Annotated in this window: 31 protein-coding genes, 2 tRNA genes and 2 rRNA genes (2 of these 35 only partly in view); 28 read left to right on the forward strand and 7 right to left on the reverse strand. The window is 69.9% G+C overall.

Annotation, left to right across the window (positions count from 1 at the left end):
- From AC3AOF_RS00770 to addB, 5 genes are all read left to right on the forward strand, one after another.
- A protein-coding gene (locus tag AC3AOF_RS00770) for a sensor histidine kinase (RefSeq protein WP_488347427.1) crosses the window boundary here: on the forward strand, window positions 1-852 show its 3' portion. Its footprint begins 1,620 nt before the window's first position; the window shows 852 of its 2,472 coding nt (coding positions 1,621-2,472); its start codon lies off the left edge, out of view; it ends in the stop codon at window positions 850-852.
- Between the two features lie 220 nt (window positions 853-1,072).
- The gene (tsaE, locus tag AC3AOF_RS00775) at window positions 1,073-2,602 is read left to right on the forward strand and encodes a tRNA (adenosine(37)-N6)-threonylcarbamoyltransferase complex ATPase subunit type 1 TsaE (RefSeq protein ID WP_488348943.1); all 1,530 of its coding nucleotides are present in this window, start codon (window positions 1,073-1,075) and stop codon (window positions 2,600-2,602) included.
- A gap of 16 nt (window positions 2,603-2,618) precedes the next feature.
- Window positions 2,619-3,362 carry a nucleotidyltransferase family protein gene (locus AC3AOF_RS00780; protein ID WP_236992456.1) on the forward strand — a complete coding sequence of 248 codons (744 nt, stop codon included), beginning with the start codon at window positions 2,619-2,621 and terminating at the stop codon, window positions 3,360-3,362.
- Between the two features lie 337 nt (window positions 3,363-3,699).
- On the forward strand, window positions 3,700-4,197 hold the full coding sequence (locus tag AC3AOF_RS00785) for a GNAT family N-acetyltransferase (RefSeq protein WP_236992455.1): 498 nt from the start codon (window positions 3,700-3,702) through the stop codon (window positions 4,195-4,197).
- A complete protein-coding gene (gene addB, locus AC3AOF_RS00790; protein WP_236992454.1) occupies window positions 4,194-7,325 on the forward strand; it encodes a double-strand break repair protein AddB in 3,132 nt (1,043 codons plus the stop codon). Before AC3AOF_RS00785 ends, addB begins: the two co-directional genes overlap by 4 nt.
- A 430-nt stretch (window positions 7,326-7,755) precedes the next feature.
- On the opposite strand, the gene AC3AOF_RS00795 is transcribed toward addB, so the two are convergent.
- Together AC3AOF_RS00795 and AC3AOF_RS00800 are read right to left on the reverse strand one after the other, a co-directional pair.
- Window positions 7,756-8,478 carry a sigma-70 family RNA polymerase sigma factor gene (locus AC3AOF_RS00795; protein WP_236992453.1) on the reverse strand — a complete coding sequence of 241 codons (723 nt, stop codon included), beginning with the start codon at window positions 8,476-8,478 and terminating at the stop codon, window positions 7,756-7,758.
- Between the two features lie 353 nt (window positions 8,479-8,831).
- Window positions 8,832-9,029 carry a hypothetical protein gene (locus AC3AOF_RS00800; protein ID WP_236992452.1) on the reverse strand — a complete coding sequence of 66 codons (198 nt, stop codon included), beginning with the start codon at window positions 9,027-9,029 and terminating at the stop codon, window positions 8,832-8,834.
- Between the two features lie 416 nt (window positions 9,030-9,445).
- Here AC3AOF_RS00800 and pstS point away from each other — a divergent pair, with 416 nt between their 5' ends.
- The 6 genes from pstS (at window position 9,446) to phoB (ending at window position 14,991) form a co-directional block, all read left to right on the forward strand.
- Window positions 9,446-10,483 (forward strand): phosphate ABC transporter substrate-binding protein PstS, encoded by a 1,038-nt coding sequence (gene pstS, locus AC3AOF_RS00805; RefSeq protein ID WP_488347428.1) that lies wholly within the window; start codon window positions 9,446-9,448, stop codon window positions 10,481-10,483.
- 169 nt (window positions 10,484-10,652) lie between these two features.
- Window positions 10,653-11,627, forward strand: a complete 975-nt coding sequence (gene pstC, locus AC3AOF_RS00810) for a phosphate ABC transporter permease subunit PstC (RefSeq protein WP_236992450.1) — start codon at window positions 10,653-10,655, stop codon at window positions 11,625-11,627.
- A 26-nt stretch (window positions 11,628-11,653) separates the two neighbouring features.
- Window positions 11,654-12,580, forward strand: coding sequence for a phosphate ABC transporter permease PstA (gene pstA / locus AC3AOF_RS00815; RefSeq protein WP_488347429.1), 927 nt, complete (start codon window positions 11,654-11,656; stop codon window positions 12,578-12,580).
- A gap of 27 nt (window positions 12,581-12,607) precedes the next feature.
- Window positions 12,608-13,420 (forward strand): phosphate ABC transporter ATP-binding protein PstB, encoded by an 813-nt coding sequence (gene pstB / locus AC3AOF_RS00820; protein WP_236992448.1) that lies wholly within the window; start codon window positions 12,608-12,610, stop codon window positions 13,418-13,420.
- Between the two features lie 82 nt (window positions 13,421-13,502).
- Entirely contained in the window at window positions 13,503-14,222 is a 720-nt protein-coding gene (gene phoU / locus AC3AOF_RS00825) for a phosphate signaling complex protein PhoU (protein ID WP_236992447.1), read from the forward strand.
- 67 nt (window positions 14,223-14,289) lie between these two features.
- Window positions 14,290-14,991 (forward strand): phosphate regulon transcriptional regulator PhoB, encoded by a 702-nt coding sequence (phoB, locus tag AC3AOF_RS00830; RefSeq protein WP_236992446.1) that lies wholly within the window; start codon window positions 14,290-14,292, stop codon window positions 14,989-14,991.
- 579 nt (window positions 14,992-15,570) lie between these two features.
- On the opposite strand, the gene AC3AOF_RS00835 is transcribed toward phoB, so the two are convergent.
- Entirely contained in the window at window positions 15,571-17,202 is a 1,632-nt protein-coding gene (locus tag AC3AOF_RS00835; protein ID WP_488347430.1) for an acyl-CoA synthetase, read from the reverse strand.
- 157 nt (window positions 17,203-17,359) lie between these two features.
- Here AC3AOF_RS00835 and AC3AOF_RS00840 point away from each other — a divergent pair, with 157 nt between their 5' ends.
- A complete protein-coding gene (locus AC3AOF_RS00840; protein WP_488347431.1) occupies window positions 17,360-19,270 on the forward strand; it encodes a propionyl-CoA synthetase in 1,911 nt (636 codons plus the stop codon).
- 7 nt (window positions 19,271-19,277) lie between these two features.
- Here AC3AOF_RS00840 and AC3AOF_RS00845 read toward each other — a convergent pair whose 3' ends face one another.
- Window positions 19,278-20,531 carry a sensor domain-containing phosphodiesterase gene (locus AC3AOF_RS00845; protein ID WP_488347432.1) on the reverse strand — a complete coding sequence of 418 codons (1,254 nt, stop codon included), beginning with the start codon at window positions 20,529-20,531 and terminating at the stop codon, window positions 19,278-19,280.
- 412 nt (window positions 20,532-20,943) lie between these two features.
- On the opposite strand from AC3AOF_RS00845, the gene AC3AOF_RS00850 reads away from it, so the two are divergent.
- Together AC3AOF_RS00850 and AC3AOF_RS00855 are read left to right on the forward strand one after the other, a co-directional pair.
- A complete protein-coding gene (locus tag AC3AOF_RS00850; protein ID WP_488347433.1) occupies window positions 20,944-21,360 on the forward strand; it encodes a hypothetical protein in 417 nt (138 codons plus the stop codon).
- Window positions 21,361-21,519: 159 nt separating this feature from the next.
- Complete coding sequence (locus tag AC3AOF_RS00855) at window positions 21,520-22,641, forward strand: NADH:flavin oxidoreductase/NADH oxidase (protein WP_488347434.1); 1,122 nt, start codon at window positions 21,520-21,522, stop codon at window positions 22,639-22,641.
- 226 nt (window positions 22,642-22,867) lie between these two features.
- On the opposite strand, the gene AC3AOF_RS00860 is transcribed toward AC3AOF_RS00855, so the two are convergent.
- The 3 genes from AC3AOF_RS00860 to rpoZ form a co-directional block, all read right to left on the reverse strand.
- The gene (locus AC3AOF_RS00860) at window positions 22,868-25,498 is read right to left on the reverse strand and encodes a DNA translocase FtsK (RefSeq protein ID WP_236992440.1); all 2,631 of its coding nucleotides are present in this window, start codon (window positions 25,496-25,498) and stop codon (window positions 22,868-22,870) included.
- A gap of 462 nt (window positions 25,499-25,960) precedes the next feature.
- Entirely contained in the window at window positions 25,961-28,192 is a 2,232-nt protein-coding gene (locus AC3AOF_RS00865) for a RelA/SpoT family protein (RefSeq protein ID WP_236992439.1), read from the reverse strand.
- A 250-nt stretch (window positions 28,193-28,442) separates the two neighbouring features.
- A complete protein-coding gene (gene rpoZ / locus AC3AOF_RS00870) occupies window positions 28,443-28,853 on the reverse strand; it encodes a DNA-directed RNA polymerase subunit omega (protein ID WP_060848248.1) in 411 nt (136 codons plus the stop codon).
- 540 nt (window positions 28,854-29,393) lie between these two features.
- Here rpoZ and fabD point away from each other — a divergent pair.
- The 14 genes from fabD to AC3AOF_RS00940 form a co-directional block, all read left to right on the forward strand.
- Complete coding sequence (gene fabD / locus AC3AOF_RS00875; protein WP_488347435.1) at window positions 29,394-30,329, forward strand: ACP S-malonyltransferase; 936 nt, start codon at window positions 29,394-29,396, stop codon at window positions 30,327-30,329.
- Window positions 30,330-30,342: 13 nt separating this feature from the next.
- Entirely contained in the window at window positions 30,343-31,080 is a 738-nt protein-coding gene (fabG, locus tag AC3AOF_RS00880) for a 3-oxoacyl-[acyl-carrier-protein] reductase (RefSeq protein ID WP_236992437.1), read from the forward strand.
- A 249-nt stretch (window positions 31,081-31,329) separates the two neighbouring features.
- Window positions 31,330-31,566, forward strand: a complete 237-nt coding sequence (locus AC3AOF_RS00885; protein ID WP_236992436.1) for an acyl carrier protein — start codon at window positions 31,330-31,332, stop codon at window positions 31,564-31,566.
- Between the two features lie 164 nt (window positions 31,567-31,730).
- A complete protein-coding gene (gene fabF, locus AC3AOF_RS00890) occupies window positions 31,731-32,987 on the forward strand; it encodes a beta-ketoacyl-ACP synthase II (RefSeq protein WP_488347436.1) in 1,257 nt (418 codons plus the stop codon).
- Between the two features lie 419 nt (window positions 32,988-33,406).
- On the forward strand, window positions 33,407-34,816 hold the full coding sequence (gene mltG / locus AC3AOF_RS00895; RefSeq protein ID WP_488347437.1) for an endolytic transglycosylase MltG: 1,410 nt from the start codon (window positions 33,407-33,409) through the stop codon (window positions 34,814-34,816).
- 115 nt (window positions 34,817-34,931) lie between these two features.
- The gene (locus AC3AOF_RS00900) at window positions 34,932-35,807 is read left to right on the forward strand and encodes a YicC/YloC family endoribonuclease (protein WP_236992433.1); all 876 of its coding nucleotides are present in this window, start codon (window positions 34,932-34,934) and stop codon (window positions 35,805-35,807) included.
- A 136-nt stretch (window positions 35,808-35,943) separates the two neighbouring features.
- A complete protein-coding gene (gmk, locus tag AC3AOF_RS00905) occupies window positions 35,944-36,624 on the forward strand; it encodes a guanylate kinase (protein ID WP_488347438.1) in 681 nt (226 codons plus the stop codon).
- 96 nt (window positions 36,625-36,720) lie between these two features.
- The gene (locus AC3AOF_RS00910) at window positions 36,721-38,112 is read left to right on the forward strand and encodes a dihydrolipoyl dehydrogenase (RefSeq protein WP_488347439.1); all 1,392 of its coding nucleotides are present in this window, start codon (window positions 36,721-36,723) and stop codon (window positions 38,110-38,112) included.
- Between the two features lie 125 nt (window positions 38,113-38,237).
- Entirely contained in the window at window positions 38,238-40,832 is a 2,595-nt protein-coding gene (locus tag AC3AOF_RS00915; RefSeq protein WP_488347440.1) for a histidine kinase dimerization/phosphoacceptor domain -containing protein, read from the forward strand.
- Entirely contained in the window at window positions 40,829-41,452 is a 624-nt protein-coding gene (locus AC3AOF_RS00920) for a biliverdin-producing heme oxygenase (RefSeq protein WP_488347441.1), read from the forward strand. Before AC3AOF_RS00915 ends, AC3AOF_RS00920 begins: the two co-directional genes overlap by 4 nt.
- Window positions 41,453-41,794: 342 nt before the next feature.
- Window positions 41,795-43,278: ribosomal RNA gene (locus tag AC3AOF_RS00925) — 16S ribosomal RNA — on the forward strand.
- Between the two features lie 155 nt (window positions 43,279-43,433).
- A tRNA-Ile gene (locus AC3AOF_RS00930) sits at window positions 43,434-43,510 on the forward strand.
- 39 nt (window positions 43,511-43,549) lie between these two features.
- Window positions 43,550-43,625, forward strand: a tRNA-Ala gene (locus tag AC3AOF_RS00935).
- A gap of 266 nt (window positions 43,626-43,891) precedes the next feature.
- Window positions 43,892-44,192: ribosomal RNA gene (locus tag AC3AOF_RS00940) — 23S ribosomal RNA — on the forward strand (it continues 2,516 nt past the right edge of the window).
- The 16S and 23S rRNA genes sit together here with 2 tRNA genes alongside, the layout of an rRNA operon.

The following is a 44,192-nucleotide window of genomic DNA, read 5'->3' on the forward strand; positions in this document are numbered from 1 at the left end:
GCGCTCGCCGACGGCACGATGCTCGATTGCGCCGCCGAGCCGCTGCCGGACGGCGCGACGCTGCTCACCCACATCGACGTCACGGCGAGCGTGAACGTCGAGCGGGCGCTGACCGACAAGAACGACGCCCTGGAGCGCACGACGCGGCTGCGCGACGAGTTCGTGCACCACGTCTCCTACGAGCTGCGCTCGCCGCTCACCAACATCATCGGCTTCACCGAGCTCCTCGGCGACGAGACCGTCGGCGCCCTCAACCCGCGCCAGCGCGAATATGCCGACCACATCATGCGCTCCTCGGCGGCGCTCCTCGTCATCATCAACGACATCCTCGACCTCGCCTCGATCGATGCCGGCTCGATGGAACTGACGCGCGAGCGGGTCGACGTGCAGACCACCATCGCGGCGGCGGTGCGGGGCATCGGCGACCGGCTGGCGGAGGCCGACATCGCCCTCGTCCTCGACGTGCCGCCGGACATCGGCACCTTCGTCGCCGACGGCAAGCGCGTGCGCCAGATCCTGTTCAACCTGCTCTCCAACGCGGTCGGCTTCTCGGCCCCCGGCCAGCAGGTGCGGGTCTGCGCCCGCAAGGACGGCGAGAGCCTGGTGCTGGAGGTGATCGACCAGGGCCGCGGCATGCCGCCGGAGGTGATGGCGCGGGTCTTCGAGCGCTTCGAGAGCCACACGCTGGGCACCCGCCACCGCGGCGTGGGCCTGGGGCTCTCGATCGTGCGCTCCTTCGTCGAGCTGCATGGCGGGCGCATCGACATCGCGTCCTCGCCCGGCACCGGCACCCGGGTCACCTGCACCTTCCCGGTCGGGGACGGCGAGGCCCATCTGGCGGCGGCCGAATAGCCGGCAGGGCGGCCGCCGCGGGATCGTGATTCGTGCCGGTGGGTGACGGGGCAAAGGTGACGAAGTCGGGAAAATCCGGCACCCTGCACGCGACGTGCCCGACACAAGTGTCGCACGACCCCGGGGATGGCCGGGAAAGCTTAAGGTTCATGGGCTATGACCGGAGCATTCAGCCCCGGACGGGCCCGTGAGCGAGGATGGCGGAGTGGACCAGGAGGGCATGGCCGAGCGCACACCCTGGGAGATCGTGCTGCCGGACGAGAGCGCGACCGAGGATCTCGGCCGCTTCCTCGCCGAGATCCTGCGGCCCGGCGACCTGATAGCGCTCTCCGGCGGGCTCGGCGGCGGCAAGACGACGCTGGCCCGGGCGATCATCCGCGAGATCGTCGGCGACCCGAATCTCGAAGTGCCGAGCCCGACCTTCACGCTGGTGCAGCCCTACGAGGGCCGCGGCGGGCAGGCGGTGGTCCATGCCGACCTCTACCGCCTGCGCGGGCCCGACGAACTGGTCGAGCTCGGCTTCGACGAGATGACCGACCGGGCGATCGCGCTCGTCGAATGGCCCGACCGGCTGCCGCCGCGCCACGGCCCGACGCTGGCCATCGATCTCTCGCTCAAGCCCGAATTCGGCGACGACGCGCGCCTCGCCCGCCTCATCGGCGGCGGGGGGTTGGGCGGCCGGCTGATGCGGGCGAGGGCGCTGCGCGTCCTGCTCGACCGCTCCGGCTGGGGCGAGGCTGAGCGCTTCCACATGCAGGGCGACGCGTCGAGCCGGTCCTACGAGCGCCTGGTCAACCCGGACGGGGCCAAGGCCGTGCTGATGGTCTCGCCGCCCAAGGCCGACGGGCCGCCGGTCCGCGACGGCAAGCCCTACAGCGCCATCGTCCATCTCGCCGAGAGCGTGCACGCCTTCGTCGCCATGGATCGCGGCCTGCGGGCGCTCGGCCTGAGTGCGCCGAAAATTCTCGGCGAGGACCTGGAGGCGGGGCTCCTGATCCTGGAAGACCTCGGCACCGAGCCGGTGGTCGACCAGAACGGCCCGCGCCCCGAGCGCTACGCCGAGGCCGTGAAGGTGCTGGCGCGCCTGCACGGCACGGCCCTGCCCGGCGTGCTGCCGGTGGCCGAGGGCCGCGACCACGTTCTGCCGCCTTACGACCGCGAGGCCCTGCTGTTCGAGGCCGAGCTGCTCCCCGAATGGTACGCACCCTTCGTCGCCAACTCGCCGCTGGCGCCGGCGGCCCGGGCCTCCTTCGTGGCGGCCTGGGGCGAGGCGCTCGACGGCCTGGAGGGCGAGGCCCGGACCTGGACCCTGCGCGACTACCACTCGCCCAACCTGATCTGGCTGCCCGAGCGCGACGGGATCGAGCGCATCGGCCTGATCGACTTCCAGGACGCGGTGCTCGGCCACCCGGCCTACGACGTCGCCTCGCTGCTCCAGGATGCGCGGGTCGATGCCAGCGCCGAGTTCGAATTGCGCCTCCTCGGCCTCTATGCCCGCGAGCGGAAGCTCCGCGACGCCGAGTTCGACATGCAGGGCTTCGCCCGCGCCTATGCGGTGCTGGGGGCGCAACGCGCCACCAAGATCCTCGGCATCTTCGCCCGCCTCGACCGGCGCGACGGCAAGCCGGGCTACCTCGCCCATCTGCCGCGCATCGAGGGCTACCTCGCCCGCAACCTCGCCCACCCGGCGCTCGCCGGTGTCCGGGCGTGGTACGCGGCGCATCTGCCGCGCCTGTGCCCCGAACCCTGACGAAACCCCGCCCGCGATGACCGATACACCTGCTCCCGCCGTGACGCGCGCCTTCGTGCTGGCCGCGGGCCTCGGCAAGCGCATGCGCCCGATCACCGTCACCACGCCCAAGCCCCTGGTCGAGGTCGCCGGCAAGTCGCTGGTCGATTACGCCCTCGACCGGATCGCCGAGGCCGGGATCCCCGAGGCGGTGGTGAACGTGCACTACCTCGCCGACCTGATGGAGGCGCATCTCGTGCGCCGCCGCGGCCCGCCGCACATCGTCGTCTCGGACGAGCGCGACCGGCTGCTCGAGACCGGCGGCGGGGTGAAGAAGGCGCTGCCGCTGTTGGGCGAAGCGCCGTTCATGGTGCTGAACTCCGATTCGTTCTGGCTCGAAGGGCCGCAGCCGAATCTCCGCCGCCTGGTCGCCGCCTGGGACCCGGAGCGGATGGACATGCTGCTGCTGCTGGCGTCTGCCGCCACCAGCCTCGGCTATGACGGGCCGGGCGACTTCCACATGGACAAGGAGGGGCGCCTGACCCGCCGCGCCGAGCGCGAGGTCTCGCCCTTCGTCTATGCCGGCGTCGCCATCCTGAAGCCCGACCTGTTCGCCGACACCCCCGAGGGCTCGTTCTCCCTCAACCTCCTGTTCGACCGCGCCATCGCCGCCGAGCGCCTGTTCGGGCTGCGCCTCGACGGGCAGTGGCTGCATGTCGGGACCCCCGAAGGGCTGCGCGACGCCGAGGAGCGGGTGAAGGCGAGCGCGGCGCAGCCGTGAGGGTGGGGGTTAAGCCAGTCCGACACCGATAGAGCGCTGGTTTTCCCCCTCTCCCCGCGGGCGGGGAGAGGGCTGCGTCTCCGTTCAGGAGATGCAGCAAGCCCGCAGGGCGAGGGTGAGGGGGTGTGTCCGGAGGAGTCTCATCCGTCGAGACCCCCTCACCCTCGCTTCGGCTTCGCCTGCGCTTGTCACAGCCCCGACAAGGGGGCCGTGACCCTCTCCCCGCCCGCGGGGAGAGGGGGAAGTTGTGCCTCAGCCAATGACGCCCAGTCTGCCGGTATTCGGGAGAGGTAACATCCCACTATTGCCTCATCCGCCCACAGCGCAGGGACTCTGCATGCCCCCCGGCTTCTCGATCGGCCCCCTCGACGACCTCGCCGCGGTGCTGGCGCTCAACGCCGCCAACGCCACCGAGACCTCGCTTCTCGACGAGGGCGCCTTGCGCGCGCTGATCGACCAGGCCTTCCTCGCCGCCGCCGTGACCGGCCCCGAGGGCTTGGCCGCCTTCCTGATCGCCCTCGACCAGGATGCAGCTTACGCCAGCCCGAACTTCCGCTGGTTCCAGGCCCGCTATCCCCGCTTCGTCTATGTCGACCGTATCGTCACCGCCGCGGGCCAGCGTGGCCGCGGCCTTGCCCGCGCGCTCTACGAGGCCTTGTTCGCGAAGGCCGAAGCCGCCGGCCACGACCGGATCGCTTGCGAGGTGAACATCGTGCCGCCCAATCCCGGCTCCGACGCCTTCCACGCCGCCCTCGGCTTCCGGGAGGTCGGCACCGCCGAGATCCACGGTGGCGCCAAGACCGTGCGCTACCTCCTCCGTGAGGCCACCCGGTGAACGAAGGCCACGTCTTCACCATCGCACCGGGATTGCGCTTCCTCGACACCCTGGCCGAGGCGCTCCTCTCCGGCCGCCTCGTCGGTGATCTCGCCGGCGGGCCGTTCGGGCTCGCCGCGGTCACTCTCTATCTGCCGACCCGCCGCGCCGCCCGGGCGCTCGCCGCCATCCTGGCGCGGGAATGCGGCCCGGCGGCGCTCCTGCCCCGCATGGTGCCGCTCGGCGAGGCCGACGAGGCCGAGCTCGACCTGCTGTCGGCACCACCGGGCGAGCGCCGCGACGACGTCCTGCGCCCGCCGATCCCGTCGCTGGAGCGCCGGCTGATTCTCGCCCGCCTCGTCCAGGCCTGGGCCGGCACGGTCGACCGCCAGCTCCTGCCGCTCGGCGACGAGGTGCCGTTCCGGGTGCCGTCCTCGCCGGCGGACGCGATCGGGCTCGCCGCCGACCTCGAAGGGCTGATGGATTCGCTCGCCGTCGAGGGCCTGCCCTGGGACGACATCGCCGGCGCCGTCGAGGCGGAGCATTCGCGCTACTTCTCCCTCACCCTCGATTTCGTGCGCATCGCCGCCGAGCATTGGCCTAAAATCCTGGCCGACCGCGGGGTCGCCGATCCGGTCCAGCGCGGCCGCGCCCTGGTGCTGGCGGAGGCCGCGCGCCTCACCCGCGACCGCCCGACCGACCCGGTGATCGTCGCCGGCTCGACCGGATCGGTGCCGGCCACCGCCCGGCTCATCACCGCCATCGCCGGCCTGCCCCGCGGCGCCGTGGTGCTGCCGGGCCTCGACCGCGACCTCGACGCCGCCGGCTGGACCGCGATCGACCCGGCCGGCGACGGCGAGGCGGCGGCCCATGCCCATCCGCAGGCGGTGCTCCACCGGCTGGTGGGCCAGGACTTCCTCGCCCTCGACCGCGCCGCCATCATCTCCCTCGGCACGCCGACCCCCGGGGCCGCGGCCCGGGCCGGGCTCCTGTCGCAGGCCCTGCGCCCGGCCGAGACCACGGATGCCTGGGCCGATCTCGACCCGGCCTTCCGCGAAAAACTCGCCCGCGACGGGGCCGCCGGCATCCGGGTGGTCGAGGCCGCCGACGAGCGCGAGGAGGCGCTGACGATCGCGGTCGCCCTGCGCGAGGCCCTGGAGCAGCCGGACCGCACCGCCGCCCTCATCACCCCGGACCGCGCTCTGGCCCTCCGGGTCGCCGCCGAGCTGCGGCGCTGGAACATCGTCGCCGACGACTCGGCCGGAGAGCCGCTGGCACGCAGCCCGGCCGGACGCTTGGCCCGGCTCGCCGCCGACGTCGCGGCCCTCGACGCCAAGCCCGATCGGGTGCTGGCGCTGCTCGCCCATCCGCTGGTGCGCCTCGGCCTGACCCGGAACGAGGTGGAACGGGCGGCGAGCGCCCTGGAGATCGGGTGTTTACGCGGTCCCGCCCCCGCCAAGGGATTCTCGGGCATCGAGGAGGCCCTGCGGCTGGCCCGGACCGAGGAGCGCCGGCACGATCCCCGGCCGCGGCGGCGTCTCACCCCGGAGGACTGGGAGGCGGCGGAAGAGCTGCTGCTGCGCCTCTCGGTCGCCTTCCGCGATTTCTTCGCCGACGAGGACGACGCCCCAGACGACCTGATCGCCATCGCCAAGAATCACCGTGCCACCTGCGACCTCCTGATGGAGGGGCCGGAGGAGGGCGAGGCGGAAGTCGACGCCTCGGTGGCGGTGCTCGACGCCCTGTTCGACGACATGGAACTGGCCGAACCCGGCCTGCTCGCCGGCCGCTTTTCCGATTACCCCGCCTTCTTCACCGCGCTCGCCCGCGAGCGGGTGGTCTCGCGCCGCAACGCGAGCCCGCATCCGCGCTTACGCATCCTCGGCCTCCTGGAGGCGCGGCTGCTCTCGGTCGACCGGGTGGTGCTGGGCGGCCTCGACGAGGGCGTCTGGCCGCCCAAGGCCGAGACCGACGCCTTCCTCAACCGGCCGATGCGGGGCCGGGTCGGTCTGCCGCCGCCGGAGCGGCGCCTGGGCCAGACCGCGCACGACTTCGTCCAGGCGCTGGGCTGCCCGGACGCGATCGTCACCCGGGCGCACAAGCGCGAGGGGGCGCCGACGGTGCCGTCGCGCTTCCTCCAGCGCCTGCGCGCCTTCGCGGGGGAGGAGGCCTGGAAGGGGCTGGTGAAAGGTGGGCAGCGGTTCCGGTCGCTCGCTGCGGCGATCGATGCCGGGACCGGCCCGCTGCCGCCGCGCCTGCGCCGCCCCTCGCCCCGGCCCGATCCCGCGCTCTTCCCGCGCTCGCTCAGCGTCACCGAGATCGAGACCCTGGTGCGCGATCCCTACGGGATCTTCGCCCGCCACGTGCTCGGCCTCGACGCGCTCGAACCGGTGGCGGTGCAGCCGAGCGCCAGCGACCGCGGCACCATCGTGCATGCCGTGCTGGGCGGCTTCGCCGAGCGTTTCCCGGAAGGGCTGCCCGCCCTCGACGAGGCCGAGCAGGTCCTCTACGCGCTGGCCGCCGACGCCTTCGGGCCGATCGCCGATGCCTATCCGGAACTCTATGCCGAGTGGTGGCCGCGCTTCGTGCGCCTCGCCGAAGCCTTCCTCGCCTGGGAGGCGGAGCGCCGACCCGGCATCCGGCGCGTCGACGCCGAGGCGGGCGGGCGCTGGGCCCTCGACATCCCGGGCGGCCACGTCCTGACCTTGCGTGCCCGGGCCGACCGGATCGAGACCCGTCGCGATGGCGGCCACACCATCATCGACTTCAAGACCGGCCAGCCGCCGAGCACCCGGGAGGTCTTCGCCGGCTTCTCACCCCAGCTGACCCTCGAGGCCGCGATGCTGCGCGCCGGGGCCTTCAAGGGAGTCAAGCCTGCCTCCGATACGGCGGACCTGCTCTATATCCGCGCCGGCGGCGGCAAGACGCCGCTGGACCCCGCGCCGCTCAAACCCCCGCGGGGCGACGGGCGGACGCTGCCCGAACTGGTGGACGCCCATGTCGCGGGCCTGCGCCAGCTCGTGGGGGCCTTCATGGCCGGCGAGGCGTCGTACCTGTCGCGGCCCTACCCGAAATACGCCAAGGCGTATTCGGATTACGATCACCTGGCGCGGGTCAGGGAATGGTCGCTGATCGAGGGTGAGGAATGACATCCGGACGGCCGCGTCCGGATGTCGTCTGAGAGAACGGGACAGCATGTTGCGCGGCGCGGGCGCGAGGATGGTGCGCGCGAAAACCCTCCCCCCTCTGCGGGGGAGGGTGTCCAAACATCTCGGGTTGAGCGCTTCTCCGTTCAAGAATAGCGCGCCTCTCCTCCCCCCTGTGGGGAGGAGCCGGAGGTGGGGGTGGTGCCGCGTAGAGCGCGAGGCTACTCCGGCACCACCCCCACCCCTAACCCCTCCCCACAAGGGGGAGGGGAAAGCGCGCGCCTCTACAGGGGGTTAGCTCTCTGATGAGAAGTGTGAATCCGCTAGCCCGCAGAGGGGGGAAGGGTCTCGACCGGCTGCGTTGCTCCTGCACCGCGCGACCTGCCGTGTCGTGTACCCCGATCCGAGTCCGGGTCAGTCGGCCGAACAGCCCTCACACACCCTCACCCATGGCCGATTGCATCATCCGGTCGCCGGTCAAATCGTCGTCGCCATAACCGAGCAGTTCAGCCAGGCGGTTGCGGGCGCGGTTGACGCGGCTCTTGATCGTGCCGATCGCCACGCCGCAGATGCCCGCGACTTCCTCGTAGGACAGGCCCTCGGCGCCGACCAGGATCAGCGCCTCGCGCTGGTCCGGCGGCAGCTTGGCGAGGCCGGCGCGCAGGTCCTGCACGTCGAGGCGGTGGCCCTGGTCGGGGGCGGTGAACAGGCGCGCCGCGTAGGAGCCGTCCTCGTCCTGCACCTCGCGCATCCGCTTGCGCTGCTCGGAATAGAAGGCATTGCGCAGGATGGTGAACAGCCAGGCGTTCAGGTTGGTGCCGGGCTGGAAGCGGTGCTGGTTCTGCCAGGCGCGCAGGATCGTGTCCTGCACCAGGTCGTCGGCCCGGGCGGCGTTGTTGGTGAGCGAGAGCGCGAAGGCGCGCAACGACGACAAAGCCGCCAGCATCCCCTCGCGGAATTCCGGCTCGACGGCGCGCCCTTGCGCGGCGAGCGCCGCCTCGAGCTTCTCGATCAGCGCGAGGAAGATGTCGGGCGTCGCGGCGGTCTCGATCGGGGCATAGGCCGCGCGCAACTGGCGCCCGAGATGGACCTGGACGGTCGGGGGCAGGCCGGGCTTGGCTTCGGTGCTGAGGATGGGGTTCTCGGTGGACGCCATGCGACTCTCACGTTCTGAAGCGGGGAGGGCGGGGCGGCGGCACTCTGACGGGCCACTCGCTGAAAATACCCCGCCGGAGCTTCCTGAGGGGGGAAGTGGGGCGCGCCGCGCGCCTGTCGACACGCGCGCATCGCCGCGGGCTGCGGCGAAGAGGTGCGAAGACTCAGCAGCGCCGCATCCGGCCTCGCATCCCAGCCTCGCTCCGCGCCTCGTCGCACCGCATCGCCGTCGCTCCCGTCCCTCGCCGGCCGCAACGGCCCTGCGGCGCCCGCGCCGACGGCACGGGTCGCGAGAGGCAACGGCTTCGTACTGCCCAGGTTCCCCAGATCGTGATCCCGTGATCGTATCGCGCCCTACCAGGTGCGGGCGCCGGGCTGGCTCCGGTATTCCGCCGCGCGGATGCGGGTCATGATCCGGTCGAGCTCGGCGAGAAGCGCCGCCTCCTCGTCCCGCGCCGCGTCGACGGCGGCCGGATCGGCGAGGTAGAGGCGCTCCTGCTCGGCCCGGGCGAGGCGCTGCTCCAGCTCGGCCCGCTCGGCGTGGAGGGCCATCAATTCCCGGCGTGCGGGATCGTCGGGGGAGCCTTGCTCCCGATCGTCCCCGATCCGGCCGGCGTCGATCCGGTTTCGCCCTGTCATCGTGTCGAGGTTGTGCACAACGGCTTGTCCTGTCGTGGGGGTCGCGGCGCAAGTGCCTGCGGATGTTCAACCTCCCAACGCGCAAGAGGGCCGGAACGTCGCATCCGGCCGGTGCTTGTCATCCAAGTGTCACGCGACTGTCATAGGGCCGGCGTCGCACCGGGCTTATCCCTCGCGGCGCGGCGGACGCCCCGGCAACGATCGGGACACGATCCGGCGCAAGCCAGGGGAAACCGGTCGCGTCGTCACCGGCCGTCGATGGGCAGGATGCGGGTCGGCGAGTTCGCTCCCGCATCGTGCCGGACCGATCCGAACACGGAGAGATACCAGTGAAGCCCTTCTCCTACGCGCTCGCCATCGGGCTCGCGACCGCCCAGATCGCCACCTCGGCGATGGCCCTCGACATCACCGGCGCCGGCGCCACCTTCCCGTTCCCGGTCTATTCCAAGTGGGCCGAGGCCTACCGCAAGGAGACCGGCAACGGCCTGAACTACCAGTCGATCGGTTCCGGCGGCGGCATCAAGCAGATCCAGGCCAAGACCGTCGATTTCGGCGCCACCGACGCGCCGCTGAAGGGCGAGGCCCTGACCAAGGACGGCCTGGTCCAGTTCCCGACCGTGATGGGCGGCGTGGTTCCGGTGGTGAACATCGCCGGTGTCAAGCCCGGCGAGGTCAAGCTGACCGGCGAGGTCCTGGCCGAGATCTACCAGGGCACGATCAAGAAGTGGTCCGACCCGAAGATCGCCAAGCTCAACGAGGGCGTGAAGCTCCCCGACGCGCCGATCACCCCGGTCTACCGGTCGGACGCGTCCGGCACCACCAACATCTTCACCACCTACCTGTCGGACGTCTCGCCGGCCTGGAAGTCCGAGCTCGGCGCCTCGACCACGGTGAGCTGGCCGGCCGGCCAGGGCGGCAAGGGCAACGAGGGCGTGACCGCCGTCGTCAAGCAGGTCCCGAACGCCATCGGCTACGTCGAGTACGCCTACGCCAAGCAGAACAACCTGCCGGTCGCGCTGATCCAGAACAAGGACGGCCAGTACCCGATGCCGGGCGACGAGGCGTTCCAGGCCGCCGCCGCCAATGCCGACTGGAAGGCCGCTCCCGGCTTCGGCATCTCGCTGACCAACCAGCCCGGCGCGAAGGCCTGGCCGATCACCGCCGCGACCTTCATCCTGGTCCACAAGAACCCGGCCGACGCCGCCCGCACCGCCGAGGTGCTGAAGTTCTTCCGCTGGGCCTACAAGAACGGCGGCCCGATGGCGACCGCCCTCGACTACGTGCCGCTGCCCGCCAAGGTCGTCACCCAGGTCGAGGACGAGTGGAAGTCGATCACCAAGGACGGCAAGCCCGTCCTGAGCAACTGATAGAACGAATCTCGGGAGGGCGGGGTGGTCCCGCCCTCCTTCCGCCGGTCCGCATGCGGGCCTGCGCGGCGCTTGAGGAAAGCCGAGATCCCGCCCCCCGCCGGATCGCGTCCGACTCGCCTCGATCCGCCGAGCGCGCTAGAGGCCGCTCACTCCAAGGGAAACCCGGATGGTCGCGTTGTCTGAGAACGTCGCATTGGCGGCAAGTCCCCAAGTCGCCCGCCGCGCCCCGAGCCCCGTGGGCGACCGCATCTTCCGCGGCGCCGCCCTCGCCTCGGCGCTGCTGGTGCTCCTGGTGCTCGCCGGCATCCTGGCCTCGATCGCCTATGGCGGCTGGCCGGCCTTCCGGGAGTTCGGCCCCGGCTTCCTGACCTCGAGCGCCTGGAACGTCGGGCGCGAGGAATACGGCGCCCTCGTCGCCATCATCGGCACCCTGGTCTCGGCGCTGCTCGCCCTCCTCATCGGCGTGCCGATCTCGCTCGGCATCGCGATCTACCTGACGCAGCTCTGCCCCGGCTGGGCGCGCCGCCCGGTCGCGATGACGATCGAGCTGCTCGCCGCCGTGCCGAGCATCATCTACGGTATGTGGGGCCTGTTCATCTTCGCGCCGCTCTTCGCGCGCTTCGTGCAGATCCCGGTCTCGAACGTGGTCGAGGGCATGCCGATCGTCGGCACCCTGTTCTACGCCCAGGTGCCGTCGGGCGTCGGCGTGCTCACCGCCGGCATCATCCTGGCGATCATGATCGTGCCCTTCGTCGCCTCGATCACCCGCGACATGCTCGACCAGATCCCGACCGTCCTGCGCGAGAGCGCCTACGGCATCGGCTGCACCACCTGGGAGGTCGTGCGCCACGTCCTGATCCCGCAGGCCTCGGTCTCGATCATCGGCGCGATCATGCTCGGCCTCGGCCGCGCGCTCGGCGAGACGATGGCGGTCACCTTCGTGATCGGCAACGCCAACCGCCTCTCGGCCTCGATCTTCGATCCCGGCTCGACCATCGCCTCGCGCATCGCCAACGAGTTCAACGAGGCCGACGGCATGCAGCTCCACGCGCTGATGGCGCTCGGCTGCATCCTCTTCGTCGTCACCTTCATCGTGCTCATCATCGCCCGGCTGCTGGTGCGCCGCGCGAAGGTGGCCTGATCCCGCTCCCGCACGGACGTTTCCCGATGAACGCTTCCCCCGCCGCGGTCTCAGGCTCCGAAGGCCCGACCGCTCCCGCCCGCCTCCCGCCCGCCCCGCAGGCCTGGGGCCGGGTCCGCGCCGGCCGGCGCTCCGCCGACAAGCTCCTCATCGTCGGCTGCACCGCCGCGACCGTGCTCGGCGCCGTCGTGCTCGGCTCGATCCTGCTCATGCTCATCATCCAGGGCGTGCAGGGATTCTCGCCGGCCCTGTTCACCCAGGTCACGCCGGGCCCCGGCTCCGAGGGCGGCGGCATCGCCAACGCGATCCTCGGCAGCCTGGTGATGACGGTGCTCGGCATCGTCGTGGCGACGCCGGTCGGCGTGCTCGCCGGCACCTACCTCGCCGAGTACGGCCGAGGCTCGCACCTCGCCAACCTGATCCGCTTCCTCAACGACATCCTGCTCTCGGCGCCGTCGATCCTGATCGGCCTCTTCGTCTACACCCTGATGGTGCGGCCGATGGGCGGCTATTCGGGCTGGGCCGGTGCCGTGGCGCTCGCCATCATCGCCACCCCGGTGATCGTGCGCACCACCGAGGACATGCTGCGCCTGGTGCCCGGCCCCCTGCGCGAGGCCGGCGTCGCCCTCGGCGCCCCGTACTCGATCGTGATCCGCTCCGTCACCTGGCGGGCGGCCCAGTCGGGCATCGTGACCGGCGTGCTCCTGGCGCTGGCCCGCATCGCCGGCGAGACCGCGCCCCTGCTCTTCACCGCGCTCAACAACAATTCCTGGTTCAGCCCCAACCTGATGGGCGGCGTCGCGAACCTGCCGGTGATGATCTACCAGTTCGCGCTCTCGCCCTACGAGAACTGGCGCCAGCTGGCCTGGGCCGGCGCGCTCCTCATCACCGTCACCATCCTGGGCCTGTCGATCGTGGCCCGCCTCGTCCTGAGCGGTCCCAAGGGCCGCTGATCCGATACCTTGCCCGGAGACACCCCGATGAGCGCCACCGCCACCGCCGTGCCGGTCGTGGGCCAGAGCACGGCCGACGAGTCCGCCGCGATCCGCCTCGCCGTCAAGGACCTCAACTTCTACTACGGCGACTTCAAGGGCCTGAAGAACATCAACCTCAACTTCCTCGACCGCCAGGTCACCGCCCTGATCGGGCCGTCCGGCTGCGGCAAGTCGACGTTGCTGCGCACCTTCAACCGGATCTACAGCCTGTATCCGGAGCAGCGCGCGGAAGGCGAGATCCTGCTCGACGGCCGCAACATCCTGGATTCCTCGATCGACCTCAACGAGCTGCGCGCCCGGGTCGGCATGGTGTTCCAGAAGCCGACCCCGTTCCCGATGTCGATCTACGACAACATCGCGTTCGGCATCCGGCTCTACGAGCGCCTCGGCAAGGCCGATCTCGACAACCGCGTCGAGGAGGCCCTGCGCAAGGGCGCCCTCTGGGACGAGGTCAAGGACAAGCTCAAGCAGTCCGGCATGGGCCTGTCCGGCGGCCAGCAGCAGCGCCTCTGCATCGCCCGCACGGTGGCGCAGCGCCCGGAGGTGATCCTGTTCGACGAGCCGACCTCGGCCCTCGACCCGATCTCGACCGGCCGCATCGAGGAACTGATCGAGCAGCTGCGGGGCGAGTTCACCATCGCCATCGTCACCCACAACATGCAGCAGGCGGCGCGCATCTCGCAGTTCACCGCCTTCATGTATCTCGGCGAGCTGATCGAGTTCGGGCCGACCAACCGGCTGTTCATGAACCCGTCGAAGCGCCAGACCCAGGACTACATCACCGGCCGGTTCGGCTGAGGCCTGACGCGATCATCCGCCGGCCCGGTCTGCCGGGCCGGCACAAGCCTACGCTCCACCTCCGCGCGAGGAGCCAGATCCCATGTCGAGCCACATCGTCACCTCCTACGATCAGGAGTTGCAGAACCTGCGGCGCAGCATCGCCGAGATGGGCGGCATCGCCGAAAAGATGGTGGCCGATTCCGGCCAGGCGCTCCTGCGCCGCGACGCCGCCCTCGCCCAGGCGGTGATCGCCACCGACCAGCGTCTCGACGGGCTGCAGCGCGAGATCGAGGAGAAGGCCATCCTCCTCATCGCCCGCCGCCAGCCGCTGGCGGTCGACCTGCGCGAGACCATCTCGGCGATCCGCGTCTCGGGCGACCTCGAACGCATCGGGGATCTGGCCAAGAACGTCGCCAAGCGCGTCGTCGCCATCGCCGACCAGGTCCAGCTGCAGAAGATCGTCGTCGGCGTGGAGCACATGAACGAGCTGGTCCAGGAGCAGCTCAAGGACGTGCTCGACGCCTACGCCACCCAGGACACCGTCGCGGCCCTCGACGTCTGGGCCCGGGACGGCGGCATCGACGCGCTCTACACCTCGCTGTTCCGCGAACTCCTGACCTACATGATGGAGGATCCGCGCAACATCACGTTCTGCACGCACCTGCTGTTCTGCGCCAAGAACGTCGAGCGCATCGGCGACCACACCACCAACATCGCCGAGACCATCCACTACCTCGCCACCGGCGAGACCCTGCCGACCGAGCGTCCGAAGAACGACCGTTCGAGCTTCGCCACCCTCGACACCCCGCCCGAGGCTTGAGGGCGACGCCCGTCCGGGCCTTGCGGCCCGGCGGGCCTTTACCCCCGCCCCCGCCTGAGTGCCCCCGATGAGTACCCGCATCCTGATCGTCGAGGACGAGGAAGCCCTCACCCTCCTCCTGCGCTACAACCTCGAGGCCGAGGGCTTCGAGGTCGACGCCGTCGCCCGGGGCGACGAGGCGGATATCCGCCTGCGCGAGCAGGTGCCGGACCTCGTCCTCCTCGACTGGATGATGCCGGGCCTGTCCGGCATCGAACTGTGCCGGCGCATCCGCGCCCGCCGCGAGACCGAGCGGCTGCCGGTGATCATGCTGACGGCCCGCGGCGAGGAGGGCGACCGGGTGCGGGGCCTCGCCACCGGTGCCGACGACTACATCGTCAAGCCGTTCTCGGTGCCGGAACTGCTGGCGCGGGTGCGGGCGCTCCTGCGGCGGGCCAAGCCCGCCCACGTCGCCGACCTCCTGATCGCCGGCGACATCGAGCTCGACCGGGTCAGCCACCGCGTCCGCCGCGACGGTCGCGAGCTGCATCTCGGCCCGACCGAGTTCAAGCTGCTCGAATTCCTGATGCAGAGCCCCGGACGCGTCTTCTCGCGCGAGCAACTGCTCGACGGCGTCTGGGGGCACGACGTCTATATCGACGAGCGCACCGTCGACGTGCATATCGGCCGCCTGCGCAAGGCGATCAACCGCGGCCGCGACAGCGACCCGATCCGCACCGTGCGGGGCTCGGGCTATTCGTTCGACGAGATGTTCGCGCCGGAGGCGTGATACGGTCTTCGTGTGAACTGTTCGCGGCAAGAAGAGCGCAAGTTCCCCCTCCCCCCTCTGCGGGCTAGCGGATTCACACTTCTCCTTCGTGAGCTAACCCTCTGTAAATATGCGCGCTTTCCCCTCCCCTTGTGGGGAGGGGTTAGGGGTGGGGGTGGTGCCGGAGTAGCCTCGCGCTCTACGCGGCACCACCCCCACCTCCAACTCCTCCCCACAACTTGCAGCGATTCCGGGCAAGCCCGGGATCGCCGGGGGGAGGAGAGGCGCGCGACCTTCACCGGAGAAGCTCTCGAACCGAGAAGTGTGAACACGCTAGCCTCTGCGGGGGAGGGTGGCCTGCGGAGCAGGCCGGGAGAGGGGCAGCGCGACGCTGATTCAGAGGGCGCCAGTCAGAACGGTTCCGCCTCATCCGGAAGCGTGGTTCCCCTCTCCCGCCCGGCGCCGCCGGGCACCCTCCCCCGCAGAGGGGGGAGGGTTCAAGACCAGCGATACTTTCTTTCCCCGGACAGCCCTGCATCCACGGCGAAGAGGGGGATCCCGCCCTTTATTGCGGCCGGAACAGTTCAGGTCGAACCCGTCTCACAATGCCTTCGCCATCTCCCGCAGCACGAACTTCTGCACCTTGCCGGTCGAGGTCTTCGGCAGTTCCGTGAAGACAACGTGCCTGGGCACCTTGAAGCCGGCGAGCGACTGGCGGCACCAGCCGATCAGCTCCTCGGCCGAGACCATCTCGGAGCCTTTCAGTTCGACGAAGGCGCACGGCGTCTCGCCCCATTTCTCGTCGGGCTTGGCGACCACGGCGGCGGCGGCCACCGCCGGGTGCTTGAACAGGGCCTCCTCGACCTCGATCGACGAGATGTTCTCGCCCCCTGAGATGATGATGTCCTTCGAGCGATCCTTGAGCTGGATGTAGCCGTCCGGGTGCTTCACCCCGAGATCGCCCGAATGGAACCAGCCGCCCGCGAAGGCGGCCTCGGTGGCTGTCGGGTTCTTGAGGTAGCCGCGCATCACCACGTTGCCGCGGAACATCACCTCGCCCAGCGTCTCGCCGTCGGCGGGGACCGGCTGCATCGTCTCGGGATCGAGCACGTCCAGCGCCTCGAGCGGCGGGTAGCGCACGCCCTGGCGCGCCTTGCGGGCGGCCTGCTCGTCCTTGCCCAAGGCGTTCCAGTCGGCGTGCCACTCGTTCACCACCGCCGGGCCGTAGGTCTCGGTCAGCCCGTAGACGTGGGTGACGTCGAATCCCGCCTCGGCCATGCCGGCGAGCACCGCTTCCGGCGGGGGCGCCGCCGCGGTGAGGAAGGAGACGCGGTTGGGTAGCTCCCGCCGCTCGGCCGCGGCGGCGTTGATGAGGAGCGACATCACGATCGGCGCGCCGCACAGATGCGTCACGCCGTGATCCGCGATGGCGTCGTACATGGCTTTCGCCCGCACCTGCCGCAGGCAGACATGGGTGCCGGCCACCACCGACAGGGTCCAGGGAAAGCACCAGCCGTTGCAGTGGAACATCGGCAGGGTCCACAGATAGACCGGGTGCCGGCCGAGATTGCCCGCCACCACGTTGCCGACCGCGAGCAGCGACGCGCCGCGATGGTGGTAGACCACGCCCTTCGGGTCGCCGGTGGTGCCCGAGGTGTAGTTTAGGCTGATCGCGTCCCACTCGTCGCCCGGCATCGCCCAGGCGTAACCGGGATCGCCTTGACCCAGAAAGTCCTCGTACTCGATCGTGCCGAGGCGCTCGCCCGGACCGTCGTATTCGGGATCGTCGTAGTCGATGACGAGCGGCTTCACCCCGGCCTGGGTCAGAGCCGGGCCCATGATGCGGGCGAATTCCCGGTCGGTGATCACCACCTTGGCCTCGCCGTGGTCGAGGCAGAAGGCGATGATCGCGGCGTCGAGCCGGGTGTTGAGGGTGTTGAGCACCGCGCCGGCCATCGGCACCCCGTAATGGCACTCGATCATCGCCGGGGTGTTGGCGAGCATCACCGCCACCGTGTCGCCCCGCCCGATGCCGCGGGCCTTCAACGCCGAGGCGAGGCGCCGGGAACGGGCGTAGAGGTCGCGGTAGCTGCGCCGCAAATTTCCGTGGATCACGGCCGTATGGTCGGGAAACACCGTGGCCGCCCTCTCCAGGAAGGTGAGAGGCGTGAGCGGCTGGTGGTTGGCCGGGTTCCGGTCGAGGCCGTGGTCGTAGATCGTCGCGCCGGTCATGGGTCGTCCTGCTCCCTGTCGCGCCAGAGTACCCGCCGGGGCGGAGCGATCAATCCGCCCGGCATCCTTACGAAAGTTCGACTTCCGGCCGGACCGGGGCCTATTCTATCTGAACAGGCAGGCCGCCCCGCAGATGGACGGCACCGGAGGAGACGCCATGGCGAGCCCGAGCCGCTACCCGGAGACCTACGCCGCCTGGCAGCGCGACCCGGAGGCCTTCTGGTCACAGGCCGCCGAGGCGATCGACTGGGCGAGACCCGCCACCCGCGTCTTCGCCCCCGAGGAGGGCGCCTACGGCCGCTGGTTCGTCGGTGCCGAGGTCAATGCCTGCCACAACGCCGTCGACCGCCACGTCGCGGCCGGGCGGGGCGACCAGGCGGCGATCCTGTACGAGTCCCCCGTCACCGGCACCAAGCGCCGGATCAGCTACGCCGAGCTACTGAACGAGGTCGCTTCCCTCGCCGCCGTGCTCCAGGATCTCGGCGTCGGGCGCGGCGACCGGGTGGTGCTCTACATGCCGATGGTGCCCGAGGCGCTGTTCGGCATGCTGGCCTGCGCCCGCATCGGCGCCGTGCATTCCGTGGTGTTCGGGGGCTTTGCCGCCCGCGAGCTCGCCGCCCGGATCGAGGACGCGGCGCCCAAGGTGGTGCTCGCCGCCTCCTGCGGCATCGAGCCGACCCGGGTCGTCGCCTACAAGCCGCTCCTCGACGAGGCCTGCCGGCTCTCCTCGCACAAGCCCGAATCCTGCCTGATCCTGCAACGGCCGCAAGCGCAAGCCGAGATCCAGGGCGGGCGCGACCGCGACTGGGCGCAGGCCGTGGCGGACGCGAAGGCGGCCGGCCGCCGCGCGCCCTGCGTGCCGGTCGCCGCCACCGATCCGCTCTACGTGCTCTATACCTCGGGCACCACCGGCAAGCCGAAGGGCGTGGTCCGCGATACCGGCGGCTACCTCGTGGCGCTGGCCTGGTCGATGCCGAACCTCTACGGCGTCGCCCCCGGCGAGACCTATTGGTGCGCCTCCGATGTCGGCTGGGTGGTGGGCCATTCCTACATCGTCTACGGCCCGCTCCTGCACGGCTGCACCACGGTGCTCTACGAGGGCAAGCCGGTCGGCACGCCGGATGCCGGCGCGTTCTGGCGCGTCATCGCCGAGACCGGGGCGGTCGCCCTGTTCACCGCGCCGACAGCCTTGCGGGCGGTGAAGAAGGAGGATCCGGAAGGCCGTCTGATGCAGGGCCACGACCTCGCGCGCTTTCGCACCCTGTTCCTCGCCGGCGAGCGGGCCGATCCGGACACCGTCGCGTGGGCCGAGCGGATTCTCGGTGTGCCGGTGATCGACCATTGGTGGCAGACCGAGACCGGCTGGCCGATCGCCGCCAACCCGGTGGGCTTGGGCGCGCTGCCGGTCAAGCACGGCAGCCCGACGGTGGCGATGCCGGGCTGGGACGTCCAGGTGCTCGACGAAGCCGGGAAGCCCGTGCCCCCCGGCACGATGGGAACGATCGCCATCAAGCTGCCGCTGCCCCCCGGCGCCTTGCCGACCCTGTGGCGGCAGGACGAGCGCTTCCGCGAGAGCTACCTCGCGACCTATCCGGGCTACTACAACACCTCGGATGCGGGCTTCCTCGATGCCGACGGCTACGTCTCGGTGATGGGCCGCACCGACGACATCATCAACGTCGCCGGCCACCGCCTCTCGACCGGCGGCATGGAGGAGGTGCTGGCCTCCCATCCGGCGGTCGCCGAATGCGCGGTGATCGGCATCCGCGACAGCCTCAAGGGCGAGGCGCCCTGCGGCTTCGTGGTGCTGAAGGCCGGGGTCACGAAAGGCCCGGACGTGATCGAGCGCGAATTGGTGGCTTTGGTGCGCGAGCGCATCGGCCCGGTCGCGGCCTTCCGCTTGGCGCTCACGGTCGGGCGCCTGCCCAAGACCCGGTCGGGGAAGATCCTGCGCGGCACGATGAAGAAGATCGCCGACGGCGAGGCGTGGGCGATGCCGCCGACGATCGAGGACCCCGGCGTCCTCGACGAGATCGGCGGGGCGCTGCGGGAGCGCGGGCTGGGATAGGGTGGGGTCATCCGGCCCGTCGCGCCCACGCCCCGGTGCCGGAGAGCGGCAGGGCGGCGGCGGCGGCGAGCGGCATCGGCCGGCCGGTGAGGAAGCCCTGGACCCGCGTCACGCCGATGCCCCGCAGCACCGCGTACTCGGCCTCCGTCTCCACCCCCTCGGCGACGATCTCGCAGCCGATGCGCCGTCCGTAGCCCGTCAGCGCCTCGGTCAGGGCCCGGCGGCCGGAATGCGCGTCGATGGCCCGGATCAGGCTCATGTCGAGCTTGATGATCTCCGGGGCGAGGTCGAGCACGTGCCGCAACGTCGCGTGGCCGGCCCCGACATCGTCGATGGCGAGGCCCAGGCCCCGGCTCCGGAACGGCGCCAGCGCGTCGCGCAGGGCCTCGTAGGAGGCGACCGCCGCATGCTCGGTCAGCTCGACCACCAGCCGGTCGAGCGGCGCCCCCGCGATCGTCTCGGCGAGGCGCGACGCAGCGAGGCTCGCCGGCGACAGGTTGACCGACAGCCTGACGCCGGCGGGGAGGGAGGGCAAGGCGCGCAGGGCCTTGCGCAGGGCGAGGAACTCGAGTTCCCCGTCCAGGCCCACCTCGGCGGCGTCCGCGAACCAGGCGTCGGGACCCTTGCTCATGAGGCCTTGGCCCGTCGGGGCAGTGAAGCGGGCCAGGGCCTCGAAGGCGGCGAGGCTGTCGTCGGCGGTGCGGTAGATCGGCTGGTACACCATCTCGACGGACTCGTCCGCGATCGTCTCGGCGATGCGCCGGTGCTTCGCGTCCCGCTGCCGCGCGGCGTCGCGGTCCTTCCCCAGGATGGAGTTCACGAGATCCGCGCAGAGACGCAGGGTCGCGAGATCGCGGGTCGTGAGGCTCCGGTCCGGCGTGAAGCTGAAGCAGCACAACGTCCCGTAGGGCTCGCCGTCCGCATGGCGCAGAGGCACGCTCAGATGGGCCCCGACCGGCAGGTCGCGGGTGGCCGGCAGCTGTGCTGCGACCGGATCCTCGGCGGCGTCCTGCATCAGGCCGGGCATCAGGCCCTTGGCGACGTAGTAGCAGAAGCTCTGTTCGAGCGGGGCATGGCCTCCCACGACGACCGGGCCGTGCATCGTCTCGGAATCCGCGAATCTGAAGACCCGGTCGCCCGCCACGAACTCGGAAATGAAGCCGACATCCATGGCCAGGTGGCGGCGGACGGCCCGGAGGACTGACAGGATCTGGTCGCTGGCACTGCCGGAATAGTCACCGAAGACGGGGTGCAGGGGCATCGTTCGATCCGGTCGGGAGGGGGGTTCGTGCCGTTGTATCAACTTGGGATTGTATTTCTGGGATCTTTCGGAGGCAAGACCTTTTCGATTTAACTAAATTTATGATATGAATTTATTCATAAATTCAACACTCTGCAATCATTCGCGACCAAGTCGCAGTCCCGATCAGATATATGGCAATGTGGATGCGTCACGCGGCCGTATCGCTATGCTACAGGTGTCGAGCGAATGCGGGTGCCTGATGCAACCACACGTCTTATCGGGCGCGGTCGTGGACGGCAGACTCAGCGTCAGGACAGGCATCTTGATCTGTTCGAGGTCACAAGTCACAACAAGCAGTTGCGAATTTTTCACAAGATTGGCATCCTGACAAGGTGACGAGTGCGCAGTCGATCTGACTAGAGAAGTCGCCATGCTCGGTTCGGATACCCAAGAGAGGCAGCGCCGTCCCGGTGCCGGCGCGGCCGCGATCCTGGACCGGGTGCCGTTGCCCCTCAGAGCCCTGCTCGACCGGATCGAGCGCGGCATCGTCGATTTGGCGAATGCCGATCGGGCGGAAGGCACCGGGGTGCGCGAGGGGATGCATGCCCTGCGCAGCGCCCTGTCGGATATCTGCGCCCTGACGGAGGCCGAGGCACACCCGACGGTGATGCGTGCCGTGGAGCGACTCGCGGGCGCGGGCGAGCGGCTGGCGGAGATGGCGAGCCGTCCGCGCCGGGCGCGTTCGGCGGCGCGCGGTGCGGCGACGCGGGCCTTCGGGGGCCTGGCGGCGGTCCTGGTCGGCACGCGCCCGAGCCGGATCGCCGTGAGCCTCGGCCGGGGCTGGTAGCTCCGCCCCTCTTACGCGCTCGACGCGTGATCGCCCGAGTTTCGGTGCGCCGGCGCACCCCGCGCGCGCCCTGCCGCGCGCAGGCGCCCTGCATCGTCCGCGCTGGCCGGATTCGCGGCCCTGCGCCACATTCGCGTCATCCTGCACCGGAGTACCTGAATGACCAGCCCCCTCCTGTTCCAGCCCCTGCGCCTCGACGGCCTGGAGCTGGAGAACCGCATCATCGTCGCGCCGATGTGCCAGTATTCGGCCCGCGACGGCGAGGCGACCGACTGGCACATGATGCATCTCGGCCAGCTCGCCATGTCGGGCGCCGGGCTCCTGACCCTGGAGGCCACGGCGGTGTCGCCGGAGGCGCGGATCACGCACGGCGATCTCGGGCTGTGGGACGACGGGACCGAGCGGGCGCTGGCCCGGGTCCTCGACGCGGTGCGGGACTACGCGCCGGTGCCGGTCTGCATCCAGATCGCGCATGCCGGCCGCAAGGCCTCGAGCGAGCCACCGTGGCGCGGCGGCCATCAGGTGGCGCCGGACTCACCCCGCGGCTGGCTCACCGAGGCGCCTTCGGCGCTCGCCCATGCCGACGGCGAGGTGGCGCCCCGGGCGCTGGACCGCGAGGACATGAAGCGCATCCGCGACGGGTTCAAGGCCACCGCCCGGCGGGCGGTCCGTCTCGGCATCGACGCGGTGGAGATCCACGCGGCGCACGGTTACCTGCTGCACCAGTTCCTGTCGCCGCTCGCCAACCGGCGCAGCGACGAGTACGGCGGCAGCCTCGAGAACCGGATGCGCTTTCCCCTCGAAGTGTTCGAGGCGGTGCGCGAGGTCGTTCCCGCCGGTCAGCCGGTCTGGGCCCGGGTCTCGGCGACGGATTGGGTCGAGGACGGCTGGGAGGTCGAGCAGACCATCGCCTTCGCGGAGGCCCTGAAGGCGCGCGGCGCCGCCGCCATCCACGTCTCCACCGGCGGCGTCTCGCCCCGGCAGAAGATCGCCGTCGGGCCGGGCTACCAGGTGCCCTTCGCCGAGCGGGTACGGGCGGCGACGGACCTCGTCACGATCGCGGTCGGCCTCATCACCGAGCCGCGCCAGGCCGAGACGATTCTGCTGGAGGGCAAGGCCGACGCGGTCTCGCTTGCCCGCGCCATGCTGTACGATCCGCGCTGGCCGTGGCACGCCGCCGCCGAACTCGGCGCCCGGGTCCGCGCCCCGAAGCAGTACTGGCGCTCGCAGCCGCACCACTTGAAGGATTTGTTCAAGGAAGCGAGCTTCGGACAGCGCTAGTTTTTAATAAACCAGTGCGCTCCCTCGCATGTTGAAACCTGGACGGGCTGCGGAGATGTCACTCTCTCACCTTATCTTGAGGTGTTAGTTGATCTTCGATCGACTGACCTCGAAGGAGAACTCCAGCAGTCTCCACGATCTCTGGAGCCCTCCTTCGAGGCTCCTTTCAGTCGCACCTCAGGATGAGGTCGGTTTCTGGGAAACACTACTCGGCAGCAAGACGGCGTCAGCCGTCCTGCTCCTCCAGCAGGATCTCGCGCTTTCCGGCATGGTTGGCGGGGCCGACGATGCCCTCGCGCTCCATCCGCTCCATCAGCGAGGCCGCCCGGTTGTAGCCGATCTGCAACCGGCGCTGGATGTAGCTGGTCGACGCCTTCTTGTCGCGCAGCACCACCGCCACCGCCTGGTCGTAGACATCGGCCGACGGGTCGCCGAAGCCGCCCTGGTCCATGACCGGAGCGTCGGCCTCCTCCTCGCCCTCCTCGGCGGTGACCGCCTCGAGGTAGGACGGGCGGCCCTGGCGCTTGAGATGGGCCACGACCTGCTCGACCTCGTCGTCCGAGCAGAACGGGCCGTGGACCCGGGTCGTCCGGCCGCCGCCGGCCATGAACAGCATGTCGCCCTGGCCCAGCAACTGCTCGGCGCCCATCTCGCCCAGGATCGTCCGCGAGTCGATCTTCGAGGTCACCTGGAACGAGATCCGGGTCGGGAAATTCGCCTTGATCGTGCCGGTGATGACATCCACCGACGGGCGCTGCGTCGCCATGATCAGATGCAGGCCGGCGGCGCGGGCCATCTGGGCGAGACGCTGGATCGCGCCCTCGATGTCCTTGCCCGCCACCATCATCAGGTCGGCCATCTCGTCGACCACGATCACGATGTAGGGCAGGGGCGCGAGATCCATCATCTCGTCCTCGTAGATCGCCTCGCCGGTCTCGCGGTCGAAGCCGGTCTGGACGGTGCGGGTGATCACCTCGCCGCGCGCCCGCGCCTCCGCCACCCGGGCGTTGAAGCCGTCGATGTTGCGAACGCCGAGCTTCGACATCTTCTTGTAGCGCTCCTCCATCTCGCGCACCGCCCATTTGAGGGCGATCACCGCCTTCTTGGGATCGGTGACGACCGGCGAGAGCAGGTGCGGGATGCCGTCATAGACCGACAGTTCCAGCATCTTGGGATCGACCATGATCAGGCGGCACTCTTCCGGGGTCATCCGGTAGAGCAGCGACAGGATCATGGTGTTGATCGCGACCGACTTGCCCGAGCCGGTGGTGCCGGCGACCAGCAGGTGGGGCATGCGGGCGAGATCGGCGATGATCGCCTCGCCGCCGATATTCTTGCCGAGGCAGAGCGCGAGCTTCTGCTTGGTCTCGGCGAAGGCCGGGGAGGCCAGGAGCTCGCGCAGGTACACGGTCTCGCGCTTGGCGTTCGGCAATTCGATGCCGATGGCGTTGCGGCCCTGGACCACGGCGACGCGGGCGGAGATGGCCGACATCGAGCGGGCGATGTCGTCGGCGAGCGAGATGACGCGGCTCGACTTGGTGCCGGGCGCCGGCTCCAGCTCGTAGAGCGTGACGACGGGACCCGGGCGCACGGCCAGGATCTCGCCGCGGACCCCAAAGTCCTCCAGCGTCGATTCGAGCAGGGTGGCGTTCTGCTCGAGCGCATCGGTCGACACCGCGGCGCTCGGCGCCGGGTGGCGCGGCTCGGCGAGCAGCGTCAGCGCGGGCAGTTCGTAGGAATCGGGCGAGGCCGGGCCGGGCGCCGGCGCGCGCCGGGTCTGGATCGGCGGGGCAGGGGGCGCGACGCGGCCGCGCGGGGCGTCCATCGCGTCGTCGTCCTCGTCCCCCGGCTCGTCGTCCAGCGCGGCGTCGGCCCGGCGCGGGGCGCCCTCGACCCGGCGTGATGCGCCCTCGGCGAAGACCGGCTCGCGGCGGCCGGATTTGGCAGTGCCGGGCTTGGCAGTGCCGGGCTTGGCGGAACGCTCGACCGGAGCCTCGGGCTCGTCCCAGGCCTCGCCGGGCTCGGCGAAGGCACGGCGGGCGGCGAGCGCCGGCGAGTTGCCGGCATAGGGATCGGCGGCGCCGTGGCGCCAGGAGCCGTCGCGGACCGACTCGATCTTCTGCGCCACGGCGCTGCGGGCGCTGATCGCCAGATGGGCGAGGGCCCCGAGCGAGGCGAGGCCGAGCCCGGGCGATTCGTCGTCGTGGGATTGCGCTGCGCCGCGGCGAGGCTGCCGCTCGTCGTAGCGGCTCACCACCGGCGCGTAGGATTCCGCCTCGTCGTCGGCCTCCTCGTCCTCGATCAGCCCGAAGCCGCAGGCGCCGGTCAGGCTGACCACCGCGATGGCTGCGTACAGGAAGCCCGCGAAGGCCCCGGCCGGGCCGGCGATCGCCTTGGCGGCGCCCAGCAGCGCGTCGCCCGCCACGCCGCCGAGGCCGGTCGGCAGCGGCCAGCGCGCGGTCGGGGGGAGGGCGCTCGCCATGCCGCTCGCCGCCCCGAAGCCGATGACCCAGAGCACCAGCCGCAATTGCAGCCGCGCCAGCCGGTGGGTGCGCAGCAACCGCATGCCCCATACCGCCGGCGGCAGCGCGAAGGCCAGCGCCCCCAGGCCGAGGAGCTGCATGCCGAGATCCGACACCACCGCCCCGCCGAAGCCGAGGAGGTTGCGGGCCGTCCGGGAGGTGGCGTGGTTGAGGCTCGGGTCGTCGATCGACCAGGTCGCCAGGGCGACCGTGAAGCACGCCGCCCCGACGAGCAGGGCGAGGCCGGTGACCTCCGTCGCCCGCCGCGTCAGGAACGCGCGGAGCGTGTCGATGAGGCCATCGTAGGGCGATGCCGAGCGACGAAGCGAACGCATGCGGACAAAAACCGGGAACGCGGAACTGGACGGTGAGGATGCGGCGGGGCGGTTAATGGCCGTTTAAGGCTAACCGGGCTTTGCCGCGATGCGGGAGAGCGGCGCGAATGCGCTGGTCTCGCACCGATTTCCTCACTCACCGATCCCCCGCCCGCATGGTCGTCCGGGGTAGAGAAGGGGCGCTGATATTCCCCTCTCCCCGCGGGCGGGGAGAGGCTTTCGTCCCCCTCGTCGGGGACGAAAGAAGCGGAGGCGAAAGCCGCAGCGAGGGTGAGGGGGTGTTTCCGGATGAGACTCCTTCGGAAACACCCCCTCACCCTCGCCCTGCGGGCTTGCCGCTCCCTCTGAACGAGGGCTCGGCCCTCTCCCCGCCCGCGGGGAGAGGGGAAAATCAGCGCTACTTCTTTCGCCGGACAGCTCTGCCCGGCCCGGGTACGGGGGCCCCTCTAGCGGGGCGCCCGCTCACCCGTTCACGCGGTCGACCCGGCTCACCACGCGCTTGGCCCTCAGCTCCGACACGATGGCGTTGAGGTGCTTCAGGTCCCAGACCGCGAGGTCGATCGTCACGTCGGTGAAGTCCTGGGTCCGCCGCTTCATCGAGATGTTGTCGATGTTGCCGTCGTGGTCGGCGATCACCTGGGCGATCTGGGCGAAGCTGCCGGGTTCGTTGATCGATTGGAGGGCGAGCCGGGCCGGGAAGCGCTGGTTGGAGGCGCCGTCCACGTCCCAGCGCACGTCGAGCCAGCGGTCGGGCTCGTTGTCGAAGGCGGCCAAAGCCGGCGACTGGATCGGATAGATCGTCACGCCTTCGCCGGGGGTGAGGATGCCGACGATCCGGTCGCCCGGCACCGCGCCGCCATCGGGCGCGAAGCGCACCAGCACGTCGCGGTCGAGGCCGCGGATCGGGATCGCGCTTTCGTCCGGCGCGCCCTCCTTTCCCGGCGCCTTGCCCGGCCAGGTCAGCCGCACCGTCTGGTCCTTGTCGAGGGACAGGCGTCCGGCGCCGTTGACGTGCGGGCGGGGCTGGCCCGGAGCGGGCTGGCTCGCCGCCGCGCGGCGCTCGTCCTTGTAGTCGGGATAGACCGCCTTCACGACGTCGCCGGAGAACATCTCGCCCCGTCCGACCGCGGCGAACACGTCCTCGGTCGATTGGCGGGCGAGCCGCGGCAGGGCGCCGCGCAGCTTCTCGTCGGAAAAGTTCTTGCCGGCGCGCTCGAAGGCGCGGTCCAGGATCTGGCGGCCGAGGCCCGCATACTGGCGGCGCACCGCCGAGCGGGTCGCCCGCCGGATCGCGGCGCGGGCCTTGCCGGTGACGACGAGGGATTCCCACGCCGCCGGCGGGATCTGGCCGTCGGCCCGGGCGATCTCGACCTCGTCGCCGTTCTGCAACTCGGTGAGAAGCGGGGCGATGCGGCCGTTGATCTTGGCGCCGACCGCGGTGTTGCCGACGTCGGTATGGACCGCGTAGGCGAAATCGATCGGCGTCGCGCCCCGGGGGAGCGCGATCAGCCGGCCCTTCGGGGTGAAGCAGAAGACCTGGTCCTGGAACAGTTCGAGCTTGGTGTGCTCCAGGAACTCTTCGGGGCTGTCGCCCTCGGCGAGCAGCTCGATGGTGCGGCGCAGCCATTGATAGGCGCCGCTCTCGGTGGCGAGATGCGGTGCGCCGTCCTTGTAGAGGGCATGCGCGGCAATGCCGTACTCGCCGATCTCGTCCATCTCGGTGGTGCGGATCTGGAGTTCGACGCGCTGGCTCTTCGGCCCGATCACCGTGGTGTGGATCGACCGGTAATCGTTCTGCTTGGGCGTCGAGATGTAATCCTTGTAGCGCCCCGGCACCATCGGCCAGGTGGTGTGGACCACGCCGAGCGCCCGGTAGCAGGTATCGACCTCGTCGACGATGACCCGGAACCCGAAGATGTCGGAGAGCTGCTCGAACGCGACCGACTTGCGCTCCATCTTGCTCCAGATCGAGTAGGGGCGCTTCTGCCGTCCCTTGACGGTGGCGGTGATGCCGGCATTCGCCAGCTTGGCGATCAGGTCGCGCTCGATGCTCTCGACCAGCCGCTCGGACTTGGCCGAGAGGTCGGACAGCCGCTTGGCGATCGTCGCGTAGACGTCGGGCTTCAGATTGACGAAGGAGAGGTCTTCCAGCTCCTCGCGCAGCTCCTGCATGCCCATGCGGCTCGCCAGCGGCGCGTAGATGTCGAGGGTCTCCTGCGCGATGCGGGCGCGCTTCTCCGCCGGCATGTGCTGCAGGGTGCGCATGTTGTGCAGCCGGTCGGCGAGCTTGACCAGCAGCACCCGCACGTCGACCGCGATGGCGAGCAGGAGCTTGCGGAAGTTCTCGCCCTGCGCGGCGCGCTTCGAGACCAGATCGAGGCGCTTGATCTTGGTGAGCCCGTCGACGAGCCGGCCGATCTCCGGGGTGAAGACCCGGTTGATCTCGTCCAGCGTCGCGGCGGTATCTTCCACCGTATCGTGCAGCACCGCCGCCACGATGGTGGCGTCGTCGAGCCGCAGGTCGGTGAGAATGGCCGCCACCTCGAGCGGGTGGGCGAAGAACGGATCCCCCGAGGCGCGCTTCTGCGTGCCGTGCGCCCGCATCGCGTAGACGTAGGCCCGGTTCAGCAGCCCCTCGTCGGCGCCGGGATTGTAGGCCTTGACCCGCTCGACGAGCTCGTACTGGCGCATCATCCGCCGTTGGTCTCCTTAGGCGCGTAAGAGCCGCCGGCACACGGCCGGCGGAGGCGTCGCGGCGTGCCGGATCTAAGCCGGTTGCGCTGAACGCCGACGACGCTGGTGGAGGTCCCAAAATCAAATATCGAGCCGAACCGGCGGCCGCGCCAGCCCCTAAACGTCGCGGCAGCCCCGCTTTGCGCAGGGCGGGCACGAAAAAACCCGGCCGAGGGGCCGGGTTCGGGTCGTGCTGGTGCTAACAGAAGGCTTAGTCGCCTTCCTCCTCGGTCTCGGTCGGGGGCGCGAGGTTCTCGAGGCCGCGCAGCAGGTCCTCCTCGCTCATTTTGTCGAACTGGATGTCGTCGCCGTCGCCCGAGCCCTGCGGCGCCACTGCGGCGGCGGCGGGCGAGCTGGAGAGCAGCGGAACCGTCTCGGCCTCCGGCTCGTCGACCTCGACGTATTTCTGGAGCGAGTGGATCAGCTGCTCCTTGAGGTCGTCCGGGGTGATGGTCTCGTCGGCGATCTCGCGCAGGGCCACGACCGGGTTCTTGTCGCGGTCGCGGTCGATGGTGAGGGGAGCGCCGGAGGAGAGCAGCCGGGCGCGGTGGCCGGCGAGCAGCACCAGCTCGAAGCGGTTCTCGACCTTGTCGATGCAGTCCTCAACGGTGACGCGAGCCATGCGCGACCCCTTCCTTGGTCAAACGAAAATCTCGGAGTAGCGGCCTCCCTACACGAGATGCCGTTTTGCAACAAGCGTCGGTGGAGCCCGGAGGATGTGAGGCTTTGCAGGGCAGTCGGGTGCAGGGCAGTCGGGTAAAGTGCACGGCGCGGGTAACCCTCCCCCCCTCTGCGGGGGAGGGTGGCTTACGGAGTAGGCCGGGAGAGGGGCAGCGCGACGTTGGTTTGGAGGGAGCCCGTCACCAAGGTCGCGACCTCTCCGGAAGCGTCGACCCCTCTCCGCCTCGCATCCGCGAGGCCCCCTCCTCCGCAGAAGGGGGGAGGGGGAAACCCGCGCCACTTCTTTCCGCCGTACAGCCCCGCCTCCGCAGAGGACCGCCGGAGCGACGATATCCAGCCCGCACGATTCTCCCGAACGCGGCCATGCATTTTTACCCTCCAGCCACGCTTGACTACCGCTTGCCGCTCTGCGACTGGCGCCGCCCAATCGCTGCGTCCCGCAGCCGCATCGACTCAATCCAGGGCAGGAAGCACCCCGCACGTGTCGCGCGCCTTCATCTTTCCGGGCCAGGGCAGCCAGGCCGTCGGCATGGGCTCCGCCCTCGCTGAAAGTCATGCCGCCGCCCGCGCCGTCTTCGCCGAGGTCGACGAGGCCCTGGGCCAGAACCTCTCGCGCCTGATGTTCGAAGGCCCGGTCGAGGAACTGACCCTCACCGCCAACGCCCAGCCGGCCCTGATGGCCTCCAGCATCGCGGTGCTGCGGGTGTTGGAGGCCGAGCGCGGCCTCGATCTCGCCCGGGACGTGGCCTACGTCGCCGGCCACTCGCTCGGCGAGTACAGCGCGCTCGCCGCCGCCGGCAGCCTGTCGCTGGCCGATACGGCGCGGCTGCTGCGCCTGCGCGGCGAAGCGATGCAGAAGGCGGTGCCGGTGGGCTCCGGCGCCATGGCGGCGTTGCTCGGCCTCGACGTCGAGGCGGCGGCCGAGGTCGCGGCGGACGCGGCCCAGGGCGACGTCTGCGACGTCGCCAACGACAACGGCGCCGGGCAGGTCGTGGTGTCGGGCCACCGCGCGGCGGTCGAGCGGGCGGTTGCCCTGGCGCAAGGCCGCGGCGCCAAGCGCGCGGTGATGCTCAACGTCTCCGCGCCCTTCCATTGCAGCCTGATGGCGCCCGCCGCCGAGGCGATGCGCGCCGCGCTGGACGCCGTCACCTTGCACCCCGCCGCGGTCCCGGTGATGGCGAACGTGCTGGCCTCTCCCATCAGCGATCCGGCGGCGATCCGCTCGGCCCTCGTCGAGCAGGTCACCGGCACCGTGCGCTGGCGCGAATGCGTCGCCGCGATGGCGGCGGCCGGCGTCGATTCCTTCTACGAGATCGGCACCGGCAAGGTGCTGTCGGGCCTCGTCAAGCGCATCGCGGCGGGGAGTTCGGCCACGCCGGTCGGCGCCCCGGCCGAGGTCGCGGCCTTCACGCTCTGAGAAAGTGACCGTCATGTTCGACCTCAGCGGCCGCAAGGCCCTCGTCACCGGCGCCACCGGCGGCCTCGGCGGCGCCATCGCCCGGGCCCTTCATGCCCAGGGCGCGCACGTCGCGGTCTCCGGCACCCGTCGCGAGGCCCTGGAGGCGCTGGCGGGCGAACTCGGCGAGCGCGTCCACGTCCTGGAGGCCAACCTGTCCGACACCGCGGCGGTCGAGGCCCTGGTGCCGGCGGCGGAGGCGGCGCTCGGGGGGCTCGACGTGCTGGTCAACAATGCCGGCATCACCCGCGACAACCTCTTCCTGCGGATGAAGGACGAGGAGTGGGACAGCGTGATCGCCGTGAACCTGACGGCGGCGTTCCGGCTGTCGCGGGCGGCCGTCAAGGGCATGATGAAGCGCCGCTACGGCCGGATCATCAATGTCGGCTCGGTGGTGGGCGCGACCGGCAATGCCGGCCAGGGCAACTATGCGGCGGCCAAGGCCGGCCTCGTCGGCCTGACCAAGGCGCTCGCCGCCGAGGTGGCGAGCCGCAAGATCACCGTGAACTGCATCGCGCCGGGCTTCATCACCTCGCCGATGACCGACGTGCTGAACGACAAGCAGCGCGAGGGCATCCTCGCCACGGTGCCGATGGGGCGCCTCGGCGAGGGCGCCGAGATCGCCGCGGCGGCCGTGTATCTGGCCTCCGACGAGGCGGCCTACGTCACCGGGCACACCCTGCACGTCAACGGCGGCATGGCGATGTTCTAAGGCATCCCGAGCACATTCCCCAGCCGGGAGGCACGGTTTCTTAACCGGGGGTGAAGCGGCCCTCGCCAGGGCTAAATCCCTGTGTTAAGCACCCGCCGGCCGTGCGAGGGGATTGACGGATCGGCCGCCCGCGGCTTTTCCACGACATGCGCGACCGGTGCGCCGGCCGCATCACGACTCTCCCCGGGGCTCCGCCCGCACGCGGCGGCTCCGGACAGTGCCACGAGCAGTAACTCAAGGATCTACACGATGAGCGATATCGCGGACCGGGTGAAGAAGATCGTCGTCGATCACCTGGGCGTCGAGCCCGAGAAGGTGACCCCGAACGCGAACTTCATCGACGATCTGGGCGCCGACAGCCTCGACACCGTCGAGCTGGTGATGGCGTTCGAGGAAGAGTTCAACGTCGAGATCCCGGACGACGCCGCCGAGACGATCCAGACGGTCGGCGACGCGATCAAGTTCCTCGAGAAGAACGCCGCCTGATCGCCGCGTCTTCCGCTAGAGCAACATCCGATCGCGCTGCGATCGAATGGTGCTCTAGATCATTGATTTTGCCGCATTTTCGTCGACGAACCGGTGTCCACTTCGTCGGAAAATGCTCTAGCAGGTAGAACGCTTCCGTCATGGGATCGGGTCGGGATAACGCGATGCGTCGAGTCGTCGTCACGGGCCTCGGAATGGTGTCGCCGCTGGGCAGCAGCGTCGACGTCACGTGGAGCCGCCTCATCGAGGGGCAAAGCGGTGCCGCCCGCGTCGAGGCCTTCGACGTCTCGGATCTGGCGTGCAAGATCGCCTGCTCGATCCCCCTCGGCGACGGCAGCGACGGCACCTTCAACGCCGATCGCTGGATGGAAGCCAAGGAGCAGCGCAAGGTCGACCCCTTCATCGTCTACGCGATGGCGGCGGCCGGCCAGGCGCTCGACGACGCCGACTGGCACCCGGCCTCGCACGAGGACCAGTGCGCCACCGGCGTTCTCATCGGCTCCGGCATCGGCGGCATCGGCGGCATCTACGATGCCTCGGTGACGCTGTTCGAGAAGGGGCCGCGGCGGATCTCGCCGTTCTTCATCCCGGGCCGGATCATCAACCTGGCTTCCGGCCAGGTCTCGATCGCCCATGGCCTGAAGGGTCCGAACCACTCGGTGGTGACGGCCTGCTCCACCGGCGCCCACGCGATCGGTGACGCCGCGCGCCTGGTCGCCCTCGGCGACGCCGACGTGATGCTGGCCGGCGGCGCCGAATCGCCGATCAACCGGCTCTCGCTCGCGGGCTTCGCCGCCTGCCGGGCGCTCTCCACCGGCTTCAACGACGAGCCGCAGCGCGCCTCCCGCCCCTACGACCGCGACCGCGACGGGTTCGTGATGGGCGAGGGCGCCGGCGTGGTGGTGCTCGAGGAATACGAGCACGCCAAGGCCCGCGGCGCCAAGATCTATGCCGAGGTGATCGGCTACGGCCTCTCGGGCGACGCCTACCACATCACCTCGCCCTCGCCGGACGGCGACGGTGCCTTCCGCTGCATGAGCGCGGCGGTGAAGCGCGCCGGCATCACGCCGTCCGAGATCGACTACATCAACGCTCACGGCACCTCGACGCCCCTCGGCGACGAGCTGGAGCTGAAGGCCGTCGAGCGCCTGCTCGGCAACGCCACCGACGTGGCGATGTCCTCGACCAAGTCCGCGACCGGCCACCTGCTCGGCGCCGCCGGCGCCATCGAGGCGATCTTCTCGGTTCTCGCCATCCGCGACGGGGTGGTGCCGCCGACCCTCAACCTCGACAACCCCTCGGTCGAGACCGCGATCGACCTCGTGCCGCACAAGGCGCAGAAGCGGAAGGTCGACATCGCCCTGTCGAACTCCTTCGGCTTCGGCGGCACCAACGCGTCGCTGATCCTGCGGCGGGTGTGAACGATCGCTGCGGGCCTGTCCAAGTCCGCTGTCCGGTCTGACACCCTCCGCGTCATCCCGGGGCCGCGCAGCGGAGCCCGGGATCCAGAACCACAGGTGGAACAGAATCGAGCGGGGCGCCGATCGCCCTGTCCTGACGAACCCGAGTGTCTGGATTCCGGGCTCCGCTTCGCGGCCCCGGAATGACTCGGGGGGGGTGAACCCAGGTTGGAGCGAGCCGGAATCCGGGCCTCAAGCCCATCGCCGAACTGTCAAAAGCCCCTCTCGCCGGTGCGGAGGGGCTTTCTTGCATGTGGCTTCCAGGGCGCCTCGGCTCCATTTCGCCATAAAACTTGCTAGGGTCTCGATCGCTTTCCGCCCTCTCGGGCCGGCATGCGCGTCCACGGCCGGCTTCCCGGACGCGCCACGACAGGACCGCCATGTTTCGCAGATCGAAGACGCAGGACCCGGCGCCGAGCGCGCCGGAGCCGGTCAGCCCGCCGAACCGGCTCGCCCCGCGCAGCCCGAGCGAGGCCATCAAGCCGACCGCCGCGCCGCCCCCGCCCGAGAAGCCGGTGCGCGAACGCGGCGGCCTGCTCTCCGCGGTGAGCGGCTTCCTCACCCTGTTCGTCATCCTCGGGATCGGGGCCATCCTGGGCCTCGTCGTCCTGGAGCGCCAGACCAACGAGGCGGGCCCGCTTCAGGCCGACAAGGTGGTGGTCGTGCCCCGCTCCAGCGTCGGCGAGATGGCCGACCTCCTCCAGCGCGAGGGCGTGATCGCCCATCCGATGCTATTCGAGCTGACCGCCCGCTTCGGCCGCAAGGCGGCGCTCAAGGCCGGCGAGTACAACTTCAAGGCCCATGCCAGCATCGACGACGTGGTCGACGTGCTGGTCCAGGGCCGGCCGGTACAGCACGCCATCACCTTCCCCGAAGGCCTGACGAGCGAGCAGATCGTCGCCCGCCTCAACGACAACGACATCCTCACCGGCGACATCAACGAGACCCCGCCGGAGGGTTCGCTGCTGCCCGACACCTACAAGTTCGAGCGCGGCGATTCCCGCCAGAAGATCCTCAACCTGATGCGCACCAAGCAGCGCGAGGTGCTCAACCAGATCTGGGCCCGCCGCTCGCCCGACGTGCCGGTGCGCACGCCCCAGGAGATGGTCACCCTGGCCTCCATCGTCGAGAAGGAGACCGGCCGGGCCGACGAGCGCCCGCGGGTCGCCGGCGTGTTCGTCAATCGCCTTCAGAAGCGGATGCGGCTGCAATCCGATCCGACCATCGTCTACGGCCTCGTCGGCGGGCGCGGCACCCTCGGGCGCGGCATCCTGCGCTCCGAGATCGACCGGGTGACGCCCTACAACACCTACGCGATCGAGGGCCTGCCGCCGGGACCGATCGCCAATCCGGGCCGGGCGGCGCTCGAGGCGGTGGCGAACCCTTCGCGCACCAAGGAGCTGTTCTTCGTCGCCGACGGGACCGGCGGCCACGTCTTCGCCGAGACGCTGGAGGCGCATAACCGTAACGTCGCCCGCTGGCGCCAGGTCGAGAAGGCGAAGGCCGCTTCCGATCCGGCCTCGACGATCGGCGTCGACAAGGTCGAGCCGCCGCCGCAGGCCGATCCCTCGGCCCTGCCTTCGGCCCTGCCGTCGCGCACGGGGCTGCCCGGCGCGCCGCTCGCCTATGACGGCGGCGACGCGAATCCGGGCGCCCGCTCGCGTGCCTTCGACGCCTCGGAAGGGACCGCCCGCGACCCCCTGCGCAACAGGACCTACGACCTGAACTCGCCCAAGACCGTCCCGGTGCTGTCGCAGCCCAAGGGCACGCCCGGGTCGCGCAACCCCTGACCGGACTCGCGTCGGCGTACCGACGCGAGTCCGCCATGACGTCAGACCCCCGTCGTGCCGCCGGTTCCCTCGCGAAGCCGGCGGCCACTCTCGCGACACCTGCTTAGAGCGCCCGATGTCCATCGCCAGCATGACCGGCTTCGCCCGCGAGACCGGAACCACCGGACCCGCGCACTGGGCTTGGGAGCTCAAGAGCGTCAACGGCCGCGGGCTGGAGGTCCGGGTCCGGGTCCCGACCGGCCTCGATGCCGTCGGCGAGGAGGCCCGGGCCCTGGTGCAGAAGCGCCTCGGGCGCGGTACCTGCCACCTCACCCTGACCCTGTCGCGGACCGAATCCGCACCGAGGGTGCGGATCAACGAGACCCTGCTCGCCTCCCTGGCCGAGGCGGTCACCCGGGTGCCGATGCCTCTCGGCATCACGCTCCCCTCCGTCGACGGGCTCCTGAGCCTGCGCGGCGTGGTCGAGGTCGAGGAGGATGCGGGCGACGACGAGGCCTTGCGGCGCGACCTCGCGGCGGCGGCCCTCCGGCTGGTCGCGGCGCTGGTCGAGGTCCGCCGCGCGGAAGGGCGGGCGCTCGCCGAGATCGTCGGCGGCCAGCTCGCCGCCATGGCCGACCTCGTCGAGGCGGCGGAGGCCTGTCCGGCCCGGCAGCCCGAGGCGGTCAAGGCCCGCCTCGCCGCGCAGGTCGCGAGCCTGATGGAGGTCGCCAGCTTCGATCCGGCCCGCCTGCACCAGGAGGCGGTCCTGCTCGCCGCCCGGGCCGACGTGCGGGAGGAGATCGACCGCCTGCGCGCGCATCTGTCCGCCGCGCGCGATCTCCTGGCGACGGGGGGCGCCGTCGGGCGCCGGCTCGACTTCCTGGCCCAGGAACTCGGCCGCGAGGCCAACACGCTCTGCGCCAAGGCCAACGACGTGTCGCTCTCCCGCATCGGCCTCGACCTCAAGGCGGTGGTCGAGCAGTTCCGGGAGCAGGTCCAGAACGTCGAGTAGGGGATATCTCTCCCCGGCCCGTCGCCCTCTCCCCGGTTGCGCGCCCGCCGGGCGGACGGCATGGGAAGGGAAGAATCGGAAAGCCGGCCGCGCGTCGGTGCCGGCGAGAAGGTGATGCAACGCGATGGTGGCGACGATGGGCTCCGAACTCCTGACCACACCGGTGGCGCGCCGGGGCCTGGTGCTGATCCTCTCCTCGCCCTCGGGGGCGGGCAAGACCACCCTGACCCGGGCCCTGGCCCAGCGGCCCGAATGGGGCCTCGAACTCTCGGTCTCGGTCACGACGAGGGCCCGCCGCCCGTCCGAGATCGACGGCCAGCATTACCGCTTCATCGACCGCGACGCCTTCGAGCATTTGCGCGAGCGCGACGACCTGCTCGAATGGGCCGAGGTGCACGGCAATTATTACGGCACGCCGCGGAGCCCGGTGGAGCGGGCGCTGGCCGCCGGCCGCGACATGATCTTCGACATCGACTACCAGGGCACCCGGCAGGTCCGGGGCAAGCTGCGCGACGACGTCGTCACCATCTTCATCCTGCCGCCGAGCATGGCCGAGCTGCGCCGCCGCCTGGAGCGCCGGGCCGAGGATTCCGCCGAGACGATCGAGCGCCGCCTGCTCAACGCCCGCACCGAGATCGAGCGCTGGTCGGAATACGATTATGTCCTGGTCAACGACGACCTCGACCGCTCGTTCAAGACCCTGGAGGCGATCCTCGCCGCCGAGCACCTGCGGCGCGAGCGCCAGACCGGCCTCGCCGGCTTCGTGAGCGGCCTCCTCGCCGAGGGCCGGGACGCATCGGGGACATCGAAAACCTGACGCGCGGGAACGAATCGCCCGCGATGCAAGTTGGATCCCCGTCGAATCCGCTACGTCGCCGCTCCTGCCGCGCCGGGCAGCCCAAGGGGACGAGCGATGCGTGAACTGGCCTGCGACGTGGCGATCATCGGCGCCGGGACCGCCGGGATCGCCGCCCACGCCGCGGCCACCAAGGCCGGAGCCCGCGCCGTGCTGATCGAGCGCGGCCCCGGCGGCACCACCTGCGCCCGGGTCGGCTGCATGCCCTCGAAGCTGCTGATCGAGGCCGGCCGCGCCGCCCACGACGCGCGCGGGACCCGATCCTTCGGTGTCACGACCGGCGAGGTCCGGGTCGACGGCCGGGCGGTGATGGAGCGCGTGCGCGCCTTGCGCGACGATTTCGTCGCCTCCGTCTTTGAGGGGCTCGACCGGATTTCCGCCGATCTGCGCGTCAGCGGCACCGCGCGCTTCACCGACCCGACGACCCTCCTCGTCGACGATCATACCCGGATCAGCGCCGGCGCGGTGGTCGTCGCCACCGGCTCGACCCCGAGCCTGCCGCCGCCCCTTCGCCCGGTCGCCGACCGGGTGCTCACCACCGACATCTTGTTCGAGATCGAGACCCTGCCCGACTCGCTCGCGGTGCTCGGCGCCGGCCCGGTCGGCCTCGAACTCGCGCAAGCGATGGCCCGCCTCGGCGTCCAGGTCACGGTGCTCGATCCGGGCGACGCCGTGGGCGGCGGCCGCGACCCGGAGGTCGGGACTTGCGCCGCCGCGCTGATCGGGTCCGAATTCACCCTGCATCTCGGCGCCACCGTCGAGAAGGCCGAGGTGGTGGGCGACGGGATCCGGCTGACCTGGCGCCGCAAATCCGGCGAGACGGCGAGCGATACCTTCGCGCGCGTGCTCGCCGCTGCCGGCCGGCCGCCCAACCTCGCCGACCTCGATCTCGGTGCCGCGGGACTCGCCCTCGACGAGGACGGCCTGCCGGATTTCAACCCGCGCACGCTCCAATGCGGCACCGCCCCGATCTTCATCGCGGGCGATGCCAACCAGGAGCACCCGGTCCTGCACGAGGCCCAGCGCCAGGGCTGGATCGCCGGCGGCAACGCCGCTCGCTTCCCCCAGGTCGAGGCGCCGCCGCCCTGGCCGGCCTTCGCCCTGGTCTTCACCGATCCGCAGATCGCGGCGGTGGGCAGGGCCTTCGATGCGCAAGCCGCCCGCGACTGGGTCATCGGCGAGGCCTCTTTCGCCGATCAGGGCCGCGCCCGAGCGATGGACCGGGCCGCCGGCCTGATCCGGGTCTATGCCGAGCCGGACGGCCGGCTCATCGGCGCCGCGATGATCGGGCCGGGGGTCGAGCATCTCGCTCACCTCATGGCGATCGCCGTGCAGGAAGGCTGGGACGCTGCGACCTTTCTCGACCGGCCCTTCTATCACCCGACCCTGGAGGAAGGCTTGCAGAGCGCCGTCAAGGCGGTGGCCGAGCGCACCGGCGGTACACGGTGACAATGCGGCGCCGTCCGGCCGGGCGATCACCCGTTGCGGTTTCGTTCAGGTTGGGAATTATCTAAAGTGCCGGACCGGCCGCCGAAGGCGCACCACTCTCGGGCCATCGCTTCGTTGGAAATGCCGTGACCTTGCCCGACCCGACCACGGCTCCGACGATCGATCTCGACGCCCTGGCGCCGCCCGACCTCGACCGCCTGCGCCAGGGCGTGATCCAGATCGACGGGCGCGGGATCATCCATCTCTACAACCGGGCCGAGAGCGTTTTTTCCGGCCGCGCGCCCGAGCGGGTGATCGGCCGCAACTTCTTCACCGACGTCGCGCCCTGCACCCACCTGCCGCATTTCTACGGCCGCTTCCGCGAGGGCGTGCGCCGGGGCCGGCTCGATCACAGCTTCTCCTTCGTCTACGGCTTCGATCCCCGGCCGATGCAGGTGCGGATCACCCTGCGCCAGGCCGCCACGCCCGACCGCTACTGGATCGTCACCGAGCCGGTGGAGACGCTGGAGCACGGGCATAGCCGCGAGGCGGTGCAGGCGGCGGTGAGCCAGCGGGTGCGGGCCGAGCCGGTCGATCCGCGCCTGTGCGAGCAGGAGCCGATCCACATCCCGGGGGCGATCCAGCCCCATGCCGTGCTGGTCGCCGCCGACCGCGACACCCTGACCGTCGTGGCCTGCAGCGGCAACGTCCGCGACGCCCTCGACCGGGACCCCCTCGGGCTCGACCTCGCCGCCCTGCTCGGGGGCAGCCTCGCCGACCGGATCCGCGAGACCCTGCAAGGAGACGGCGTCGATCCCGGCCGCACCCTGCGCCAGCGCCTCGTCCTGCCCGCCACCGACGGCCTGCCGGTCGAGGTGGTGGCCCATCGCAACGGCGACCGCATCATCGTCGAGCTCGAACTGGCGCCGGCCCATCCGGAGGATTTCCGCTCCGCGAGCCAGCTCGACACCGAGCTCGCCATCAGCCGCCTGCGCGGCGCCGGCACGCTGGAGGACGCCGCCGCGGTGGCGGCCCGCGAGACCCGGGCGCTGACCGGCTTCGACTGCATCCTGGTCTACCGCTTCGATCCGGACTGGAACGGTGCCGCCATCGCCGAGGACAAGGACCCGTCCTGGACCCGCAGCCTGCTCGGTCTGCATTTCCCGGCCTCCGACATCCCGGCCCAGGCCCGTGCCCTCTATACCCGCTCGAAGAGCCGCTTCGTCATCGACCGCGACTACGTGCCGGTGCCCCTCGTGGCGACGCCGACGACCGCGAATGCTCCGATCGACCTCACCTTCGCCCAGGCGCGCAGCCTGTCGCCGATCCACCTCGAGTATCAGCGCAATCTCGGCGTGAACGGCTCGATGTCGATCTCCATCCTGGTCGAGGGGCGGCTCTGGGGGCTGATGATCGGCCATCATCGCCGGCCGCACTACGTCGCGCCGGAGACCCGCGCCGCCGCCACGGTGCTCGCCGACGCCTTCGCGATGCGGGTCCACGAACTCGAGAGCCGGCGCCTGTGGCAGGAGCAGCAGGCCCACCTGGCGCTGGAGAGCGACCTGGTGCGCGAGCTCGCCCGCTCGGACGATTTCGTCAGCGCGCTCACCGAGAACACCCACACCCTCCTCGACCTGTTCGAGGCCGGCGGCGCCGCCACCGTCTCGGACGGATCCGTGCGCAGCCTCGGACGGACCCCGCCGCCGGACGCGATCCTGGCGGTCGCCGCCTGGCTGCGCGCCACCCTGCCGGCGGACCGCGCCAGCTACGCCACGGCGGAGTTCGCCGCCGCCCATCCGCCGAGCGCGCCCTTCGCCGAACAGGCCAGCGGGCTCCTCGCCGTGTTCGTCGATGCCGAGCGGCGCCACCTGCTGCTGTGGTTCCGGCCCGAGATGCCGAGCACCGTCACCTGGGGCGGCGATCCGCGAAAGCCCGTCCTCGCCGGCAGCGGCCCGGTGGCGGTGCTGCCCCGGCGCTCGTTCGAGCGCTGGGTCGAGGAGCGCCGCGGCGTCTCGGAGCCTTTCGCCCCCTGGCAGGTCGCCATCGCCGAGGCCCTGGCCCAGGCGGTGGAAGGCGTGGTCCTGCGCCAGCAGCGCAAGATCACCGAGCTGACCGGGCTGCTGGCCGACAAGGAACGCCTCCTCGCCCAGAAGGACCTGCTCACCCGCGAGATCGACCACCGGGTCAAGAACTCCCTCCAGATCGTCTCCGCCTTCCTGCAGATGCAGCGCCGCCAGGTGACCGACCCGACCTCGCAGGCGGCCTTCGCCGAGACCGCGGCCCGGGTGATGAGCGTGGCGCGGGTCCATGACAGCCTGTACCAGGCCGAGAGCGTCGAGGAGGTCGATCTCGGCCAGACGATCGAGAATCTTTGCGCCGATCTCGCCGGCATGGCGGGGGAGGGGCACGCGGTCGATCTCGATGCCGAGCCCGGCCTGATGGTGCCCTACCGCAAGGCGGTGGCGCTCTCGCTGATCGCCACGGAGCTGATCACCAACGCCTTCAAATACGCCTTCGCCGAAGCCGGCGGCCGCATCGCGGTGCGGGTCGCCAGCGAGGCGGAGGGGCGGGTGCGGCTCTCGGTCTGCGACGACGGCAAGGGCCTGCCGGTCGATTGGCAGAACGTCCCGGCCCGCGGCACCGGTCTCGGCATGAAGCTGGTGCGCGCCATGCTCGACCAGATCAACGCCCGGCTCGAGGTCGAGAACTGTCCCGGCGCCTGCTTCACGGTCACCGCGTGAGCGATATCCTGGAGCGCCTGCGGGCCGAAACCAGGCCGGCGCACGAGGCGATCGAGCGCGACCTCGCCTGGGAAACCCGCGTCGCGACCCTGGCCGAATACCGCGCGCTCCTCGCCCGGTTCTGGGGGTTCCACGCCGTGCTGGAGCCGGCCCTCGCCGCATCCCTCGACGACGCACCCTTCTTCGATCCCCGTCGGCGCCTCGCGCATCTCGCCGCCGACCTGCGGATCCTCGGTTTCGACGACGCGACGATCCAAATTCTGCCGTGCCCGCGCCTCGCCCCGCCGCGCGACCGGGCCGAGGCCTTCGGCGCCCTCTACGTCCTGGAGGGCTCGACCCTCGGCGGCCAGGTGATCGCCAAACATATCGGGCGCCAGCTCGGGCTCACTGCGGAGTGCGGCTGCCGCTACTACGCCGCGCATGGCCGCGAGACCGGCGCGATGTGGAAGGCTTTTCGCCAGCGCCTGGCCGAGGAGGCGACACGCGGCGAGGCCGATGCCATCGTGATCTCGGCGACCGCGACCTTCGACGCCATGCGGCACTGGCTCTGCGCCACAGCTGTCCCGGCCCTGGACGAAGAGGGGAGGGGCCCTGTCGCGAAAGTTTCGCCAAGGGGTTGACGGGTCCGGAGGTGGCCCGTATACCCCAGCCCATCGGCGCCGGCCGCTCCCGCGGACCGGTCGCTGAGCCATCTTCGAGACAGTCTGGGCCGGTGAGCCTGACCTTGGTCAGGCGCTGGTCCCGTTTTTGCCGATGATACCCCGGTTTCGATCGGGTCGCTCTTTGACAAGTTCATACGAGAAAGAGAAGCGTGGACGGCGTCGTCCCTGCGGGCTGGTTCTTCGCGAACCAGCTGTGAGTAGGATGATGCTGATCTGACGTTTCGGTGCTCACACGATTGGTGGAAACGCCGGTCGGTCGTGAGCCTCCGTTTATGTTGTGATCAGCTATGATCAGCTCTTCAACTTGAGAGTTTGATCCTGGCTCAGAGCGAACGCTGGCGGCAGGCTTAACACATGCAAGTCGAGCGGGCCCTTCGGGGTCAGCGGCAGACGGGTGAGTAACGCGTGGGAACGTGCCCTTCGGTTCGGAATAACTCAGGGAAACTTGAGCTAATACCGGATACGCCCTTATGGGGAAAGGCTTGACTGCCGAAGGATCGGCCCGCGTCTGATTAGCTAGTTGGTGAGGTTACGGCTCACCAAGGCGACGATCAGTAGCTGGTCTGAGAGGATGATCAGCCACACTGGGACTGAGACACGGCCCAGACTCCTACGGGAGGCAGCAGTGGGGAATATTGGACAATGGGGGCAACCCTGATCCAGCCATGCCGCGTGAGTGATGACGGCCTTAGGGTTGTAAAGCTCTTTTCTCCGGGACGATAATGACGGTACCGGAGGAATAAGCCCCGGCTAACTTCGTGCCAGCAGCCGCGGTAATACGAAGGGGGCTAGCGTTGCTCGGAATCACTGGGCGTAAAGGGCGCGTAGGCGGCTGATTTAGTCGAGGGTGAAAGCCCGTGGCTCAACCACGGAATGGCCTTCGATACTGGTTGGCTTGAGACCGGAAGAGGACAGCGGAACTGCGAGTGTAGAGGTGAAATTCGTAGATATTCGCAAGAACACCAGTGGCGAAGGCGGCTGTCTGGTCCGGTTCTGACGCTGAGGCGCGAAAGCGTGGGGAGCAAACAGGATTAGATACCCTGGTAGTCCACGCTGTAAACGATGAATGCTAGCCGTTGGTCTGCATGCAGGTCAGTGGCGCCGCTAACGCATTAAGCATTCCGCCTGGGGAGTACGGTCGCAAGATTAAAACTCAAAGGAATTGACGGGGGCCCGCACAAGCGGTGGAGCATGTGGTTTAATTCGACGCAACGCGCAGAACCTTACCATCCCTTGACATGGCATGTTAGGCGGAGAGATCCGTTGTCCTCTTCGGAGGCGTGCACACAGGTGCTGCATGGCTGTCGTCAGCTCGTGTCGTGAGATGTTGGGTTAAGTCCCGCAACGAGCGCAACCCACGTCCCTAGTTGCCATCATTTGGTTGGGCACTCTGGGGAGACTGCCGGTGATAAGCCGCGAGGAAGGTGTGGATGACGTCAAGTCCTCATGGCCCTTACGGGATGGGCTACACACGTGCTACAATGGCGGTGACAATGGGCAGCGAAGGGGCGACCTGGAGCGAATCCCCAAAAGCCGTCTCAGTTCGGATTGCACTCTGCAACTCGGGTGCATGAAGGCGGAATCGCTAGTAATCGTGGATCAGCACGCCACGGTGAATACGTTCCCGGGCCTTGTACACACCGCCCGTCACACCATGGGAGTTGGTCTTACCCGACGGCGCTGCGCCAACCGCAAGGGGGCAGGCGACCACGGTAGGGTCAGCGACTGGGGTGAAGTCGTAACAAGGTAGCCGTAGGGGAACCTGCGGCTGGATCACCTCCTTTCTAAGGATGCTGTTTGTCAGGACGATCGGTTCGCCGGTCCTCTCCTCGTACGGCGTCATTGGAATCAGGGCTCAGTCGGAGCCCATTTGGCGGGACGCGCCGTCTTCGTTTCTCTTTCTCATCATCCGGACACGCTGGGCGGTAAGCCAAGCGACGGGCCTGTAGCTCAGGTGGTTAGAGCGCACCCCTGATAAGGGTGAGGTCGGACGTTCGAGTCGTCCCAGGCCCACCAGGATCAGGAGATAACCTCTGCCGATGAGCGGCGTCCCACGGGGCTGTAGCTCAGTTGGGAGAGCGCGTGCTTTGCAAGCATGAGGTCGTCGGTTCGATCCCGTCCAGCTCCACCACCCTCCCCTGCCAATCGGCAGTGAGGTCGAGGGTCGTCCGGATCAAAGAGCTTCGCACCATCGACGCATCAGCGGGTGGCTGCGGATATCTGACATCGTGAAGAGGGAATGTGCCCGGGCCGTTGCGAAAGCGGCGGACCTGGGTGCGTTCGGCAAGCATAAGGCAGCGGGTTCGAAAGAACCTGCTGCCGGTCTTTATCGTGACCGTGGATGGTGGTGACGACAGCTAAGGCTGTCGCTCACCGCCGGACACCGATCATGAGAGCGATCAAGTGCCTTAAGAGCATCTGGTGGATGCCTTGGCGCTGAGAGGCGATGAAGGACGTGGTACGCTGCGATAAGCCTTGGGGAGCTGCGAACGAGCTTTGATCCGAGGATCTCCGAATGGGGAAACCCACCTTCAGCCACCGTATCGTGGGTTCATGGGAAACCGTGGGCCTGCGCTACGATGGTTCGAGAAGGTATCAAATCCTGAATTCATAGGGGTTTGAAGCGAACCCGGGGAACTGAAACATCTCAGTACCCGGAGGAAAGGACATCAACGAGACTCCGTCAGTAGTGGCGAGC

Source organism: Methylobacterium sp. 142-1Y (assembly GCF_057747795.1).

What these genes read in the sequence shown, in the direction of transcription:
- tsaE (WP_488348943.1), top strand. Translation starts at nt 1,073, where the DNA reads ATGGCCGAGCGCACACCCTGGGAGATCGTGCTGCCGGACGAGAGCGCG.
- AC3AOF_RS00780 (WP_236992456.1), top strand. Translation starts at nt 2,619, where the DNA reads ATGACCGATACACCTGCTCCCGCCGTGACGCGCGCCTTCGTGCTGGCC.
- AC3AOF_RS00785 (WP_236992455.1), top strand. Translation starts at nt 3,700, where the DNA reads ATGCCCCCCGGCTTCTCGATCGGCCCCCTCGACGACCTCGCCGCGGTG.
- AC3AOF_RS00795 (WP_236992453.1), bottom strand. Translation starts at nt 8,478, where the DNA reads ATGGCGTCCACCGAGAACCCCATCCTCAGCACCGAAGCCAAGCCCGGC.
- AC3AOF_RS00800 (WP_236992452.1), bottom strand. Translation starts at nt 9,029, where the DNA reads ATGGCCCTCCACGCCGAGCGGGCCGAGCTGGAGCAGCGCCTCGCCCGG.
- pstC (WP_236992450.1), top strand. Translation starts at nt 10,653, where the DNA reads ATGGTCGCGTTGTCTGAGAACGTCGCATTGGCGGCAAGTCCCCAAGTC.
- pstA (WP_488347429.1), top strand. Translation starts at nt 11,654, where the DNA reads ATGAACGCTTCCCCCGCCGCGGTCTCAGGCTCCGAAGGCCCGACCGCT.
- pstB (WP_236992448.1), top strand. Translation starts at nt 12,608, where the DNA reads ATGAGCGCCACCGCCACCGCCGTGCCGGTCGTGGGCCAGAGCACGGCC.
- phoU (WP_236992447.1), top strand. Translation starts at nt 13,503, where the DNA reads ATGTCGAGCCACATCGTCACCTCCTACGATCAGGAGTTGCAGAACCTG.
- phoB (WP_236992446.1), top strand. Translation starts at nt 14,290, where the DNA reads ATGAGTACCCGCATCCTGATCGTCGAGGACGAGGAAGCCCTCACCCTC.
- AC3AOF_RS00835 (WP_488347430.1), bottom strand. Translation starts at nt 17,202, where the DNA reads ATGACCGGCGCGACGATCTACGACCACGGCCTCGACCGGAACCCGGCC.
- AC3AOF_RS00840 (WP_488347431.1), top strand. Translation starts at nt 17,360, where the DNA reads ATGGCGAGCCCGAGCCGCTACCCGGAGACCTACGCCGCCTGGCAGCGC.
- AC3AOF_RS00845 (WP_488347432.1), bottom strand. Translation starts at nt 20,531, where the DNA reads ATGCCCCTGCACCCCGTCTTCGGTGACTATTCCGGCAGTGCCAGCGAC.
- AC3AOF_RS00850 (WP_488347433.1), top strand. Translation starts at nt 20,944, where the DNA reads ATGCTCGGTTCGGATACCCAAGAGAGGCAGCGCCGTCCCGGTGCCGGC.
- AC3AOF_RS00855 (WP_488347434.1), top strand. Translation starts at nt 21,520, where the DNA reads ATGACCAGCCCCCTCCTGTTCCAGCCCCTGCGCCTCGACGGCCTGGAG.
- AC3AOF_RS00860 (WP_236992440.1), bottom strand. Translation starts at nt 25,498, where the DNA reads ATGCGTTCGCTTCGTCGCTCGGCATCGCCCTACGATGGCCTCATCGAC.
- AC3AOF_RS00865 (WP_236992439.1), bottom strand. Translation starts at nt 28,192, where the DNA reads ATGATGCGCCAGTACGAGCTCGTCGAGCGGGTCAAGGCCTACAATCCC.
- rpoZ (WP_060848248.1), bottom strand. Translation starts at nt 28,853, where the DNA reads ATGGCTCGCGTCACCGTTGAGGACTGCATCGACAAGGTCGAGAACCGC.
- fabG (WP_236992437.1), top strand. Translation starts at nt 30,343, where the DNA reads ATGTTCGACCTCAGCGGCCGCAAGGCCCTCGTCACCGGCGCCACCGGC.
- AC3AOF_RS00885 (WP_236992436.1), top strand. Translation starts at nt 31,330, where the DNA reads ATGAGCGATATCGCGGACCGGGTGAAGAAGATCGTCGTCGATCACCTG.
- fabF (WP_488347436.1), top strand. Translation starts at nt 31,731, where the DNA reads ATGCGTCGAGTCGTCGTCACGGGCCTCGGAATGGTGTCGCCGCTGGGC.
- mltG (WP_488347437.1), top strand. Translation starts at nt 33,407, where the DNA reads ATGTTTCGCAGATCGAAGACGCAGGACCCGGCGCCGAGCGCGCCGGAG.
- AC3AOF_RS00900 (WP_236992433.1), top strand. Translation starts at nt 34,932, where the DNA reads ATGTCCATCGCCAGCATGACCGGCTTCGCCCGCGAGACCGGAACCACC.
- gmk (WP_488347438.1), top strand. Translation starts at nt 35,944, where the DNA reads ATGGGCTCCGAACTCCTGACCACACCGGTGGCGCGCCGGGGCCTGGTG.
- AC3AOF_RS00910 (WP_488347439.1), top strand. Translation starts at nt 36,721, where the DNA reads ATGCGTGAACTGGCCTGCGACGTGGCGATCATCGGCGCCGGGACCGCC.